The following is a 57,671-nucleotide window of genomic DNA, read 5'->3' on the forward strand; positions in this document are numbered from 1 at the left end:
ACGACCCGGTGGCGCCACAGACGCTGGCCGAGGTCCTGACAATCGACGCGGGGGCGCGTGCCGTAGCGAACGGGATTGTAAAGGATCGCGTGATTTGATCGAGACCCCCGGCCTGTTGCTGACCGTGCTCGCCTTCGTGCTGGTGATCGGCCCGCTCGTGTTCGTGCACGAGATGGGCCATTATCTGGTCGGCCGCTGGTGCGGCGTGAAGGCGGAAGTCTTCTCGATCGGCTTCGGCAACGAAGTGTTCGGCGTCACCGACCGGCGCGGCACGCGCTGGAAGTTCGGCTGGCTGCCGCTGGGCGGCTATGTCAAATTCGCCGGCGATCTCAACGCGGCGAGCCAGACCGATCCGGCCTGGCTGGCGTTGCCCGCGGCGGAGCGCGCGCAGACCTTTCCGGCCAAGCCGCTATGGCAGCGCGCGCTGATCATCGCCGCCGGGCCGGTGGTCAATTTCCTGCTCGCGATCCTGATCCTGATGGGCTTCGCGTTGATCTATGGCGACGTGCGCACCCCGCCGGTGGCGCGCGAGATCGTCGCCGGTAGCGCCGCCGCCAAGATCGGGCTGCAGCCGGGCGATCGCATCGTCGCGGTCGGCGGGCGCAGCGTGGAAACGTTCGACGACGTGTCGCGCTACGTGAAGATCCGCGCCAATGAGCCGGTACAGGTCGATTTCGACCGGGGCGGTACCGTGCTCAGTCGCACCGCCATGATCGGCACGATGGAGCAGCGCGACCGCTTCGGTAATGAATATCAAATGGGGCTGCTCGGCATCGCGCCGGCGCGCCCGGTACTGATCGATGTCGGGGTGCTCGAAGCGCCGGGCGTCGCGCTGCGCCAGACGCGCGACATCGTCGTGACGATGGTCGAGACGCTGGGGCAGGTGATCAGCGGGCGCCGATCGGTCAAGGAACTGGGCGGGCCGTTGCGCATCGCCAAGATTTCCGGCGAGCAGATCAGCATCGGTCCGGAGGCGTTCGTCTTCCTGATCGCCTTGGTGTCGATTAACTTGGGGTTCATCAACCTGTTGCCAATCCCCATGCTGGATGGAGGGCACCTGTTTTTCTACGCGATCGAGGCTATACAACGCCGGCCGGTCAATCCAGCGGTCCAGGAATGGGCCTATCGCGGCGGGCTGATGGCGCTGATGATGTTCATGTTGTTCGTCACGTTCAATGATCTTGGCGCTTTTGGCTTGTGGAAGAACCTAGCCAGCTTGATCGGCTGACGCAGGTAAGGCAGGGCGGGCGCACTCGAGTTTGGCGACCCGCGTAATTTCTCCGTTTTTGGGGTGGGATAGTGACAGCGACCATGGTTTCGAAATTCGGCGTACGCGCCACGAGGGCATTATTGGCCGGCACGATGCTGTCCGGCCTGCCCGTCGCGGCGAGCGCGCAGGGCGCGCCGCAGGCTGCGCCGACGCTGGCGCCGGTGCCGGCCACGGTGACGCCGGCAGTGGTGCGCACGATCAAGTCGCTGCGCGTCGAAGGCTCGCAGCGCATCGAGCCCGAGACGGTATTGTCCTACACCAAGCTGCGCGTCGGCCAGGCCTATACCAACGAATCGCTCGATCAGGCGCTGCGCGACCTGCTGGCCAGCGACTTTTTCGCCGATGTGTCGATCGCCGGTGTCGAGAGCGGCGACATCATCATCCGCATCCGCGAAAATCCGATCATCAACCGCGTCATCCTGGAGGGCAATAAGCGCCTCAAGGAAGACAAGATCCGCAAGGAAATCAAGCTCGCCCCGCGGCAGATCTTTACCCGCACCGCGGTGCGCCAGGATATCGCGCGGATCGTCGAACTGTATCGCCGCCAGGGCCGTTTCGCCGCGTCGATCCAGCCCAAGATGGTCAATCTCGATCAGAACCGCGTCGATGTGGTGTTCGAGATCAGCGAGGGACCGAAATCGAAGGTCCGCCAGATCAACATCATCGGCAACGAGGTGTTCGACGACGACAAGCTCCGCGAGCAGATGGCGACCAAACAGGCGCGGCTGTTCCGCCTGCTCAGCTCGGCGACGAGCTACGACCAGGATCGCATGGCCTATGACCAGCAGAAACTGCGCCAATTCTACCTGACCGAAGGCTATGCCGATTTCCGCGTCACCTCGGCCGTGGCCGAGCTCACGCCGGACAAGGAAGACTTCATCATCACCTATGTGGTGGAGGAGGGCGACCGCTATAAGTTCGGCGACGTCACGGTCGACAGCTCGATCCGCGATTTCGACAATGCCAAGCTCGCCGCTGGCCTGACGATGAAGAAGGGCGATTGGTACGACGCCAAGAAGGTCGAGAATTCGGTCGATCAGCTGAGCGAGACGGCGGGCCTGTTCGGCTACGCGTTTACCGAGGTGAACCCTGAGTTCAACCGCGACAAAGAAACGCTGACCATGTCGCTCAACTTCAACATCGCCGAGGCCAAGCGCTCGTATGTCGAACGTGTCGACATCAACGGCAACACCAACACGCAGGACAAGGTCATCCGGCGCGAGATCCGCCTGTCGGAAGGCGATGCGTTCAACAGCTTCCAGGTCAAGCGCTCGCAGGACCGGATCAACTCGCTGGGCTATTTCCAGGACAAGTTCGAACTCAAGCAGACGCCGGGCTCGGCCCCCGACCGCGTCGTGCTGACCGCCGATGTCGAAGAAAAATCGACCGGCGAGCTGCAGCTGTCGGCGGGTTTCTCGAGCCTGGAAAGCTTCATCGTCCAGGCCTCGATCCGCCAACGCAATTTCCGCGGCAAAGGCCAGGAGCTGCGCGCCAGCGTCAACTATTCGAGCTATTCCAAATCGGTCGAACTGGGCTTCACCGAGCCGTATCTGTTCGACAAGAATATCGCGCTCGGCGGCGATATCTTCCGCCGCGATTACAATTCGTTCAACCTGACCGCGAATGGTGATCGCAACACGACCTATACCCAGGTCTCGACCGGTTTCCAGATCCGCGCCGGCGTGCCGCTGACCGAATATCTCTCGCTGTCGGCGCGCTACGGGCTGACCTTCGACGATGTCGGGCTCGACGAGAGCACCTATTACACCAACGGCGTATGCGACCGCATTTTGGCCGGCCGTTATCTCTGCGACGCGATCGGCAACCGGGCGACCTCGTCGGTCGGCTATTCGCTGATCTATGACAGCCTCAACAGCCGCCTGCGCCCGACGGCGGGCCATCGTGTCGTGCTGAGCCAGGACTTTGCCGGCCTTGGTGGCGACGTGCGCTATATCCGTACCAAGTTCGACGCCGATAAATATTGGGGCTTGGGCAGCGGCTTCACCCTCGGGCTGAGCACAGAAGGCGGCTATATCCACTCGCTCGAGGGATCACGCGGTGAGGGCATCGATAAGGTGCGCATCACCGACCGCTTCTATCTCGGCGAGCCGGAGTTCCGCGGTTTCGATATTCGTGGCGTCGGCCCGCGCGTGCAGCGCATCCCTTATGGCACCGATGCCAATGGGAAGCAGATTTTGGTCACCGACAAAGACCAGATCATCGACGATGCGCTGGGCGGCCGGGCTTATTATTCGGGTCGGCTCGAGCTTGAGATTCCGCTCGGTGCAGGGGCGCGTGAACTCGGGCTGCGTCCGACCATCTATGTTCAAGCTGGTGCGCTATTCGGCGTGACGCGGCCTTTGCCGACGGTTGAATTCGAAACGATCGATGGCGTCGTGCAACCGCTGTTCCGGCCGACCTTGGATGGCAACGGCAAGCCGCTTTATTATTTCACCAATTCGAGCGGCGGGCAGGTTGCCACGATTTGCCCGGCGGGTCTGCCGGACAGCGCCGGCGGGTGTAACGGCATCGTGCCGAACATACCGGTCGGCAATACGATCGCGCCGTTCAGCGAACAGTTCGTCGGCAACAGTGCCAAGCCACGCGTCTCGGTCGGCGCCGGCGTCAATTGGAATTCGCCGTTCGGGCCATTGCGTGTCGACCTGGCGTACGCGCTGGTCAAGGACAAGGGCGACGACGACAAGCTCATCACATTCAACGTAGGGACTGCATTCTAATGACTATCTCCAAGAAGATCCTGCTCGCCACGGCGCTGATCGTGCCCGCCACCTTGGCCGCTGTTTCGGCCAGCGCACAGAGCGCCAATGTCGCCATCGCCGATCCCGATGCGGCAATCGCCAATTCGAAGGTCTGGGCTGCGGCGCAGGGCGAAATCGCCACGACCTACAAGCCGCAGCTCGACCAGGCCAAGACGCGCGGCGAGGCGATCGCCGCCGAACTGCAGCCGCTGTACAAGAAGCTCGACGCCAATGGCGACAACCAGCTGAACCAGCAGGAAATCGAAGCCGCGCGCACTGCGCGTCGCCCCGAGATCACGCAGATCGAAGCCAAGGAAAAGGCCGGCCAGGAAGAGATCGGGCGGATGACCGCACAGGCATCGCGCGCCCGCGCTTATGCCGCCGAGCAGGTTGCCGGCAAGGTCAACGACGCCGTCACCAACGTCGTCAAGGCCCGCCGCATCACGCTGCTGATCCGTCCCAACGCGGCCTATTTCGCCGATCCGGCAGCCGATATCACGCCGGCGATCAGCACCGAGATCGATCGCCTGATCCCCAAGGTCAGCATCACGCCGCCGGCCAATTGGCAGCCCGGCCAGCAGCAGGCCGCGCAGCGCCCGGCCGGCACGTCCGCGCCGGCAGCACCGAAGGCGGCTGAGCGTCCGCGGTGACCGCTGACGTGACGGCGGCAGCGCCCGACGCCGAATTGGGTCCGTTCGATATCGGACGGATCATGGCGGCGCTGCCGCATCGCTATCCGATGCTGCTGGTCGACCGGGTCGTGCGCTTGACGCGCGACCGGTCGATCACGGCGATCAAGGCGGTGACGGTCAACGAGCAATTCTTCCAGGGGCATTTCCCGGGACGGCCGATCATGCCCGGCGTGCTGATCGTCGAGGCGATGGCGCAGGCCGCCGGGATCCTCGCGGTCGAATCGCTCGGGCTCGCAGGCTCGGGCAAATTGGTCTATTTCATGGCGATCGACGGGGCGAAGTTCCGTAAACCGGTCGAGCCCGGCGTGTTGCTGCAGCTCGACGTGGAATTCGTCCAGAAGCGCTCGAGCGTGTGCAAATTCTCCGGCCGCGCGACGATCGACGGGCAAGTGGCGGCGGAGGCCAACTTCACCGCGATGATCGCAGATCCGCCCAAGGCCTGACGGGTTACCTAATTACTTGCTCTACTGGAGCGCGGCGTGTAGTGCGCCGCGCTTGTCCAGGCTGGTCGGAAACCAGCCACTGACGCACAAGGAAAATGCCATGAAGAAAGATATCCATCCCGATTATCACACCATCAAGGTGCAGATGACCGATGGCACCGTGTACGAAACCCGCTCCACCTGGGGCAAGGAAGGCGACACGATGACGCTCGAAATCGATCCGCTGGCGCATCCGGCCTGGACCGGCGGTCGCGGCACGATGCTCGATACGGGCGGCCAGGTGGCCCGCTTCAACAAGCGTTTCGGCGCGATGTCGTTCGGCAAGAAATAAGCTTTTCCGGCGCCATGCTTTAATGGCGCGTTAGGGAGCACACCATAGGCTTCCCGCTCGCAGGCCGAGAGGGGAGCCTATGTTCGTTACGGAATATGAGCCGGCCCAAGCCAGCCGCCGCCGCGCGCCGCGCGCGCCAGTGTCGCTGGATGCCCGGATCGGCCGCGGCGGTCTCGACCGCACCGCGTGCAAGGTCAGCGATCTGTCGATCAACGGCGCCCGCGTGCACAGCTATTGCGCGCTCGTGCGGGGCACGCTGATCTGGCTGACGCTGCCAGCGCTCGGCCAGGTTGCCGCGACGGTGATATGGGCGAGTGATTTCGAGGCCGGCTGCCGCTTTCTCGCGCCGCTCGACGAGAGCAGCTTCGCCACCTTGGTCGCGCTTGGCGCCGCCTAGGGTGGTCAATCGATCCGCAGGCCGGCGGTCAGCGCGGCGAGCAGCGCATCGACCTTGGGACTGAGCTGGCGCCGCCGCGGCCATAGCAGATGCAGCGCCAGCCCGGTGGTGGCCAGATCGGGCAAGATCTCGACCAGCTCGCCGCGCTCCAGCTCGTCCTTGATCAGCCAGGTGGCCAATTGGGCGATGCCGAACCCGGCCTTGACCGCGCCGACCTGCGCCTCGGCGCTGCCCAGCACGATGCGCGCCGCCATGGTGCGCTCGGCCATCCGGCCCTCGCCATCGGCGAAGCGCCAGGCGATCGTACTGCCATCGGCGCGGCCATAGAGGATGCAATCGAAGCGGGCGAGATCGTCGGCATCGCGCGGCGTGCCGCGGCGCTCGAGATAGGCCGGCGCGGCGCAGAAGATCACGCATTCGCTGCCCAGCTGGCGCTGGCCGAGCGTGGTGGCGCCGGCATCGGACGCGCCGATGCGGATGGCGACGTCGATGCCTTCTTCGACGAGATCGACCTTGCGGTCGGTAAAGGTGATGCTCGGGCGCAGCTGAGGATGCTGTTCGGCAAAGGCCAGCAGCAACGGCATCGCCCGCATCCGCCCGAACGCGACGGGCACGTCGACCTTCAACCGCCCGACCATGTCGGTGCGCTGCGCCGCCAGCACCGCCTCGGCATCGGCGAGCTCGCCGAGCACGCGGACGCAGGTGTCGTAGAAGGCGGCGCCGGCGTCGCTCAGCGTCAGGCGCCGCGTGGTGCGATCGAACAGCCGGCTGCCGAGCCGCGCCTCGAGCCGCGCGACGCTCTTGCTGACCGCCGAATTGGTCAGGTTGAGCCGCAAGCCCGCCGCGGTGAAACTACCCGCATCGGCGGTGCAGACAAAGGCTTCGATGCCCTTGAGGCGTTCGGAGGGGATCATGCGCGACTCCATTGTGGAATTATAGTCGCGGCATAGCCGAATTAATGCCGCGCGACGCGCCTTTCCGTCGCGACTAGGGACGGGGACCTTAGTGGAGTATGTTCATGCCGTCCGTCAGTCCCCTGCTTGCCGAAACGCCCGGTGCCAAATCCGCGGGGCATGGCCTGGCCGTGTTGCTGCTCGCGGTCTCGGCGTTCGTCATCGTCACGACCGAGTTCATCATCGTCGGGCTGTTGCCCAGCCTGGCGCGCGATCTGGACATTTCGATCTCGACCGCCGGGCAGCTCGTCACTTTGTTTGCCTTTACCGTGATGCTGGCGGGGCCGTTCCTCACCGCGATGCTGTCGCATGTCGAGCGCAAGCGGCTGTTCGTCGTCATCCTGGTGATCTTCGCCGGCGCCAATGCGCTCGCCGCCGCCGCGCCGGACATCTGGATCCTCGGTTTCGCCCGTTTCCTGCCGGCGCTGGCATTGCCGGTTTTTTGGGGCACGGCGAGCGAGACGGCGGGCGAGCTGGCCGGGCCGGACAAAGCGGGCAAGGCGGTCGCCAACGTCTATCTCGGCATTTCCGGCGCGATGGTGCTGGGCATTCCGCTCGGCACGCTGGCCTCGACCGCGTTCGGCTGGCGCGGCACTTTCTGGGGCCTGGCGGGCCTGTCGCTGCTGATGGCGGTATTGCTGTTGGTGGTCATGCCGACGCTGGCCCGGCCGGCCCGCGTCAAGCTCGCCGAACAGGCCAGGATCCTCAAGGACCCTTATTTCCTCGGCAATGTGGTGCTCTCGGTGATCGTGTTCACCGCGATGTTCACTGCCTATACCTATCTCGCCGACACGCTCGAGCAGATCGCGCGCATCCCGGTGGGCCAGGTCGGCTGGTGGTTGATGGGCTTCGGCATCGTCGGCCTGGGCGGCAACTGGCTGGGCGGGCAGTTTGTCGGGCGCGGGCCGCTGCTGGTCACGGCCGTCGCGGCATTGGTGCTGGCGCTCGGCATGGCGGCGACCACATTGGTGGCCGGGTCGCACGCCTGGCTGGCGGTCGCGCTGGCGGTATGGGGCATCGCCAACACCGCGCTCTACCCGATCTGCCAGGTTCGCGTGATGCAATCGGCGAGCCACGCGCAGGCGCTGGCCGGCACGCTCAACGTGTCGATGGCCAATGCCGGGATCGGGCTTGGCGCGATCATCGGCGGTTCGGTGATCCAGCATCTCGGCCTGGCCAAGGTCGGGTATGTCGCCGCCGGCATCGCGATCCTGGCCGTGCTGGTCACGCCGATCGTCAACCGTTTGAAGGTGCGCGCCGCCGCCTGAGGTGCGCCGCGCTGGACCTACGTCCCGACGCTGCCAGCACCCTGCGCTCTCGGCCGCGGCGGGGCTGACCCAAGCAACCCCCCTTTGAAGATCCGGCTAATCGTGTTGAATGGGTTGATGGGTGATTATTTCAGACGGATCGCGCGCTTTTTCGCCTTAGTCGCAACGGTTCCGTTCCTGGTTGCCTACATAGGCGCATGGTCGGCGGGCTTGGGCTTTATCCTATTCCTCCTAGCGCTACCGGCGGGCCTCCTAGCGTTAGTGGTTGGTGCAGTGGCGTGGTTTGTCCAAGGCTATCAGCGTGGGAAGGAGGAAAGAGCGACGCGCGACAAAGTTCTGATCTTCGCCGGTGCGCCGGTGCTGTTTGCCGCGACGATCTGTCTCAGTTGGCCATTGTTCGCGCTGGGTAGCTACGCAGGGACAATGTCTAGGTTGATGTTGAACCGGGGCAACTATGAGGCGATCATTGCTAAAGCGCGATCCAACCCAAAGCCCGCGTGGTTTCAAGACGATGGTGGAGTGACATATTCGATCGACGTGGGGCCACCCGTCCGAGTAGCCTTTAACCCGGAGGGCATGCTCGATAACTGGTCAGGAATAATTTACGACTCCACGGGCGACGTTATGTTGGCGGACGGTTTCGACCTAAGACCGGAAAGTTTGCAGCTCCGGAGCGAATCACAAAGCTATTTAGCGGAGATCTTGTGAACTGCCGTAGATTGTGGGGCGATTATTATGATTGCTCGTTCACATAGCGCGCCACGAGTTCAGGTAGGTGGCGGAAGAGGTGTCCTCCGAACTGGTGTGTCCCTGGTCGTCCGCCAACATCCGTTGGCGTGTAAAAAACCATTACGTCTCAGGTAATTATAGGTATGGACCGGTTCCATGGTTGTGCGTCGTTGTGCGCCAAACCACGCCATGATCCAAGTTGAAAGTGGGCACGAGAATGGGCATAGTAGGTCGATCATGGCTACACGCTCACTTAACAAGCTCACCGCGCGACAGGTTTCGACGCTCAAGCAGCCCGGCCGACATGCCGATGGTGGCGGCTTGTACCTACGCATCACAGCGACCAATAGCCGGTCATGGGTGTTTATGACGAGCGCACAAGGTAAGCGAGTTGAAATTGGCCTTGGCAAAGCATCGGCCGTTGGGCTTGCAACGGCGAGAGGCTTGGCAGCGGCGATGCGTGAGGCTGTCGCTATCCGCCAAGACCCACGGTCCGTACTCGCGCCGGCGCAAGCAGAGCAGTGCGTCCCGACGTTCGGCGAATACAGCGAGACCTATATCAGCCGCGTCGAGTCTGGGTGGAGGAGTGAGGTCCATCGGCAGCAGTGGCGTCAGAGCCTGAGAGATCATGCCCGAGCCATCCGCGACAAATCCATAGATCATATTGATACCGATGATGTGATCTCGGTCTTGACGCCGATCTGGTCAACGAAGCCTGAGACTGCCAAGCGAGTACGCGGTCGCATCGAGAAAGTGCTTGATGCGGCTAAGGCACACGGACTGCGTCCGCGCGACGCGATGAATCCCGCCGTTTGGCGTGGTCATCTCGCGCTTCTGATGCCCGCTCCATCAAAGCTTTCCCGTGGGCATCACGCCGCGCTGCCGTGGAAGGTCGCATCGACGTTTATGGCGCAGCTTCGCGGCCGGGAGGCACTCGCGGCAAGATGTCTCGAGTTCGTGATTTTGACGGCAGCACGCAGCGGCGAAGCCCTTGGAGCAACCTGGGGCGAAATCGATTTGAAAACACGCTTATGGACCTTGCCAGCCCATCGTATGAAGGCTGGCTCAGAACACATCGTGCCGCTGTCCGATGCGGCCGTTAACCTGCTGGAGGACCTTCGTCCTGGGACGGTTAAGCCAGCCGAACGTGTGTTTAGCGTCGCGGGCGCAGCGCGTTCTAACATGGCGATGACGATGCTGCTCCGCAGAATGAAGGCGGACAATGTGACGGTGCACGGCTTTCGGTCCACATTCCGCGACTGGGCCGGTGATGCCACCAACTACCCCCGCGAGCTGATCGAGCAGGCGCTAGCCCATACAATCGGGAACAAGGCAGAACGCTCATACCGACGTGGAACGGCAATTGAACGCCGACGTGAGCTGATGCAGGATTGGAGCCGCTACCTGCAATCGCAGCAAGAACCGGGGGAGCAAACGGGGTCCTAAGATGGCACGAGGTGGATATATCGCGATGGCGATCGCACTTGATCGCGTTGCCGGCGTTGCAAGCACCGGCCTCGATGCCGCACAAGCCATCTTGAACGCCCTGCGTTCGGGGGCGATGGCGGCGCGTGGACGTCAGGTTTTAGATGCAGAGCCCGCTTCATCAACACGACAGCCTCTTGTAGATCTCGTCTCCTATGCTCCCGAGCAGACCTATGGCGACGTGGTTGCGATACCAAAGTCATTTTGGTCCGGAACAGACATCGAATTATGGGACGGTCCTTGTGCGATCTTCTTCGATGAAAAGGTTGTGTTCACTGACGTTAGCCTCCGTGAGAGAGACGTGAATTTGCTAATCAAACTGCGCCTTCCGCAGCCCCACGCCGAGAAACAGCAAACGCGAGAACGACGACGTCAAGCGAGATGGGACCAATGGATCGCGGCAGTCGCTTGCCTCGCACGTGAGCACCAGATCGAAGCAACAATGAGCCGGACCGCCCTGCTAGATCGGGTAAACGCGCGGCTGGAACGGTGGAACTTAGACGAAATGCCCCCCGCGACTGTGGGGCCAGCAGCTCGCGCGATCTTAGACCGATTCCGTTCCGATCCACCGACTGATCCTTTGAACCCCAACTGGTCGGCTGAGCGAAAACCTTAGTCGCTTAGGCCGTTCGCACTGACGGCTGCGTGGGAGCAGACTCATCTCGTACCGGCAAACAGCCAATCGGGGTAAGTTGTGAAGAAGCTAGCCGTTCCCATCCCTGAATTCTGCGACTCTATCGGGTGCGGGCGCAGCACGGGCTACGAGCTGATCCGACGGGGTGAAGTCACCGCCGTAAAGCTCGGACGTAAAACGGTCGTGACGGTTGCTAGCATCGAGGCAATGCTTGACCGCAACTCGGTGGTTCGACCGACTGAGCAAGATGACAGTGTAAGCCAAAACGACTTTCCGCCAGCAGAATGCTCTGATCGGGGCCGCTGCGCGATGTCCCGGCTTGCCTGCAACGCTCGCAAGCAGATGCTTGCGGCGCCGAAGTGATGGATCAGTCGATGCCTGTCCCTTTGCAATATACATATAGCCATGGGTATCGCACCTATATCGGCCATTACCGGCCTGATCAGGCGGCAGCTGCACCGCTCAGTAGCGATCCCAGCTCGTCGGAGCTGTTCAAATGAAACTGCCATCCCGCCGCCGCCAGACGGCTAAGCTCCGGGCGCGTAAGCGCCATGAGTTCTATCGTGAGCTGGTCGATCAGGCCATTGACCAGCTCCGGCCGACGCCCAAGCAGCGTCTGCGTCTCAGTGTCATCAACGGCGACCGTCCGATCGATGGCTTCATCACGCTTGCGGACTTTGCGGCTTGCATCGAGGGTGCCCGCCTGCTGCGCCGCATGCTGTACCGGTTGTTTCGCCGTGCACCACCCGGCCGACGCTTTTTCCACATCACCTTTACCCCTGACACGGGCAACACGGTCGATCGCGAGCCCATCGTCAACATCGATGCGCTCCAGCGCATGACCCAGGGCGTGCTGCGGAAATACGGCCTGAATGCCATCACCAGCACGGAAATGCAGGGTTTGATGAACTTCCCAGGCAAAGGTCCGGGCCGTGCCCTTATGGTGCACCGCCATGCCATCGTCTGGACCGACGATCCGTTGTTCGATTTCTACACGATGGCAGTTGATCTCAACCAGGCGCGCGCGTGGCGGAGCGTCCTCACCAAAACACCGGTCGTCATCGAACCGATGCTCAAGCCGAAGCACTTTGCGGCGATGGCCAACTACCTGCTCAAGCCGCCCCACGACGTATCCAACAGCAAGCCTTTGAAGGGCACACCGGGCGCGTTCACCATGCTGACGACGCGCGCTGGCTATCGCCCTGAGTTCGCGCTGCGCATCCATGAAGGTCGGTCGCAAATCAACTTGTGCTCGTCAGTCACCGGCGTCGGCGAAGGCGATGCGCTGGTCCGGGCGTGGCGTCAGGACGTTAAGCGGTGGCACGCTGCCAGGCCCAAGGGTGTACCCGGCGGGATCGGCATGGAGCCGTTCAACGTCAGCAAGTTTTGGCGTCGCCTGCGCACTGGCAACGGATCGCAGCTTTTTCGGCCCTATCGCTTCGTCACCGGCGCTGAACGTCCGTTGCGACTGCCCCCGCGGCACACCACGGTGGCCGAAATCATCTTTCGATTGGTGAAATCGTCGCCAGCCTTGGACGACCTGTGACCGTCCGCGCTGCCAACAATAATTTCGGGGTTTTCGGGGTTTTCGGGGTTTTCGGGGTTTCGATGCCCAATCGAGGAGCATGCTAAATGTATAAAACACACTCCGTCCGGCTCGCCTTCAACGCAATCAAGCGTCAGCAGAGGATTCCGGGGACGCGCGGATTGTCGGTGAAGGGGTTTATCTCACCCCTCGGCAACGTGTGGTATCAGATCAACCGCTATGACCAAGAAGCCTGGTTACCGACGTGGGCATGCGTGTCCATGACCTTGGCAATACAGCAGCTCGCGGATCAGCAGATGTTTCTTTCGGCGAGTGGAACCAGCGGCCAACTGCAGGGCTACATCGCCGAAGTCCGTGAATTTAAAGAACGGAATATCATAGAAGGCCCCGGCTGGATGCAGCAATGTTTCACGCTGCCCGATCGCTCGGTGATTCAGCCGGCGGGGCCGCCGGATCTGAAGATCGTGTTTCCGCCGCTGCCTAATAAATGCGTGTGCGCAGGTGATCACGATCGGTGGCTGCGCTTGGTGGCTCAGCCGCTCGAGAGCCATCCGATCCCGTCATTTTTCATGCAGGCCACCTTCCTGGCACCGTTGCTCACCCTCATCGGGGAGAATTCCAGTACCGGCTACGAATTGGTCGGGCCGATGGCCTCCGGCAAGAGCGCGGTGTTGCGGCTCGCTGCGTCGGTCGTGGGATCACCAGGTGGCAACCAGCGCGGCGGCTATAAGATTTCGTTCGACACGCTACTTCGCACGCTGGACCAACAGATTTTGTATCATGGCGACCTGCCGATAATCGTCGATCAGGCCGAATTGGCACTCGCGGGCGAGTCCACCGCGAAGCGCGTAGGTTGCTTCAAGGCCTTCGCGCACCAGATGCAGGGCAACACCGAAGTCACTTCCGACGGTAACGTTCGGGGTGACCACCGATTTGTCTTGCTAACTGCTGACGACGATCCCCTGCACGTTCAGATCGACGGCGACGAGCGAATCACGAAGATCGTGACAGACCGCGTAAAAACCATCCGTATCGCCGATGGCCGGCCGCATGGTGTGTTTGAGGCTGTCCCACTGTTCGACCGGACGACCAGCGGCCAGTTTATGAACAATTTGCTAGACCACGCCCAGCAGCATCACGGCAGCGCGATGCGTGTGTACTTGGCGCATCTTATCGAAAAGATGATCGAACATCCCGATCGTATCAAGGCCGAGGTCAACGCGTTGGTACACGGTTTTCGCATCGCGGCCCGCGTTGATCTACATGACGTTGCGGCGGTTCGGCTCTGCGATGCCTTCGGAAGGGTAGCAGCAGCGGCTTTTCTGGCGGTTCGTGCCGGTGCGTTGCCCGACACGACGTCGTGGATTGACGCGGCACTTGCCTGCTACCGCACCTATCTAGGCGACATTCATAAGCCGGCTTCGTTCAAGGACCGGCTGAAGCAACTCGCGGCAGCACCAAGCGTCCGCCACATCGGAGGCGACTTCACGCTTCCCCAAAGCGCTGAAATCGAAAGCGCCAACGTCTTCGTCAAGCACGGCCGTCGCGGAAATGCCCTTCTCATCCGCCAGCATGCCGTCGAAGAAGTGATCCACGATTGGCCGTTGCAGCGTCGTCGACCTGAGGTGTTCGCTGAAATGAAGACCGATAAGGATCGACATACGACCAAATGCCGCTTGTCGTGTGATGGTAAGCCCGAGCCGGTATTCTACTTCAAGCTGTCGGACTAGAGGCTCCGATTGACGAGCCCCGCCGTTAGGGCCTCGTTTATCTTTCCGCCCGTCAACACTGCCAAACTCTCTATCTCAAGCCGAACAGGTTGCGCCTAACGGATTCCAGATGTTCCCGCATAGCGTGTTCGGCATGCGCGGGATTGTGCTGTCGAATGGCATCGACGATCGCGCAGTGCTCGACTTCAGTGAGTTCTTTCGGTCCCGCCGCAGCGGCGAACACCTCCTCCATCCGCTTATCGAGGCTCAGCTTCACCTGCGATCGTAACGTGTCGTACACCATCAGTAGGATCGCGTTGTGAGTCGCCTCCGCTATCGTTCGGTGCAGCCGTTCGTCGAGACGCTTCCACGTCAGGAATGACGAGACCCCCTTCATGTCGGCGATGCACTGATCCATTGCGGCCAGATCGGCCGGTGTCGAACGGATCGCGGCCTGCGCGGCTAAGCGTGGTTCGAGCAGCAGTCGCGCATCGATAATGTCGTCGACGCTGATGGACAGCGATCCATTGGACACGTCGGCGACAAGCTGGCGTGGGCCGACGAACGTCCCCTTGCCGACGTGCCGCCAGATCAGGCGTTCGTTCTCCAGCCGTTTGAGCAGCGTCCGGAGCCGACCACGGGATATGCCGAGCTCTGCGCTGAGCTTCGGTTCCGGCGGCAGGCGCCGTCCGCCGCTGTTTACCACCGCTTCGATATAGTTCCGCAACTCTGCGGCATCGCCATCCATCATCGGAAAACTTTCTCCCCGGAGGAACCATAGTCGGACAAATGACGCCCATCAATCTAATCAATATGCATATTGACACGACTCAATGGCATCTTCATGAGGGCGGAATAATTAGAACAGAGGGGATTATCGTGAAGGCCTACCTTTACCTTGCGGCTTCCATGCTGCCGTTCGCAGCCCAGTCGGTCAGTGCGCAGTCTGTCGGCGACCAGCCTGAGCCCCAGGCCGTCGCACCGATTTCGGCGCGGGTGCAGCAGGCTCCGCTACCCATAGAACCGCTCGCGGCGCCGAAGTCGGGTGGGGTCGCGCCCGAACAGACTACGGACGCGACCGGGGACATCATCGTCACGGCGACCAAGCGGTCCGAATCGTTGCAGCGCGTGCCGATCGCGATCACGGCGATCGGTGGCGGCGAACTGGCTGCGGCAGGGGTGCTGGAGGCTCGTGCCCTCCCACAAATCGCGCCTTCCCTGTTCATCTCGACTTCCACCTCGGAAAGCGCCGGCACGCAGGTTCGCCTTCGCGGGGTCGGGACGTCGAGCAACAACGTCGGTTTCGAGGGGTCGGTCGGCATCTTCGAGGACGGCGTCTATCTCAACCGGCCAGGCGAAGCGCTGTCGGATCTGATGGATGTCAGGCGCGTGGAAGTGCTGCGCGGTCCGCAGGGTACGCTGTACGGCAAGAACACCACGACCGGCGTAATCAACATCATCACCAACGAGCCGACGTTCGACTATTCAGGCGACGTCTACGCCAGTTATGGAAACTACGACGCGGTTCGGATCGGCGGTGCGCTGTCGGGTCCGATCGTGGACGACAAGATCGCCTTCCGCCTGTCGGGTCTGTACAGCAGGCGTGACGGCTATCTGTACGAACCCGTTCGCGATCGTCATCTGAACACGCGGGATCGATACCAGCTTCGTGCGCAACTTCTGTTCAAACCGACCGAAAACCTCGGAATTCGGCTCATCGGCGAAGCGCAGCACAAGGATGAGATCTGTTGCGGCGCGCCGTATCTCGCCCAGGGTTCTGGTTTCGCCAATATCGCCGCGCTGGGCGGGATCGCGCTGTCGCCATCGGACGACGCCAACGAATACCGCGTCGCGCTGAACGGCGAGATGCGGACCAAGGTGAAGGCGCGCGGGATCACCGCCATCGTCAACTGGGATCTAGGCCCGGCACAGGCCAAGCTGACCTACGGGCATCGCTTCTTCCGCTCGTCGGACAGCTACGATTCCGACAACAGCTCGCTCGACATCCTCAATGTGAACGATCAGCAGCTCCGGGATCGTCTCGACACGATCGAGGGGCAGTTGTCGGCCACCCGCGGTCCCGTCGATTTCCTGATCGGCGTATTCGCCTACGACAACAAGATAGACGCGACGCAGCAGTCCATCTTCGGCGCGGACGCCGGTCGGTTCTACAATCGTCTTTCCGGCGGCCTGGCGTCGGCGAACCTTTATCCGGTCGGCGGCGGCGATACGTTGCAGACGTTCACGTCGAAGGCGCAGGGCATATCCATCTTCACGCATAACGTCGTCGAGATACTGCCCAGATTGAAGGCGACGGTGGGGCTCCGTTGGTTGACCGAGAAGAAGGACGGCGAAGGCCTGCTCTATACCGACGGTGTCGCCGGCAGCTTCGGTGTCGCCGTGCCGGCCCGGTGTCGCCCGCCGGTGCCGGTTGCAGCGCGCGCGTTTTGTCCGGCTAACCCGATAGGCGGATCGTTCTCCGATAGTCATTGGACGTACGCTGCAGGGCTTGCATACGAGCCTGCGCCCGGCAGCCTGCTGTTCGTGAACCACAGCACAGGGTACAAGGGCGGCGGAATCAATGCGGCCAAAGACGCCCGCGGGCCCACCACCATCAACCCGGCGCTGGTCAGCGGTACGTTCGACCCGGAAACCGTCAAATCGTACGAGATCGGCCTGAAGACGCGAGCGTTCGATCGCCTGATCACGTTCAACGCGACCGCGTTCCTCATGAAATTCAGCAACTTCCAGTTCCAGCTGCGCGATCAGACGACGCTGTCCACGCAGGTCCAGACCGCTGCCGGTGTCACGTCCAAGGGTGTGGAACTGGAACTGACGGTCAATCCGATGCGAGGGTTGAGCTTCGGCGGCAACGCCGCCTACGTCCTGGCGAAGTACAGCGATACGACTTTGGATCCCACGCTGGCGGGCCGGCAGTTGGGCAACTCGCCGAAATGGACGTTCCAGCCGAACGCGACGTATTCGACCGACGTCGGCAGGTGGAAGGCGACAGCGAACGTCAACGCCCGCCGGGTCAGCGGTTACATCGCCAACGTGACACTACTGCAGGGGAATTTCCAGCCGGGCTACACCCTGGTGAATGCATCGCTGGCGATCGAAAGCAGCGAAAAGCTGTCGGTGTCCGTCTTCGCCAACAACCTGTTCGACGCATACTACTCGAGTCTGCGAACGCAGGCACCGCTTCAGGCCAATACCTTCGTCAGCTTCCCCGGCGAGCCGCGGACCTACGGCGTCACCGTGCGGAAGTCGTTCTGAGATGACGCGCGAAGCCGCACGCTATCCGCGACCCGCATACGCCTGGTATGTCGTCGCTGTCCTGCTGATCGTCGGTATAACCTCGTTCCTCGATCGATATCTCATCTCCCTGCTGGTCGAACCGATCAAGGCCGATCTCGGAATATCCGATACGCAGATCAGCCTGCTGCAGGGCGCGGCATTCGCGGTGTTCTACGTGGCTTTCGGGCTCCCGTTCGGTGCGTTGGTGGACCGTGCCAATCGTAGAAACATCCTGGCCGGCGGGATCGCCCTGTGGAGCGTGATGACGTTCGCGTGCGGCCTTGCCGAGACGTACTGGCAGCTGTTCTTCGCGCGTGCCGGTGTCGGCATCGGCGAGGCGTGTCTCGCCCCAGCGGCGTATTCGCTGATCGCCGATTACTTTGCGCCGGCGCGGCGGGGGCGGGCGATGAGCGTCTACAACATGTCGAACTATCTCGGCGTCGGCGCGTCGCTGCTCGTTGGCGGCATCGTACTGCGGGCCCTGGGTGGGGCTGTCACGGCCCAACTGCCCGTCCTCGGGAACGTGACCAGCTGGAAGGCCGTGTTCTTCCTGGTCGGCACGCCGGGTCTGCTGCTGTCGGTGCTGATGTTCACCGTCCGCGAGGAAACCCGTAAACAGGCCGGGCCGATGAATCTGCGACGCGCGAGCTTCGGCGAATTCCTGCTGCACCTCCGTTCCGCACGGACGGCCTATGCCAGCGTCTACTTCGTTTCCGCGATGACGGCGTTCGTCGGGCTGACGTTCGCAGTCTGGGGGCCGACCTTCCTGATCCGCAGCTTCGGCATGAAACCGGCCATGGTCGGGCTTACGCTGGGTCCGGTCACTGCCGCTGCCGGGATACTCGGATGCCTGGCGAGCGGCATCCTGAGCGACCGCCTCGTCGCCGGTGATCGCGCCGGTGGTCGTTTCATCGTCCCGCTGTTATGGTGGCCGCTGGGCCTCGCAGGCATGGCCTGGCTGTTCGTCGCGGACAGTGCACCGACGGCGCTCGCTGCGATCGCGCTGATAACCTTCGGCAGTGGCCTCGGCCTCGCCAGCGTGCCGCCGACGATCCACGACATCACGCCGAACCGGTTGCGCGGTCGAGCGACGTCGCTGCACTTCATCTTCTCCGGCCTGCTCGGCATGGGCTTGGCCCCGACGCTGATCGCGTTGGTCACCGACCAGGTCTTCGCCGATCCTTCGGCGCTGCGCGCATCGCTCGCCGTCGTGCTCGTCCCGGTCATGCTGGTGAGCATGCTTGTCTGCTGGATCGGCCAGACGGCGTACGAGAACACCCGCCGCTCACTCATCGATCAACCTCCAATCGGTGTGGGAACAGCCCGATGACCGCCAATAAGTTGCCGACCGACAGCACGCTTCTGCTGAGCGACGAGGATGTCCGCGCGGCATTCGATTGGGACATCGCGATCCGGTCGCTCCGCGCGGCATATGGCGGCAACGTCAGCGACGACATGTTCCCGCCCCGGTCGATGGCGCGTGGCGACGGCCTGTGGTTGCGCGGCCTGAGCGGTATCGCACCCGATGGCGGAGTGATGGGCGTCAAGCTGATCGCGGCTTCGATGACGGCCGGGGCGGCATGCTACCTCGTGCCGCTATTCGATCAGGAGACGACGGCACTCGTCGCTCTGCTCGACGGCAATTCGATTACGGGATTTCGGACTGCCGCTACATCGGCGATGGCGGCCGATAGGCTGGCGCCGCCGGGTGCGAGCCGCGTCGCCGTGATCGGGTCGGGCTTCGAGGCGCGGAACCATCTGCGCGCGCTTGCCGTCCTGCGTCCCCTGACCGAGGTGACCGTCTACAGCCCGAGCGCGACAAGCCGCGCGACGTTCGTGGCGGACGTCGCCGATGCCCACCCGGACGTCGTCGCGGTAGACAGCGCCCAGGAAGCGGTGGCGCACGCGGACATCGTTGTCTGCGCTGCTCGCTCACGCGACGAAAGCCCCACATTCCTCGGCGCTTGGCTGCGCCCGGGCATGACGGTGATCTCGATCGGATCGACCTTGCCGGAACAGCGCGAGCTCGACACCGATGCGATCGCCCGCGCCGACCTCATCATCGCCGACATGGTGACCGAGGTCGCACACGATACCGGAGACATGATCGCGGCGGCCCGCGACGGCGTATCGTTCGCCGACGGTCTGGTAGCACTCAGCGACGTGATCGGCGGACACCATCCCGGGCGCACAGACCTCGAACAGATCGTCATCTACAAATCGGTCGGCGCCGCGATCCAGGACATCACCGTTTCCGCGATGTGCGCGAACCGCGCGGTCGAGCTCGGCATCGGAACGAGGCTGCCTGCATTGATCCGTCCAGTTCGCAAAGGGAAGTAAGGCATGCCGGATCAACTTTCCGACAAGAAGCTGTTCCACACGATGCCCTTCGTGGACGGCGCCTGGGTAGCCGTCGGCGACGAGGGCCCATGTCCCTTGTTTAACCCCTCCAACGGCAGGCTGCTGGGCGATATCGTGCAACTCGGTGTCGTTCAGACGCGCGCTGCGATCAACGCCGCCCACGCGGCATTGCCCGGCTGGCGTGCCCGATCGGCCAAGGATCGTTCGCAGCTGCTGCGCCGCTGGTTCGATCTGATCGTCGCCAACAGCGACGATCTGGCGCGTCTGATCGTGCTGGAGGAGGGAAAACCGTTCGCCGAAGCCAAGGGCGAGGTCGCCTACGCCGCCTCGTTCGTGGAATGGTTCGCCGAGGAGGCAAAGCGGGTGAAAGGCGACGTGATGGCGTCGCCGGAACCCGGGCGGCGCATCCTCACCCTGAAGGAGCCTGTCGGCGTCTGCGCTGCCATCACGCCCTGGAATTTCCCGGCGGCGATGATCACGCGCAAGGCAGCGCCATCACTTGCGGCCGGCTGCACGATGGTGGTCAAGCCCGCCGAGCAGACACCGCTGACCGCGTTCGCTCTGGCGGAGCTCGCTTCCCGTGCCGGGATTCCCCCGGGGGTTTTCAACGTCATCACCGGCGACGCCCGTACGCTGGGAGGTGAATTGACCACCAATGCACACGTCCGCAAGATCACGTTCACCGGATCGACCGAGGTCGGCCGCCTGCTTATCGCCCAATCGGCGCCGACGATAAAGAAGCTGTCGATGGAACTGGGCGGCAACGCTCCCTTCATCGTGTTCGACGATGCCGATATCGACGCGGCCGTCTCGGGCCTCGTCGCAACGAAGTTCCGCAATACCGGGCAGGCCTGCATCAGCGCCAATCGGATTTATGTGCAGAAGCGCATCCATGACGATTTCGCCGCCGCGCTCGTCGAGCGCGTCGCGACGTTGCGGGTCGGTGACGGTTTCACGGACGGCGTGCAGCAGGGACCGCTTATCGACGGCGACGCGGTGAAGAAGGTCGAATCCCATATCGCCGATGCGGTATCGCAGGGTGCGACCGTACTTCACGGCGGCACCCGGCACCCGCTCGGTGGCTTCTTCTTCCAGCCGACCGTACTCGCGGGCGTCGCGCCCGACATGCTCGTCTGCCGGGAGGAGACTTTCGGCCCGGTCGCCCCCCTGGTCGCCTTCGACGACGAAGCGGAAGTGATCGAGATGGCGAACGATACGGAATTCGGCTTGGCCGCCTATCTGTTCTCACGCGATGCAGCGCGGATCTGGCGGGTGGCCGCGGCATTGGAGGCAGGCATGATCGGTATCAATACCGGGCTCATCTCCAACGAGGTCGCGCCGTTCGGCGGCGTCAAGCAATCCGGGTTGGGCCGCGAGGGTTCGATCTACGGAATCGATGAATACCTCGAGATCAAATACCTCGCCTGGGATGGCGCACGCGACCTTTGAAAGGACTGACCAATGGCTCAATACACTCGTAACGAAGCTCGAGAATGGGCGCGCGAGCGCCTCGTCGGCGTCGTCAACTGCACGATCCCGTCGTTTACAGCCGATCTGACGACGATCAACGAAAAGGCGATCCGCCACGACACGCGTCTGGCCATCGAACACGGGTTCATGGGCTCGCTGGCGGTGTCGGAGATTTCCATAACGCTGGACGAATATCTCGAGACCATGCGGATCATGAAGGACGAGGCGGGCGATCGCCTGATCGTCACCCATCATGCCAGTTGGAGCAATCTCCAGCAGAATATAGACGCGGTGAAAGGCGCCGAGGATGCCGGAGCGGAATTCGTCCTGCTCAGCTACCCCCCCAATTTCTATCCTGAAAGCGAACAGGACATCTACGATTACACCAAGGCGGTGTGCGATTCCACCAATCTGGCCGTGATGCTCTTTCCGATGTTCCTTTGGGGCTTTGCGGGGCGCATCCACCCATCGGACATTCCCACGTCACTCATGCGCCGACTGATCGACGACTGCCCCAACATCGCTGCTATCAAGGCCGAGGGCGGCTTTCCGTCGATCCAGTCCGTCATCGAATGCGACCGCCTGTTCGGCAAGGAGGTCGTGATCTCGATGCCGATCGAAGGGGAACTGATCCCGCTCGCGCAACTGATGCCGATCCAGCTTTCCGCGACTAGCGATCACGAATTCTGGGGGCCGCTGATTCCGCAGGTGTTCGGCTTGCTCAGGGAAGGCCGCTTCGAGGAAGCGACCGAGATCTATTGGAGAATGCATCCTGCACGCAAGATCAGAGGTGCGTTGGCGCAGCAGTTGCACGGAGGCCATTTCATCAATCGGCAGGCTTGGAAGTTCCAGGGTTGGCTGCAGGGATACAATGGGGGTCCGCTGCGCATGCCGACCCAGCGGATCCACGACCCGCAGATGGCAGCGCTGCGTAAGGCTGCCATCGACGTCGGGCTGAATCCCAGCATGGATCCGTTCCGCGAGTTCTTCATCGGCCGAAACCCGGTCTGATGTCGGCTGTGGATCCGGGCGATCCCTTTCGCCTCGACGGCAGGATCGCGCTCGTATCAGGCGGGACGAGCGGGATCGGGCTGGCGATCGTCGAACGTCTCGTCCTACAGGGCGCGCACGTCGTCGTGTCGAGCGAGAACGCCGCGGCTCTGGCAGGCATAGCCGCCCGCTTCGGCGATAAGACGCGCGGCGTGGTCTGCGACGTTGCAGACACGTCCGCATGCGCACGATTGGTCACGGACGCGGCTTGTTGGCGCGACCGGCTCGACATCCTGGTCTGCGCGGCCGGCATCACCGGTCGTCCGGGTGGGATCACGGACCTGGAATGGGCTGATTACGACACCGTCATGGACGTCAACCTGCGGGGCATGGTAGCATTGACGAAGGCCGCCGCGCCGATCCTGGCGGATGCTCGCGGGTCGGCCGTGCTGATCGCGAGCATCGCCGCGTCACGCGGCAACGCAGCCATCTCGACCTATGCGCTGGCCAAGGCAGGCGTACTCCAACTCGCGCGCAACCTCGCCGTCGAATGGGGCCCGCACGGCGCTCGTGCCAACTCGGTATCCCCGGGTCTCATCCGCACCCCTCTGGCAGAGCCGCTGCTGCGCGATGCGTCGTTCATGACGAAACGCATGGCGATGACGCCGCTCCGCCGACCTGGCGAGGCGGCGGAGGTGGCGACGGCGGTCGCGTTCCTGGCGTCGCCGGCCGCAGCATTCGTGACCGGCCATAACCTGATCGTCGATGGCGGCACGACCATCACGGACGGTAGCTGATGCGGGTTCTGGTTACAGGGGCCGGCGGTTTCGTCGGGCGCGCCGTCATACGGCGTCTCGCATCCGAGCACGTCGTCATAGCCACCACCGATAGATCCCTACCGCCAGGCGTCGATGGCATCGAAGGGGATCTCGCCGATCCAATCCTGCAGGTGCGGCTGCTGGCGCTCCAATGTGACGCGATCGTGCACCTGGCGACCATTCCAGGCGGGGCGGCCGAGGCCGACCCGGCGCGCGCATGGGCGGTCAACGTCGACGTCGCACGCGTGCTCGCCGACGGAGCGGCAGCGGGGCGGACCGCTTCCGGGGCGCCCGTCCGTTTCGTGTTCGCGAGCAGCATCGCGGTTCTGGGAGACACGCTGCCCACGGGCGGGATCGACGATACAGCGCCACTGGCGCCGAGCATGCTGTACGGCGGTCACAAGGCCCTGGTCGAGACATGGCTGAGCGTGCTGTCGCGCCGCGGCGAACTGTCGGCGCTGGCACTGAGGCTGCCCGGTATCGTCGCGCGACCGAACGACGGCGCGGGGCTGAAGTCCGCGTTCATGAGCGATCTCTTTCATGCGATACGTGCCGGTCGTCGCTGCGAATTGCCGGTCGGGCCCGACGCAACGATGTGGCTCATGTCGGCGGGGCGGGCGGCCGACAACATCGGGCATGCACTGCTGCTTCCTCATCCGGCGCTGCCATCATCGCCGGCCATCACGTTGCCCGCGCTTCGCGTCCGCATGGACGACCTCGTCGCGGCTATCGAGGACCACGCCGGGCGGGCGGCGCAGATCGATTACGCGCCGGATCCGGATATCGAACGCGGTTTTGGCCGCCTTCCGCCGCTCGTCGCCGGCGCCGCACGGTCGCTCGGCTTCAGTGACGATGGCGACATCGGATCGCTCGTTAGAAACGCTTACGGAGATGAACTATGATGCTGGCGACTCTGGCCGACGGTACGGTCGACGGAAGCTTGGTAATGCTTTCCGGCGATCATCGGCGCATGGCCGCCGGACCGGTCAGGACGCTGCAGCAGCTTCTGGAGAACTGGGATGAACATGCTCCGCAGCTGAACGTCCTGGCAGCCCATCTCGAGCAGGGGAAAGGGGAACCCGTACAGGGGGAGTTCGCGGCACCTTTGCCGCGGGCGTGGCAGTGGCTGGATGGATCCGCGTTCGAAAGCCACGGCGCGCTGATGCAACGCGCGTTCGGATTTCCGCCGATCGAGACCACGCTTCCGCTGATGTACCAAGGGATGTCGCATCAGTTCTTCGGGCCGACCGATGACATTCCCCTGCCGAGCGAAGACGACGGGATCGATTTCGAAGGGGAGTTCGGCGTCATCACCGACGCGGTGCCGATGGGCGTGACGGCAGCCGAAGCGCTGTCGCACGTGAAGTTGCTGATCCAACTCAACGACTGGTCGCTGCGGACCATCGCGCCCGTCGAGATGAAGACCGGTTTCGGCTGGATCCAGGCCAAGCCTGCCTGCAGCGTGGCGCCGGTGGCGGTCACGCCCGATGAAATCGGGGATGCCTGGTGCGATGGCCGCATCGCTCTGCCACTTCACGTCGCGTGGAACGGTGTGCGGTTCGGGCAGCCGACCGGTGCCGAAATGGCGTTCGGCTTCCACGATCTGATCGCGCATGCGGCTAGGACCCGAGCCCTGCCCGCCGGTACGATCATCGGGTCCGGCACCGTGTCGAACGCCGATTACGCGCAGGTGGGCTCCAGTTGCATCGCCGAGCGCCGAGGGATCGAGATGATCGAGCATGGCGTACCGAGTACCGGTTTCATGCGGTTCGGCGACACCGTACGAATGGAGGCGCGGCGTCAGGACGACCGCCCCCTCTTCGGCGCGATCGAACAACAGATCATATCGGCATGAGCGACCCTTTCCGCCGCGTCGTGACGGGCCATGATGCGGATGGCCGCGCGATCATAGTCTCCGATCAGTTCCTAACGCCAACCGCCATACCCTCCGGGGATGCGAACTTCGCACTCGTCTGGACCAGTGCGGTTCTGCCCGCGGACAACAACGACGACAGTGACGGCCGCTCGAGGTCCGCCGGCCTCACCCTGCATGGGGGGTCGGTCGTCCGCGTCGTCGACATGCTTCCCGGAAAAGCGTCGCCGCTGCACCGCACGAACAGCCTGGATTACGGTATCGTGCTGCGGGGTACCGTCGAACTCCTGCTGGATGATGGATCGGTTACCTTGGTGGGCACCGGCGACGTAGTGGTCCAGCGCGGCACGATCCACGCATGGCGCAATCCGGACGATGAGGTCGTGGCGCGCGTGTTGTTCGTACTGACGGAGGCCAGCGCACGTGTGGTCGAAGGACAGCCGCTACCCGAGATTCAGCCGTAATCGCATTCATTGGTCGGTGACCGATCCACCGCGGTCAGACGGAGCCAGGCCTGCGCCGGGAGGGAAGCGACGATCGGACGTAATCCGCCGCCTCCAGCCTTTGTCTGGTCGTCTGCTATCGAAGGAACACTCGATGCCACGCCGCTTGCTCGACCTTTCAATCACGCTGGATCCCGACATCGTTACGGATCCCCCGTTCATGCGGCCGAAGGTCACGTATCAGTCCCACGCCCAGACTGTGGCAGAAGTGCAAAACTTCTTTCCCGGCCTGACCGCCGAGCAGATACCCGGCGGGTTAGGCTTCGCCGCGTCCGAGACGCTTACGCTGACCACGCATAACGGCACGCATCTGGACGCGCCGTGGCACTATCATCCGACGATGGACGGTGGCGTGCCGGCGATGACGATCGACGAAGTACCGCTCGACTGGTGTCTCCGGCCCGGCGTGAAGCTTGATTTCCGCGATCTCGAAGACGGGCACGTCGTGTCCGCCGAGGAGATGGCGGCGGCATTCGCCAAGATCGGCTATCAGCCGCAGCCGTTGGACATCGTGCTGATGAACACCGCTGCGGGAGCTGCGCTCGGTGGACCGGACTTCCTGACCAAGGGCTGCGGCTTCGGCTATGATGCGACGATGTGGCTGACCAGACGCGGCGTTCGCGTGACCGGCACCGACGCTTGGAGCTGGGACGCACCGTTTGCGGCTACGGCGAAGCGGGTCGCCGATACCGGCGATACCTCGCTCGTCTGGGAAGGTCACAAGGCGGGCCGCGACATCGGATACTGTCATCTGGAAAAGCTGACGAATCTAGATCAGTTGCCGGATTACGGGTTCACCGTGTCGTGCTTCCCAGCGAAGGTGAAAAGGGGCTCGGCAGGGTGGACGCGAGCCGTCGCCATCTTTGACGACGTTATCGGCGTGGCGGAATAAACGCCGATCATTTGTTTACAGGCGGCCACTTCGGCCTGCCGGATCGCGGTGCTCGGCTTGGCGTCCTTGATGACGGCATGGTCGAGATCGATGAGATAGTTGGGCGAGTAGGCATAATAGGCTTGCCCGCCATGCGCGCAGGTCCAGCGCGTTGCGGGATCCGCTGGCGCCAGAAAATTTCAGCACGACCGTCGTGGCAGCCCCGAATGCGGCATCGTCGAGGACGGCAAAATACTCGCGAATGGCACGATCGTCGGCGCCCCGCGCCCCGCCGGCGTCGCCGGTGCCACCCGGAGTACAGGCGCTGTGACCCGGCACGGCCCGTTATCGATAGACCCCGCATCGCGACCGAGTGGGGGAAGGGACGAGCGCGCGCGTAACGATATCAAAGGCGTCGCTGCGCCCGGCGCGGATCGTCGACCTATACCTGAAAACCCATCATCAGCTCCCGCATCCGGTCGGTCCACAGGGGCGCCCGACGATAAATCCGTCCGGTCAGCAATCACTCCAACCGCCTAAATCCGAAATCCCCATAGGTCACCACTTGATGCCCGCGGGTTCGGGCCTCCCAGACTTTCGTACGCCCGCCGGCACTCGAAACTCTTCAGGGAACCGGCCTGTCCAGTTTGGAGCGTCAATCGCCGCAAGCTTCCATTCGTTCATTCGGAAGGTCATGGGCGCTGTAGGCCAGTTTTTGCGGAAAGCGGCCCGATCGCTTTCGAAGATGGCAGTGGTAAGCCGCCGCTTTGTCAGGTGACGATCCAAGCTTCGGGAAAGTGAAATTTCATTTCGGGTGACCATAAGGTGATGCGACAAAATTCGGCATAATCTGTTCGACGGCGTGAACAAACGGCAGGTTTTGGGACGTCGACTGAGTAGCCAGAATGGCTCCTTATGTCTTTCTTGCCGTACATAACGCTCCGCACTGCCATGTGATCTTTGTCCAATTATGTAGCGAGTTGGACGCCAGCGATAGGTCCGACGGGCACTCTGCTTACCAGCATAGGGCAGCATGGTTGGTATGGGTGGAATCCGGACTGGCTGCTTTCAGGAACATTGATAACTTAACCGGACGTTCGTTCACGAAGCTGATCCGTCCGTTAAGCATTCGAACCCATGGCGCTACATTTTTAATATGAAAGTTCCCGAAAGCGACCGTTCGTGTCGGGGAGACAGATCCGCCGACGATCTGCGCGAACGCTGTTGCGTTCGGTGACGCCGGCCATTACCCATAGCAATCGATTGCAAATAAGTCATCGCGATAGACGAGGAGAGGGGATAATGGATGCGCACTGCGGGTAAAACGCCGTCACAATACCCTGCCCAACCACGCATGATTTCAGTGCTCTCGAGCCTCCAATCGGCCAGTTGAAGACAGGAAGACCGCCATGAAATTTCAGCTCTATGCGGCGCTCGCCGTCGTTTTGTGTGGCCCGACCACGGCTTCCATAGCGCAACGTACACCAAAGGCCGGCGCGCTGAAGGTGGGCGCTGCCAAGGTGGATGTGACGCCGGCAAGCGCGGATATGCCCAAGAACATGCTCGGCGTGCTTGATCCGATCAATGTGCGCGCGATCGTGGTGGATGACGGGAAGACGCGCGCGGCAATGGTCACCGTGGATGCCGGCGCGATCGGCACGGACACCTGGCAGCGGGTAAGCGCGCGCGCCGCGCGCGAGCTGCGCATTCCCGCGACGCAATTCCTGTTGACCGCGACGCATACACACAGCGCGCCGTGGCTGCGCGGCGATGCGTATGAGGGCAAGATCTTCGAAGCGGTACGCAAGGCGGCCGCCGCGATCCGGCCGGCGCGGATGGCGTATGGGACGGGGGTTTCGTATATCAACGTCAACCGCAACATCATCGATCAAGAGACGCATCGCTGGTGGGAAGGGCCCAATTACGAAGGCCCGTCCGACAAGACGGTGGCGGTGGTGCGGTTCGAAACGCCGACCGGCACGCCGATCGCGATCTATTACAATTACGGCGTGCATGCCGTGCTGACCGGCAATCTGGACATGATCAGCGCTGATCTGCCGGGGGCGGCATCGAACTATATCGAGGACTCGCTCGGCGGCGACGCGGTGGCGGTCTATTCGAACGGCGCGGCGGGCGACCAGAACCCGATCTTCTTCCAGCAAACCTACGATCTGCGTGCGATCCGCATCGCCGATTATGCCAAGCGCGGCGAGGATATCAGCAATGCGATGCCGCCCGGCGGAACGGGGATGGATCGCAACAATCCGCGCGTAGCGACGCTGATGAAGCAGCAGAAGCAGATGGCGCTGTCGATGGGGCAGATGCTGGGCGAAGAAGTGCTGCATGTCGCGCGCGCGAGCCTGGAACGACCGATGACCGACGCGCGGATCGCGGGCGCGCAGAAGACGGTGACCTGCCCGGGGCGGAAGCGGCTGGATCAGGGGCGGGCGGGTTATGCCGGCACGTATCAGGATGCCGATCCGATCGATCTGCGGTTGAGCCTGCTGAAGATCGGCGATACGGTGATCGGCGGCGTGAACGGCGAAGTGTTCACCACGATCGCACAACGCTTCAAGCGTGAATCGCCGGTCAAGCACACGATGATGACCACCCTCACCAACGGCATGGCGGAATCGGGCTACATCCCCAACGACGCGGCATTCGCGTACAATACGTTCGAAGTGGTATCGTCGCGGTTGAAGCCGGGTTGCGCCGAAACGGCGATCGTCGACGGATTGCTCGACCTGATCGCCACGGTCGACGCCAAGTGACGCGGACGGTCATCGTCGCCACCACCGGGTGGCGACGGAGCCTGATACCCGCCGGGCCGCCCGCGTCAGCGGTCGTCCTGTCCTAGCGCTGCCTGAGCCAAGGCAATCGTGCCCAGCGGCCCGGCTTCGGCGCCCAGCCCAGCCGACTGCACGAGCCGCTCGGCACTGGCGGTATCCAGGAACGGCAGATAGGTGCCGAGCCGAGCGACCACCATCTCGCGGACCCAGGGCAGCAGGAACGGGCGCGAGAGGATCACGCTGCCGCCGAACAAGATGCGCTGTGCCGCGGTCGTGAGTAGGATCGTGCCGCACAATTCGGCGATGTCCGCGGCGACGCGCCGCCAGACGGGATGCGTATCCGGTGCGTCGGCGGGGTTCATGCCAAACCGGTCGCGAAGCGCCGGGCCACAGACCAATCCTTCGATGCAATCGCCATGGAACGGGCAACTGCCGGCAAACGTATCACCGCTCGCGCGACGCAGTCGTAGATGCCCGATCTCGGGATGCATCGCACCGTGCACCGGCCGACCATCGATCAGCACACCACCGCCCAGCCCGGTGCCGATCGTGATGTAGCACAGGCTGGAGCATTGCCCGCCCGCGCCCCAACGATATTCGGCGAGGGCCGCGCCGTTCACGTCGGTATCGATCCGCCACGGGCAGGCGAGCCCGTCGGTTAGCGTTGCTGCGACCGGCGCGCTGGCCCAGCCCGGCTTGGGCGTGGCCAGGATATGCCCGAAATCGGGATGCGCCGGATCGAGTTGGATTGGCCCGAACGACGCGATGCCGAGTGCGTCGAACGGTGTCTCGGCGTGCCATCGGTCGAGCCGCGCGCGCAACGCCGCCAGGGTCTGGCTGGGCGCGGCCGTGGCAATGACATGGCGATCGACGATCCGGTTGCCGTCGGCGATCACGGCGATCGCCTTGGTGCCGCCTAGTTCGATCCCGGCGAAACGCCCGGTGGCCGTCACGCTAGCCCAGCCAGCCCGGCGCTGGCGCCGTTCAGGCGCAACCGCAGCATCGGCGCGAAGGTCGCACCGAAGCGCTTGGCATTGGCATCCTTGCCATCGCTGCCCCAGGCATCGATGAAACTCGTCACCTGCAAATCGGGCAGGACCAGCCAGCTATAGGCCTGTTTCGGGGCCTCGGGTGGGTTGGCGAACACCAGGCCGGTGCCATTGAGCGGGCGCCAGTCGCCGCTCAAACGATCGGAGACCATGCCGTACAGGCCAGTGGGGCCGAGCGGTCCGTCGGGGTCGAACACATGTGTCTGGGTGGACCAGAACAGATAGTATAGCCCGTCATGGAAGATGACATGGGGGCGCTCCAGCTCGTTATTCAGCGTATCTGCGCTGATCAGCGGGGGCTGGATTTGCCAATTCTCTAGCGAATCATCGCGCGCGATCGCGGTGCCCACGGCACCGTTGAAGGCGGATGCCGACCCGGCCAGCGAGGCGGCGAAGAAGATATGGTGGCGGCCGTCCTTGGGATCGCGGAAATAGGCCGGATCGCGGTACGCCTTGATGGTGCCGACCGCGCCGGTACCAGCATCGCTGGCCATGTAATGCGCCGGATCGCGTTTTATGATCTCCTGCAGTGCGCGCCAGTCGATCAGTCGATAGCTCTGTTCGGTGTGAACGAGTGTCGCGTCGGCGCGGAACAGCCGCTGTTCGAACGTCGGCGTCGTTTCGCCGCGCCGCCCGGTCGCGGTGAAGAACAGGATCAGCGATCTGCGATCCGGTGCGAGCAATGCCGAGCCGGACCATTCGCGACTGCCGGGCGAAAATCCGTCGGCGAGCGCCGGGCCGAGATGTTTCCATCCACCGGCATCCCGCGACAATAGATGGATCCGCGCATGACCGTGGCGCGTCTCAGGCTCGGGGAATTGCGGTGCGCCGAGCGCCATCCATAATGTTACCCCGCCGTCGAGTGCGGCCGGCGTTCCGTCTGCATCCTGGATCGGCCAGGCATCCCAGATATCCAGATCCGCCGCGACAGGGATTACGTGCTCGCTACCGATCAACGGTGCGGCGTCGGGTCGAATGTCGTCGATCGCACGGACCTGCTCGGTGGTCCAGTCGCTGGGGGCGGGTTTGCCGGGAACGGGGGAAGCGGACGAGTGTGTCAATGCGTCGTCCGTCCTGGTGTTTTGGAAGTGCTGGCCGCGATCCTGCGCGCGACGGCAGCGACCTCCTGCCGAGTATGGCCTGCGCCACTATGCCAGACCAATGCCGTCCCTCCATGAATTTATCGCTACTTCTCTACCGAGAAGCGATCCCGATTACAATCGATTGCACCTGATTTTTCGGAAATCCGTGCCTTCGCCGGTCGAACCGCGAGATAGGGTCGACCGATCCGCAATCGATTGTGAATAATACTTGATTCCGTGTGGTGCAACGGATCTTATCGTGGCAACCGTACTGGAGACAGAGCGCGACGGTCGTGCCGGAGAGGTGAGAATGACATCGGATCTTGAACGTCTGGGCGTGCCGATCGCGCGACGATCGTTTCTTACCGGGGCCGTCGGCCTCGCTGGCATCAGCGTGGTCACACAGGCGCAGTCGCAGCAATTCCCCAAATTGCCGCCGATGCCCAAATCCTGGATCGATGCCGAACAAATCGCCTTGTGGCCCGATGGCCCGCCGACCACGGGCTTTGCGGCCAAACCGCTGCCGCCGGGCTGGCCCGACATCATGTTGCGCAACATCGAGCGTCCGGTGCTGCGCGTGTTCCGACCGGCCAGGTCTAACGGCCGCGCGCTGCTGGTCATGCCGGGCGGCGCCTATACGTTCGTATCGATCCTGAACGAAGGCGTCGATGTCGCGCGCGCGATGACCGCACGAGGCTATACCGTCTTCGTGCTGACCTATCGCTTGCCGGACGAGGGCTGGGAGGGGCGTGCGGATGTGCCGCTGCAGGATGCGCAGCGCGCGATGCGCGTGATCCGCGCGCAGGCCAAAAAATATGGCTACAGTCCTGACACTATCGCCGTTTTGGGCTTTTCGGCCGGCGGCCATCTTGGCGCGACGCTGGCCACCGACTTTGCCCAGCCGGTGTATCGGCCACGCGATGCGACCGATGCGCTGGATGCGCGACCCGTCGGGATCGGCCTGATCTATCCGGTGATCAGCGCGACCGCGCCGATCACGCACGCCGAATCGGCGCTGCGATTGCTGGGTAGGGACCCCTCGGCGGCGCTGGTCGCGCGACGTTCGCCGGCCACGCATGTCAGCGCGCAGACACCGCCGCTATTCCTGGTCCATGCGTTGGACGATACGGCCGTGCCGCCCGAGAACAGCTTGATCATGCTGCGCGCGTTGCAGGCCGCCAAACGGCCGGTGGAAGTGCATCTGTTCGAGAAAGGCGGGCACGGCTTCGGTCTCGGACCGGCGGACAAGCCGTGCGGGCAGTGGTCGGCGCTGTTTGCCGCGTGGCTCGATCGGCATGTCGCGGCGAAAGGCTGAGTTCAGCGGGCGCGGTAGAAGCGGATCTTCACTGTCGGTCCGCCGGGCGCGGCGTAGGGCACGATCACGCCGACGAAGGCCGATTTGGACAGCCAACGTGCTTGCCGGTCGGTGTCTCGAACACCGCCATCGTGCGCAGCGGCGGCGCGCCCGAGCCGGCCGGGCAGGCGACGCCCTTGTTAACGACGTTTATTACGGTGCCGTCATCTGTGCGCAGCATGTAATCCGCCTGCAATTCGGCGCAGCCGTCACTGCGCTGCAATTGCCAATCCTAGCCGGGCATCACTACGCCGCGGATCTGCGGGCCCGCGAAGCTGCCGCCGGTGATCGGAACGATCGTTCGCCCGCCATGGCCGGTCTTGCCGACCGCCGTTGCCGGGCCCAGCGTGACGATCTCCTCGAACGCGAATTCCATCACCGGGGCGGCATCCTGCCGTTCCGGCTCGGCCGCCATGCCGGGCATCGTCGCGATGGCCGCAACGCTGACCAGAAACTTGACGATCGTTATCGCCGACATTCTCTTCACAGTTTGCCGCAGACGAAGCTCTCGGCCTTTTCCATATCGGTCGCGCCGGGCTTTGGCATCGAGCTGCGCGATTGACCTTTTTGCTGCACGTTTGCCGTCCAAGATAGGCCCGATCTAGCGTTGCGACGGTGCCGTCAGTTCGGCACCGCCCTGCACGCCATAATCGTCGACGTCGCGCGCGGCGAGCATGGCCGCGAACGGCGCATGGGCGACGTTCCAACCGCACAGCGCGGTAAGCAGGCTGGCGAAGACCGCGCCGAGCACCAGGCTATACGCGCTGTCGCCGAGCCAGTCGCCGAGCGCGCCCATCGCCATCGGCGCGAACACGGCGCTGAGGCAGGTGAAGAACAGCAGCAGCCCGGCAATCGATCCGTGGCGGCCCTTGTCGTAACAGCTGATCCCGGTGGAATTGATCGTCGGGTACAGCACCGACATGAACAGGCCGGTGGCGGGAAGCGCAAAGATCGCCACTTCGCGCCCGCCGAGCACGGCGACCCATAGCAGCAGCGCCATCGCCGCGCTGCACGCCAGCAGCACGGTGGCCCAGTCGAGCCGCGACAACAGCCACACGCCGAGGAAGCGGCCGACCGCGCGAAGGACGAAGAAGATCGACACGACATACGCCGCCAGCCACGTCCACGAGCCGTCATAATCAGCAAGATAGGTCGGCGCCCAGACATAGATCGCTGCTTCCGCGCCGACATACAGCATCAGCGCGCCGCCGAAGAACCGTGCGGCAGGGTCGGTCGCCATGCGGATCGCTTCGCTGGCATGTGCCGGTTCGGCGCGTGTCACGATCGGGCGGGGAAAGCGCGCGAAGGCCGATCCGAGCACGAGCAGGCCGCACAACATGGCGGCGATCAGATAGACCCATTTCCAGCTCGCGCCGGTATGCAGCATGTACGCCACGATCGCCGGGCCGGCGATTGCACCGATGCCGAAAAAGCCCTCGATCAGGTTCATCGTTCGCGCATGTTCGCGGGTGGAACGCGAGAGATCGCCGATCAGCGCCAGCGCGCCGGCCTTGAAGATGCCGATGCCGAGCCCGGCGATGAACAGCAAGGCGACGAAGAACAGGAAATTGTGCCCCGCGGCGAACAGGGCGGAGCTGGCGCCGAACAGGCACAGGCCGATCAGGATCGTCGCCTTGCGCCCGATCCGATCGGCCAGGAAGCCGAGCGCGATCGCCGAAATGCCGATCCCCGACATGGTGGCATATTGGAACGAGCCGCCCGCCGTGAGGCCCAGCCGGAATTCGCGGATCACTTCCGGAATGACGGTGCCGACCGAGTCGGTGGTCATCGCGAACATCGCGAACATCAGGAACACGAGCGCCTTGAGCAGCGTCGTGCCGCCGCCCGTGGTCGCTTGGCTGTCTGTCACGTTCTCCGCTCCTTGTTGGCCATCCGCCATACCCTGCCTACCGCTCGATGGTGGGCGATATCGTGCCCACCGTCGCACCGCTCTTAATGCGGGTTCACGCGGAAGCGCAGGCCGATAGTGCGCGGGGTCGGGCCGGAGCCGGATAGCGGCCCGGTCGTGCCGATGAACGTCGGTCCCCGCTCGTCGGCGAGGTTGTTGCCGACCAGGGCGAGTTCCCAATCGTTGTGGCGGACGCCCATCGTAAGGCCAACCTGATTATAGGGGCGCGCCGTATTGCCGTTGGTCTGTATACGGTCGCCGCTGTGGCTGAACGACAGGTTGCCGAAACCCTCGAAGTCCGGGACGATATCGCGACTGTAATTGACGTCGATGCGATAATTGTTGTCGAGCGTGTTGAGCAAGCGCGCGCCGGGGCGGAGCAACGGTTGCGCCGCCGCGACCGTCGCGTTGACCGTGTCGTATTTGCTGTCGTTGACGTTGCCGACGAAGCCGAGATTAAGCCCCTCGAGCGGCGTGCGCCAATGCACTTCCAGATCGATCCCCTTGGTGGTGGCGTCACCGAAATTCGCATAGCCATCGACGTTGTCGATACCGCCGGTGACCGAGGTCTGCAGATCGGTATATTCGAGCTGGTAGAGATTGAGGCCGACGGTCAACGCGCGGCTCGGGCTGCGCCATTTCAGGCCGAACTCGTAATTCTTGGTCGATTCGGGATCGAGCGCCACGCCGACCGGAACGCCAGCCAGCGCAAGCGATTCGACCTGCACGCGCGACTGTACGATGCCGGGGCGAAAACCGGTCGACGCAGAGACGAACATCGTCAGGTCGTCGCTCGGCAGATAAGAGAGATTGAGGCGCCAGGTGCGAACGCTCTCCTTGGTCGGCACGGTTGCCGTGGCATCGACGAAGGCGCGTTTGTCGTGATAGGTGCGCAGCCCCACCAGCGGTACGAGCTTGCCGTCGAACAGGTCGTAGCTAACCTCGCCGAACACCGCGTAGTTCTTGGTCGTCGTATTGTTGTCGGCGTTGATCACCACGCCAGGCAGCGTGAGCGCATTGACCTGCGGGCCGCTGCCATTCTGATACGAACCGCCGATCACCCAGTGGAACGGCCCGGCGCCGTTCGAGTTGACGCGCAGTTCCTGCGCAAACATTTTCGGCAGGAATTGGCTGGAGAACGAGCCCGCCGGCGATAGCGGAATGTTGATCCCGAATTCACCCTTCAAATAGCTCGTCGCGCTGGTCACGCTGAAAGCCTTGAAATCGACTGTCGCGGTCAGGCTCAGCAACGTGAAGTCGCCGTTGGAAAAGCCATCCTGCCCGGCGGTATTTTCGAAATAGGGCGGCTCGACCGAGGCAGTGAAGCCGGTGAAGTTCTGCCGCGGCCGGAAATTCCAGTATTGCGCGCGAATATTGACGTTATCCGCCGGCCGGGCCAGCACGACAACGCGCAGATCGTCGTTCTTGGCGGAGTTGACGCCCTTCTGGTCGGGCGTGCCGTCAAAGGCGCCGAAATAGGCATCGGCCCAACCGGACTCGCGCGAGAAACCGCCGCTGACGCGAACCGCCAACACATCCTTGACGAGCGGGATGGAAATCGCGCCGGCGACGCCGTAGTTCAGCCCGCCGGCACCGAGCGTCTTCGAGGATTCCGCCTCGAACGCATAATCGATTTTCTTGAGATCTGGATCGCGCGTGTGGAAGATGAACACGCCGCCGGACGAGCCCTGGCCGTAGAGCGTGCCTTGCGGGCCGCGCAGCACTTCGACGCGCTGGATGTCGATAAAGCGCACCGGCGGCGCAATGCCGAAATTGGTGACGATGAACGGCGCGTCGTCGAGATAATAGCCGATTGGGGAATCCCCGTTCTGGGTAACGGCGCCGCGCAAATTGTAGAAGCGCGAGCCGTTCGACTGACGGAAGCCCTCCGACGCGCCAGGCACGCTGGAGACCAAATCGCCGACTGTGGTGATGTTGCGTTCCTTTAGCTCTTCGCCGCTGAACGCCTGGATCGCGAGTGGGACACTCTGCAGTGTCTGCGCGCCGGATTTGGACGCGGTGACGACGATGTCCTGGCCTTCATCCGGGCGGGCGTCCGCCTGGTCGGTGGGCTGCGGCGTCTCGGTAGTGGCGGTTTGTGCCGATGCCGCCGACGCTATCAGGCTTCCTGCAAGTGCGATCGTCGCAACGGTGCTGCGAAGCATCATCATCATCCCTCTCCCTGTTTTTATAATTTCAATCGATTGCATAAACTCGACCGGCTGGATCGTCAAGCAAACCGGGCGCCGAATTACGAGCGTCGGATTGTGGCTACCAAATCACTGCAATCGTTTGCTGTCGCGGATCGGTCGCGCCGGGCCGCGCGCCGGGAATGTCGGCAGCCACGCGGCGGGCTTGCCGGAGCCGTGCCCGGCAAGCCCGCCCCTTCGCTATTTGGCGGCGTGGGCGAAGGCGCGGCGCAGCGCTTCGATCTTGGCACCGGTGAATTGCTTGGCTTGTGGGCTGTCGGGTGCCAGCTGATCGAAGCCGTGGAATGCGCCTGGGATGACCAGCAACTCGGTCGGCACGCCGGCATCGTTGAGCCGATGGGCATAGTCGATATCCTCGCCGGCGAACAAATCCACCCCGCCGACTTCGATGAACGTGGGCGGCAATCCGGCCAGGCTCTTGGTGCGCGCGGGGACGGCGCGGGCAGGGACCGACGCGGTGCCGGGCTGTTGCCCGAGAAAGGCGCGCCAGCCATATTGGTTTTCCGATGAGCTCCAGCCGACCGTGGCGATATGCGCGGGTGCCTTCACCACGCCGCCGGTGCGATCGTCGAGCATCGGATAGACCAATGCCTGGAACAAGATCGGGAATTCGCCGCGGTCGCGCGCGGTGATGGCGAGCAATGCTGCATGGCCGCCGCCGGCGCTTTCGCCGGTCAGGGCGATGCGGCTGGGATCCAGCCCGAGTGCCGCGGCATTCCGGTTCATCCAGCGCAGCCCGGCATAGTTATCTTCCATCGATCCGGCGAAATCGGTTTCGGGCGCAAGGCGATATTCGACCGTCACGATCACGCAATCGAGTTCGCGCGCGATGTCCTGCAGACGGCGGATATCAGTCGCTGCAGTGCCCAGGATGAAGCCGCCGCCATGTGTGTGGAGAATGCCGGGACGGCTGGTGCCGGCCTTCGCGTTGATCACGAACACCTTCACTTGCGGTGCGCCCTTGGGCCCCGGGATCATCTGTTCGCTAACGGGCACATCGGCCTGCCGCTCGGCCGGCGGCGGGCCGGCGGGACGATTGCGCGACGCGAGCACCATCTTCTCGTCGATGTTGCCCATCATCTTGGAAAATCCCATCGCCTTGCGCGCAGATTCCTGCAGTTCGGGCGCTATCGGCCGCAATTTGGCAGCGTCGTCGGATGACGGTGCGGCCGTGGTGGCGGGCGCGGGGGCCGCCATCTGCGCCTGGACGCCGGCAGCGGCCAACGACAGTGCCAGCGCGGCCAGGCCGCTATACCCCTTAATGTTTCTCGTCATGATCGCTCTCCCGGGTGTTCGTTACCTCATCCCCGTCCGTCATCGGCGCGCGGTATGGCCTTCGTTGTTGGGGTGCACCGTATTGGCAATCGATTGCAAGTCAATCGCCATCCGTGCTTGCGTCACGCGGGGTCAGGTGCTTCCCCGTACGATCAATTCGGGATTGAGGATCGTCGATCCGGTAGCTTCGCCCGCGATACGCTTCATCAGGCTGCCGACGAGATGCGCGGCGCCCGCCGCGATATTCTGCCGCACGGTCGAGAGCGGCGGCGCGCTGGTGCGGGCGACGTACAGATCGTCGTACCCGACCACCTTCACGTCGCCCGGCACGGAAATGCCGCGCGTCGCCAGCACCTGGATCGCGGTAAGCGCGATCAGATCAGAGGCAGCGAAGATGCCGTCGGGACGCACATCCGTCTGGCTCAGGAAATCGTCGATGTCGGAACCGCTGACCTCGGACGCGAAGTGCGTCGGGGTGTCGACCAGCACGATATCGTCGCGCGCGCGGATGGCGGCCTTAGCACCTTCCAGTCGCAGCGACGGCTCGATCGCCTGCGTGTTGCCCAAAAACACGATCCTTCGGCAGCCGCGCTCGATCAGATGCTGCGTGGCGATCCGGCCGCCCAGATAATTGTCGGTGCCGACCGAACAATGGATCTGGCCCTGGACGAAGCCGCCCCAGGCGACCAATGGCAGGTAATCGCCGGCAATGCGATCCAGCACCACCGATTGATCGGATTGGCCGATGACGATGAAGCCATCGACGCGATCGGCATCGATCAGCTTCGATAGCCAATTGTCCTGATTGGGAATGACGCGCGACAGGACGAGATCGAAGCCGCGTTCGGTGAGTTCGTCGGCAAGATAGCCGATGAGCGTCATGAAGAACGGATCGGACAGATGCTGACCGCGATCATGACCGAGCGGCACGACGACGCCGATCGCCCCGCGCTGCTTGGTGCGCAGATTGCGCGCCAATGCGCTGGGACGGAAATCATGCTTCTCGGCAAGCTTGCGGATCCGCTCCGAAGTCTTGGAATTGACCATGTTCTTGCCGGCCAGCGCGCGCGACACGGTCGCCGCCGATACGCCGGCCAATTCGGCCAGATCATAGATAGTTCGGATTTTGCCGGCCAAACCCCATCTCCCAATAGCACATGGGCGCGATAGGGTTGCTGCAACCGCTTTGCAACAAACCTATCCCGGTTGCAGCAGGACGCTACCCCGTGGCGTTACCGGGTGAAAATCCCAAGATCGATCGCCGCCGCCATCGCCGCGTTGCCGGCATCGTTGGGGTGGACGTGATCGCCGGGATCGAACGCAGGGTTGAGGCGGGCGGCTCGCGCCGGATCGCGCACCGCGGCATCGAAATCGATCACCGCGTCGAACTTGCCACTGTCGCGAATCCAGACGTTCAGGGTCTGGCGCAATGCCTCCGTTTTCGCGCTGTATAGCCACAGGCCCTCGGTCGGCGTGATCGTAGCGCCCGCGACCTTGATGCCGTGGCCATGCGCCTGATCGATGAACTGAGTGTAGGCGGCGATCAGTTGCTCGGCCGTCACTGCCTCGCTGGCGGGAATGCCGGGTATGGCGGCGATGTTGATGTCGTTGATCCCCTCCAGCAATACCGCCCACTCCACGCCGGGCCGCGCCAGCACGTCGCGATCGAAGCGAGCGAGCGCCGACAGGCCCGCGCCATCGCGGCGCACGCGATTGCCCGAGATACCCATGTTGATGACCGATAGACCGCGCGTGCGGGGATCGCGTTGCAATCGATCGGCGAGAAGATCGGGCCAGGCGCGCGCGGTATTCGGCGTCGTGCCGTAGCCGTCGGTAATAGAATCGCCGAACGTGACGATCGCGCCCGATGTCTCCGGCGCCTGTACCTCGAGGCCGGTCAGCCAGAAATAGGACCGGTTGGTCTCCGCGCCGGCCAGGCTGGCGTCGCCGGTCCGGTCACCCGTGGCGATCTGCGTTGTGCGCAGCCCCAACGGATGCAGCGTGTTGACCGCCGTTTCGCCCGGCAGGTGGATCGAGACCGCAAGCAGATCGAGCGCTGCCACATCAAGCACCACGGGGTCGCTGATCGCCATCGTGCCCGGCTGGATAACCACCGATGCCTGCCCGGCGAAATTGATCGCGCGATCGGTGCTCGTTGTGATGCCGCCCCCGGCGTCGCTCTTTGCCAAGCGCGCGTGCGCGATCGTCGCTGGTTCGCCGCCCGAGGCGTTGGAGAATTGCACGCGCAACAGGCTGCCGCCGATCGTTGGACGGACGATCATCCGGATCGTCTGATCGACGAGCTTTTCCGGCGTGGGCACGATCGGCGAAGGGGCTGCCGGTGGGGGTGGTGCGGGCTTAATGCTGCCCGCTGGGGGTGGCGGGATGCGCGGGGGCGGCATCGGCGCGAGCTGCTGCGCCGTGCCCCATGCGCTCACCCAGCGATCGCGCGCGACCGCCGTCGTCGCACTTGCCAGGCCGACTATCGCGATCAGCACTGCTGTGCCCCGGCCGATCGCTCTGGTGGTGGTCATTACGCGTTCATTAGCAATTGACGCAGAGGCCGGGGCCGATCGTGAGACCCTGCGCCGGCAAGCAGCGTCGTCCCGTTGGCAGACGTCGGTGACTTCGCCGCCCCGGAATACCGATGCGGCCACAGGCTGGAATTTCCGGAGCGCGATCATGTCTGCCTCACCACTATCGATACCGTTTTCGCAATCGATTGCGATCCAGGTATCATTAGTTGTGGTGGAGGGCAAGTAGCGGGGTGGCCCGCAACCGCAGGATATACAACTGGCGCCGCGGACCGTGGACACTGCTGCACACGATCGGGGCCTCGAACATTAATGGATATCCGAAGGTGGGGAACTGAATCCGCGGCAGGAAGGACCGATAGTGCGTCCAAGCAGCGTTGGCCTATGAGTGGCCATGGCTTGGGAGAGACTTCCGGGGGAGTTAAGGTGTCCGTCGGTGGCGTTGTGCAACGCTCCCCGCGTGTTACGAACCGATCGCGTCGTCAGTCCCGGTGAGCGCGGCGAATTCTTCCACTAGGTCGTCGAATACGACGCGGCAGCGGGGGCTGGTGCGCAGATCTTCGTGCATCACGATCCAGACGTTGAGGTCGACCGCGAAGTCTGCTGCCAGCACGCGAACCAACCCCGGCGCGCGCGCCGCCACCGGTACCTGACAGATGCCGATGCCGAACCCGGCGCGGATCGCAGCAAGCTGCGCCACGTCGCTGTCGATCCGCAGTGCAAAGGAGGCCCGATTGAATGCCGGAAACTGCTCGGCAAAGGCGCGGATCGCCGGCGTTTCGGTGTCGAAGCCGATCAGGTCATGATCGGCGAGATCGCGCAGCGTTACGGGCGTGCCACGCCGCGCGAGATAGTCCACATGAGCATGGAGGCCGAGCGGGATCGGTGCCACCTTGCGTGCGATAAGTGACTGCTGGGTCGGCTGGACCATCCGCACAGCGATATCGGCCTGACGCTGCAACAGGTCGTCGACGCTGTTCGATGCCGAGATTTCGAAGGCGAGCGCCGGATGCTTCTGTCGAAGCCGCGACAGGATCGCCGGCAAATGCTCGGCACTGACAACCTCGCTCGCACTGATTCGCACCGTCCCGGCAATCGCGCCCGCTTGGCCTTCTGCCGTGCGCAGCAGCGCGGCCGACGTTTTTGCCAGCAGCTCAACATAGGGCCTGAGCTCAAGCGCAGCGGCGGTCGGGGTCAGTCCGCGCTGCGACCGCACGAACAGGTCGCGACCGATGGCCTGCTCTAGTGCGTCTATGTGCCGCGCGATGCTGGGCTGGGTCAGCCCGAGCGTGCGAGCGGCGCCAGATAGCGATCCGGTCCGGAGCACAGCCTCGAACGTGCGGTAGAGATCCCAGCTCGGCGGCTTGTTCATGCAAATTCGTATAGCAGGTCCACGTAGATCGGCAATTTCGTTGAGGGCGAAATCGCTGCATTCGCTGTGCACACACAGAGGAGGCGGAAGATGGAACGCAAGATCGCATTGGTACTGGGCGCAACGGGCGGCATCGGCGGCACGGTTGCCCGTCTGCTGGCGGCGCGAGGCTGGCAAGTGCGCGCGCTGCACCGCGCGCCCGACAGCCTGGTAGCGCGGCATTGGTTCGACTGGCGCGCCGGAGACGCGATGGTCGCAGGCGACGTCGCGGCGGCGGCCGACGGCGTGTCGTTAATCGTCCATGCGGTGAACCCGCCGGGCTATCGCAACTGGAACAAGCTTGTTTTGCCGATGCTCGACAACACGATCGCAGCCGCGCGCGTCAACGGCGCCACGGTCGTGCTGCCGGGAACGGTCTACAATTACGGTCCAGACGCCTTTCCCGACGTTGCCGAGGATGCGCCGCAGCATCCGCGGACGCGCAAAGGTGCGATCCGCGTCGAGATGGAGCGTCGCCTGCGTTCGTTCGCGCAGACGGGAGAGGGAAGGGTGCTGATCGTGCGCGCCGGCGACTTCTTCGGACCGGCGGCGGCGAACACGTGGTTCAGCCAGATCGTCCCGCCGGGCAAGCGGCCGACGGCTATCACCTATCCCGGCCGGCGCGGCGTCGGACATCAATGGGCTTACCTTCCCGATGTCGCCGAGACGATGGTGCGCCTGATCGAGCAAGGTGGGCTCGACCCCTTCGCCACGTTCCATATGGAGGGAGTATGGGACGCCGAGGGTACCCAGATGGTCGACGCGATCCGTCGTGCGCTGGGCGATCCCGCGGTGCCGGTGAAGCAGACGCCGTGGTCGATGATGCGGCTTGCCTCGCCATTCGTGCCCATGCTGCGCGAAGTGCTGGAAATGAAATATCTTTGGGATCGCCCGGTCCGGCTGCGGAATGATCTCCTCCGGGCGACGCTTGGCGCCGAACCGCGCACGGCGCTGAACGAGGCGGTTCAGGCGACGCTTGGGTTCCTCGGAGACGGCACCAAGGACGCTTTGGCCGCATGAACGGATGACCGCTTTTAGGCCGCAGTAAGCCTGCCTCGAAGGTCTGGAATTGGGTCCTTGGGGCCACGAGGTAATCGGCCGCTCCCGACCAAAGACGGTCATTCGCTCCAACAATGGTAAATGTCCGGTCCTATCGGAAGCCGCCGACCGGCTAGGTCAGAGAAGCAGCCTGAGCAGTCTTGTACCGTTCAGGATGCTGCTCGCATTCTTCCCGCACGCGGTTTAGCCAAGTATCATACCAGCACCATTGATTGCCGACGGCTATCGCGCCGTAACCCTTCGCCGGGTCTTTCGCGCCGAGACGCTTCCAAAGCCGGGTATGGCTGTCCATCGTAAAGGCGTCGAAGTCCTCGTCCTTTATCGCCTTCACGATGGCGGCGGGAAGATACTTCTTCTTCTCCACCTCTTTCAGCGCCATGTTGAATTTTTGATCGACGTCCGATCCCGACGGCACGATCTCCACAGCAAGATCAGCGCCGGGCGCACGGTTGGCAGTCTTGTGAACCATGAAAACCCGGAAGGCGAACCGAGGGTCGGCCTGCTGCTCCGGTGTCAATTTCTGCTCAAAATTGTCCATCGTGGTTTCGACGTGACGCGGCAGCGTGCCCGCCTTTTTCAGGATCGCGCGCTGATCCGGGCTGAAGGTCACGAATTGCAGTGCGATGGGTAGGCGGCGTTCCAGCGCGTATTGCGCACCGAACATGCTCTTTATGGCGTCGTTAAAGTTGATGCAGCAGGCTTGCAGCTTTGCGCTCAGCGCATCGTCAATTCGGCTGGTCGAGCGATGTTCGATCTCGTGCCGGATTTCCAGCAGCAGGTTCAAATTGTCCTTCGCCCCTTGCTCGATCGGCGAGCGGGCGTGTTTCAGGCACTGGCCCAACTCCCAATATTTTTCTGCACCGCTTGGCGTTTTTACGACGACCTTTTCGCCGTTCACGGTCTTGGTATGGCGGTAGTCGATCCCTTCGCGCTTGAACCAAGCGTGCATCAGGTAGGTCCACGCTATCACGGCGGTGACGATGAATAGTTCGGCGCGGAAGGTCAGGCCCGCGCTGTTGAAGGTATGGACGGCGCTGATCATCGCTTCCCGCGCCTTGATCAGCAGTTCGTCGCCACGCAGGCTGAGGCCCGTTTCCGGATCCACTTCCGGCCACGACGCGATGAAGGCTTCAAGCTCGTCGACGGTCGCCGCCTTGATGGCCGCGTGCTTGGCGTTGCTGCGGATTTCCCCGATAGCGCGGTGATTGATCGAGCGCGTCGGCCGGGTGAAGTAGGCGAGAATGTCCTGGTCGTTCGGCCACCGCCCATCTGCCACCATGGCCTTGATCAGGGCTATCTCCCAGCGCTCAAGTTTATTGCCACGGCGACGAACGGGCATGGTCAGGCTGGCTCCAAGGCGTTGTGCAGGACGGCTTCCAGGAGGCAGGAGCGGGTCTGTTCGCCCATGGTGATGCTGGCTTCAAGTTGATCGCACATGGCAATCAACTCGTTGACCGTACCGACTATGCGCCACTGTTCGGCAACCGGTGGAAGGGGAACCAGAACGGCCCGTAACTTATCTTGCGATATGTTCATTTGCATCACGGCCATGCCCGATTTTGCATCCTCAAGTTGGCGCAAACTGTCTCCTGCGTTCAGGGTAAGCGCTAGGTATTCTGCTGACAAATCACCCAAACCATGAAATCGTATAAGCTTGTCCGAAATCATAAGTCGCGGGCATGGAGTATCGACCACGCAAGACACGCCAACTCGGTTTTTTGGACCTGCGCGCGTCACCAGTACATCGCCAACCTCCGCCTGCATTGCGTGGCGCGGCGATAATTTGCTGGGCAACAGTTTGTGCTGGCTCGGATCGAATGAAAGTGCCTGAACAGCCGTTGTCTTTAATACTCCCCACTGGCTTTCGTCAGTTCGTGGATGATTTTCGCATTGTGGGCTCCATCCTGCATCCATCCCGCGAATGAGTGCTCCAAGCGGGAGCCATGCCCAGTTATCAGGCAAGCGATGGTGGTCCTCGTCCACCTGAACTGACTTCTGAAGCTTTTTGGCCGCGAGGGGAGCGTCCTGCAGGCGAGATAGATATGCCAATGCAGGCTCTTCGCTTGCATCTTGCTCTACCAATTTACCACGCACAGCTAGGTTCAAGATAGTTTGGCGTAGTTGCTTGATCTGGTCGGGGCGGGTGGTGAGTGGGGCGAGGTTGGCCAGCGCGAAGCGGGCTTCTTGGTCGAATGTTTTGCGATCGGGGGTGTTGAGTTTGGCCAAGGTGGACAGGGTGAACGTGTCACGCGCCGCCTCGCGGCTCACCCGCGCCGCCTCAAGCTGATCGCACAGGGCCATCAACTCATCGACCTTGGCGACGATACGGTGCTGTTCTGCAAGTGGAGGGAGGGCAACGGCGATGTTATCCATCCGATTTTTGGGCAATCCGCCACGGCCAGCGCCGGTTTGTTCTTCAAAGATGAATGCCTGAAAATATGGCGAACGAACCAGCAGGTGCAGGAAATCCTCCGTGCCGCACACCGCTAAGCGCAAGATGGCAACATGCTGGCTTACGTTGGCTTCATCGAAGTCATCTGGAACCCGACAGCAGCGTCCCATCGACCCGCCAGTGATGTTCAGTAGCAGATCGCGCGCAAGGACTTTGGTTGACCCCATACGCTGATGGGTTGCGGCATCGATGAAGGCAACGTCATCCAGCCGCAGACCATCGTCATACACGTTTTGCGAACGGAGGAAGGGAATTCCGCTTGATTTGTATACCTCTTTGCCCCCCCGGGGCGTGCTTCCCGAACCTGTCTTTGAGCAAATCTCGCCTACCGCGGTCCAATGCCAACCGGTTCGAAGTTGGAACGGAGGTTCATCAATATCGTGATGGTTGGCAGGCGCCTTTAATCGAAGTTTGGCTTTCTCTGCCGCAATACGCTTCAACAACTCCGCTGCTGGCTCGTCTCCCGCGTCCTGCTCCACCAGCTTACCGCGCACGGCGAGGTCCAGCACGAACCGGCGCAACCGGGCGATGGCATCGGGCGCGTCGGCAATCCGCGCATATTGTTCCAGCAATAGCGCGGCGTTCATCGGGCCAGCGCCTCGGCCAGAATGGCTTGCAGTTGTGCGCGCAGGTCTGCCGTTTTGGCCTCGGCCTGATCCAGCTTTACCAGCAGTTCCGCCGGATCGCCGTGGTTGGCCTCTTCGCTATGCGGGTTCTTGAAATCGAGGTTGTAGCCGCGCGCCTTCACCTCGTCGGCGCTGACCTTCCACGCCTGCGGACCCTCCTCGCGGCCTGTGCGCTCCGCACCTCCCCACCATTCCACGCAAGGCGCGAAATGCTCCACGCGGATCGGCTTGGTCATCGAATAGGCCTTCTGCCCCGCTGGTACCTGATGCTCGTAGAACCAGATGTCCCTGGTTGGCTCGCCCTTCTCGAAAAACAGCAGGTTGGTGCCGATGGAGGCGTAGGGCTTGAACACGGAGTTGGGCAGGCGAACGATGGTGTGGAGGTTGCACTCTTCGAGCAGCGCTTCCTTCAGCCGGGTCTTCACGCCTTCGCCGAATAGGCTGCCATCAGGCAAGACGATCGCTGCCACGCCGCCCTTGCGCAGCAGGCGGATGAACAGGGCCAGGAACAGGTCAGCCGTCTCGCGCGTGCGGAAATGCTGGGGAAAGTTGCTTTCGATGCCGTCCTCTTCCTTGCCGCCGAAGGGCGGATTGGTCAGGATTAGATCGACGCGGTCCTTCTGCTCCCACGAGATGTAGGGGCGCGCCAGCGTGTTGTCGTGGCGCACGAAGCTGGGGTCTTCAACGCCATGGAGCAGCATATTGGTGACGCAAAGCATGTGCGGCAGCGGCTTCTTTTCCACCGCGCGCAGCGATTGCTGCATCAGCGCCTCGTCCTCGGGCCGCTTCACGTAGCGGTCGCGCATGTGCTTCATCGCGCAGGTGAGGAAGCCGCCCGTGCCGCAGGAGGGGTCGAAGATGATCTCGCCCGGTTTGGGGTCGATGCGGTCCACCATGAAGGCGGTGACGGCGCGGGGGGTGTAATATTCTCCCGCATTGCCGGCGGATTGCAGGTCGTTGAGAAGCTGCTCGTAAACGTCGCCGAAATGCTGGCGCTCAGACAGATTGTTAAAATCGATATCGTTGATTTTGTTGATCACCTGCCGCAGCAACTGCCCGGATTTCATGTAGTTATAGGCATCCTCGAACACGTCACGCACGACGCGGCGGCGGTCGCCGGGCTGGCCGGTGGGCTTCAAGCCCTTCATCGCCGAGAACAGGTCTTCGTTGACGAAGGTGAGTAGCGCCTCGCCGGTCAGCCCTTCAGGATCGGCGGCCCAATTACGCCACTGGAATTGCTCTGGAACCGGCGACTGATAGCCATCGCGCATCAGTTCCAATTCCTGATCCTGATCGTCGATTATCTTCAGGAAGAAAAGCCAGCAAAGCTGGCTGATGCGCTGGGCGTCGCCATCGACGCCGCTGTCCTTGCGCATAATGTCTTGAATGGATTTGACGAGAGTGCGAACCGACATTGATTAAGCAACTTCCTGATAAAGTTCGTTTTGGAGGGCGTGGACGGCATCTTCGAAGCCGGCTTTGCCACCGAAAGCCTTGATGAGCTGGACCGGGGTGCCGAGCGTGTTCAGCGGCGGGATGCGCAGCACGTTGGTATCGTCAAGATTGAGCACTCCCTCGTCGGCATACTTGTCGAGCAGGGCGCGCAATACTGCGCGGGCCTGCTCTCCGTATTTGGCAAAAACATCGCGTTTCTGAACATTTTCTGCTCGCTCGCGCCGGGTCAGTGGCTTGCGGTCAAAGGCAACGTGGCAAATCAGGTCGAACGGATCGAGGTCTTTGCCGAGTTCATCCGCGATAACATCGAGCGCGAGGCCTTCCGCTGACAATTCATCGACCAACGCCTGTTTGCGTTCCGCACCATTCCACCGGTTAAGGAATTCGTCCAAGCTGGCGAAGTGCTTGCGTAGGGCTTTCTTCGTGAAGTCTCGCAGACTTTCGGTGACAAGCTTGCCACTCTCGTCCAGATATTCAACGCGCTCGGCCACAATGATGACGCGCACACCATCGACATAGACCTTGCCACGCCTGCCGCTGCCATCGGTGATGGTGATATCCGGTGTGTCGCCACCATCGATGATGGTTTCGCCCTCGCCGGGCTGATCGCTCTGATCGTCGCCGGGGTCGCCGGGGTCGCCGGGGTCGCCGATAGTGCCGTCGTCATCGGGCGGCGTAACAGGATCATCCTCGCCCGGCTCATAAATTTGAACGGGTTCGCCATCGAAATCCGGGTCGGCGAAGTGTTTCGTCGCCCCTCGGAAATCCATCAGCGTGAAGAAAAACTTGCGGCTGTCTTCATGAACGCGGGTGCCGCGCCCGACGATTTGCTTGAACTCGGTCATCGATCCGACGTCACGGTCGAGGACGATCAGCCGGCAAGTCTGGGCATCGACGCCGGTGGAAAGCAACCGTGACGTTGTGACCAGCACCGGGTAGCGGCTTTCGGGGTCGATGAAGTTGCCAAGCTGCGCCTGACCTTCGGGGTCGTTGCCCGTGATCCGCATGACGTAGCGCGAGTTCTCCGCCGCGAGGTCAGCATTTTCGTTGATGAGGGCCTGCCGCATACGCGCCGCGTGTTCCTGATCGACGCAGAAGACGATGGTCTTCTGGTAGCGGTCCCCGCTTTCTTTCAGGAATTCCGTGACCTTGCGGGCGACGAGCTTGGTCCGGTCATCCAGCACCAGTGTGCGGTCGAAATCGCGGGTGTTGTAGATACGGTCCTCAACCGCGTTGCCGTCGCGATCGAGCTGACCCTTCTCTGGCCGATAGCCCTGAATGTCGCGGTCCACATGGACCTTGATGACTTTATAGGGGGCAAGGAAACCGTCCCGGATCCCCTGTTTCAGAGTGTAACTATAAACCGGCTCGCGGAAGTAGTGGATGTTGGACGCGTAGCGGGTTTCCTTGGGTGTCGCGGTCAGGCCGATCTGCGTGGCATCAGAAAAATGCTCAAGAATTTCGCGCCATGCGCTATCCTCGGCCGCGCTACCACGGTGGCATTCGTCAATAACGATGAGGTCGAAAAAGCCGGGTGAGAACTCCTTGAACAGCTTTTGCCGTTCCTCCGGCCCGGTGATGGCCTGATACAGCCCGAGATAAATCTCGTAGGCGGTATCGACGCGCCGCTTCTTGTCCATGGCGATCGGCAGGTCAATGTTCGTGCCGTCATCACGTTCGATCGTTTTCGCGTTGGCGGACAGCTTCGCCATCGCTGAGCCAAAAGGCCGGAAATCGTTGACCATCGTCTGATCGACCAGCACGTTCCGATCAGCGAGAAACAGGATGCGCTTTTTGTGCCCGCCCTTCCACAACCGCCAGATGATCTGGAACGCAGTGTAGGTCTTCCCGGTGCCGGTCGCCATGACCAGCAGAATTCGGTTCTGCCCAGTCGCGATGGCTTCCATGGCCGCGTTGACGGCGTTGACTTGATAATAGCGCGGCTGCTTGCCGCTGCCGTCGTCATAATAATCCTCGAGGACGATCTCCTCACCTTCTGGCGTCAGGCCCCTCCACGCGGCATATCGCTGCCATAGCTCGCCCGGCGATGGAAAGGCATCAAGGGGCAGCGTGATTTCGCGCGCATCGCCTGTACCCGTGCGGTCGTGGAATACGAACCCATCGCCGTTCGACGCAAACACGAAGGGAATGTCGAGGGTTTCGGAATATTCCAATGCTTGCTGCATACCCGCGCCGATTGGCTGGGTGTTGTCCTTGGCCTCAATCAGCGCCAGCGGGATGTTGGGCTTGTAGTAAAGCACGTAGTCAGCACGCTTGCCTTGACCGCGACTGACCATCTTGCCGCGCACAATGATGCGGCCCTTTGTGAAACTGACCTCTTCTCTGATCTGCGTCATTTCATCCCACCCGGCGTCCTTGACAGCAGGCGTTATGAACTTCGTGCAAATGTCTCGTTCGCTCAGAGATCTTTTATTGAACATTGAAGGCCCATCCCGTGTGGACTGACCCTAGAGGCATGATGACGATCTTGCCAGTTGGCGTGTGAATTTGCCTCGTTCAGGCGGATTCTCGATGCTCCTGCGCTCGGAAGCCGATAGCAAAGCGGCGCCAGCGCGGCGATGGAAAGGCTCATAATGGAAACGTCTGGTTCCGCCGGAAGCGGCCGTTGACGGGCGCTACCCCGAATAGCCGCAATGTCCCAGTTATCGTCATTCCAGCGGCGCTGCAGGGCGGTCGCGAACCGATGAATGAATGACCGGAGTCGGGGGACACAATGAGGGCGTCGAGCGTCTGCATTTGGGTCTTTATGTGCGTTCGGCCAGCGCCCCCAATGTGATCTTTCTCTGAAAATATCACGTGGCGATGTTCTTTGTAGAAAACCGCAGTCTTGCTCCGCTCCCTGCGCTCGGCCTGTTGGCCCTACTGGGCGATGCGATTGCGAATCTTATCGGTGTCGAATTGACTGAACGGCCGGCCGAGGTCCCGGTCGCCATGGCGATGGCGGGCCCTATTTATTCGAACCCGCATATTGAAGTAGCGTCGTCGTCGTCTATGGTTCGTCAAGCGCTTACCTGATTGCAGTGTTTGCCGCGTGGATCGGTGATGGGTGACAGCGTCGGCGACCTCGGCACATACAGGCCAGAGTGATGGGCATGATCGTGGGGAGCGTGGGGCGGTTGGTTTGCGTGTAGTTCATGTGCCGTGTGGCCCGTTCGCAAACGCTAGCGAACTCAAGGCCTTCAATTCGGTCGATCAGGAGATCAGGAGACAGAGCGGGGAGGGGGCCGCCTACATTCTGACGAACCTGACGCACCCGAACCTGCGCGGCCAGGCGGACGAGATCGACATGGTCGTCATCGGGCCGGGTGGCGCGGTCGTGATTGAGGTCAAGCACTGGGATGCATCGGCGCTGCGCCGCCCCGACCTCGCGGACCCCGCCGCAGAACTCATTGTCGCGAAGTCGAAGCGGATAGCAGGAAGGCTTCGATCCGCCGATCAGACTTTGGGCTTCGTCGCGCCGGCCTTCTTGCTGACGCGGGAGACGGGCACTTTGAAGAAAAACGGCACCCTGCCTCGCCACGCCATGGGTGTCATCGCGTATGGCCTGAAGGACGTGCTCGACCTGGTCGCCGATGCCGCCTCGGCGGGCCAGACCAACGCCAGGCGCCTCGCCGACCTGCTGGCGGTGCGCTATAATCTTGCCGACGCGGGTCGACTGAAGCGCCTCGGCCGCTTCGACGAGCTGCGGCTGCTTACCGACGAGCACGACCGGTTCCAGCGCATCTTCACAGCCCGAGATCCCTGGACCGGCGATCGCGTGCTGCTGCACACCTACGACCTTTCGGCTGCACCTTCCGGCGAAGCTGCTTCGCTTACGGATCGAAGGGCGCGACGCGAATTCGACGTTGTCCAGCGCTTCCAGAAGTCGCCCCATCTGCCGAGCCTTGTCGATACGTGGCAGCCGGTCCCGAACTATGCTGGCGAGATGTATTTCTTCAGCGTGAGCGACAGCGCGGCGACGCCGGTTTCCGCCCTCGGCGATACGCCCGAGTGGGCCTCTCCGCAGCGGCGTGACTTTGCGCTTCGAGCCCTTTCGGCGCTTCGGGAATTCATCGAGGCCGAGGATGGCCCGCTGCTCCACCGCGCGCTTGATGGCGACAGCCTGCGGGTACGCGCGGACAACAGCCCGCTTTTTGCTGGATGGCGCTGGGCGCGGCTGACGCCTGCGCAAACCGTGAGTGCCGAGCAGCTTGGTGATCTGTCGGGAGGCTTTGCCGCGCCGGAGGTCGTCGCGGGGGGTCTTACGGCTGCGACGCCCAAGTCGGACGTCTACAGCCTTTGCGCGGTGCTGGCCCGGTTATTTACCGACCCCGCCGACGAGGACTTTCGCACCGTCATTCTCCTCGGCTGCGACCGGGATCCTGCCCGCCGGCCGGGCGTCGATGAACTCCTCGATCTCCTTGAGGAGAGCGCGGCTGACCATATTGTTGCGTCGCACACACCCGAGCCGGCCGGGTCGGTGTCGCCCTCCCGATGGGACGAGGGTCACAGTTTCCAGTGGAAGAACGGCTCCTATCGGGTGATATCGGTGCTCGGGCAGGGCAGCATCGCGCGAACCTTCAAGCTGGAGCAGCTCGACGCGAGCGGCGAGCCGATCGGGACGTTTGTCGGCAAGGCGGTGTTCAATGCCGAGTTCGGCCACACGTCGCTCGCGGCCTATCAACGGATGCGCACGTTCTCCCTGCATCCAGGCCTCTCCAATATCCTGGAATGTGCCAGCGGCTGGAGTCCGGACGCGCTGACTGCCCTGCTCCGCTGGAGTCAGGGCTCGCCACTGAGTGCCTGGCGCGGCGACTTGGACTTCATCGCGCAGGAGGGAGGCGCCGACACGACGGAGCAGCTCGCGGTCGAGTGGTTCGAGAAGCTGTGCGAGGCCTTGCACGAGCTGCATGCCCAAGGCTGGGTACACGGCGACGTCAGCCTTTCCAACATCCTGGTTGACGAGTCCAAGGTGATCCTGATCGACTATGATCTGTCGGGTCCCGAAGGCCACAGCCCGCCGAGCTCGGGTACACCTCTCTACGCGTCGCCGGAACGACGCGACGGGGCTGTGGCACTGGCGCGAGACGACGTGTACAGTCTGGCTGCCTCGCTCTACCATGCCATCACTGATCGACCGCCCGCGCACTCAACGAGCGGTTCGGGTCTCGACTGGAGCAAAGAGGAGCGTGCGGCGTTCCCGTCGCTGATCCCGATCCTCGACCAGGCGACCGGTTCGAGCGAGGCGCGGTACTCAGACGCGGGAGCCGCACTCGCGGCGCTTCGGGCGGGTCGCGTCTCAACTGCGTCGCCGATACCGGCGATCGTTGCGGCGCAGCCGGCCCTACGACCGAACGTGGTTCCGCGTGTACGGGACATCCTGAGCACCTATCCGGGGTCGCGTTTCGGCAACGCGGAGACCCGGGGGCTGGACAGCGACTTCGCGTTCGACACATACGTGCCGACCGGGCTCGACGAGATGCTGCCGGCGGAGATCAGGGCGGGGGAGGTCTCGCTGGTCATCCTGTGCGGCAATGCCGGGGACGGCAAGACAGCCTTTCTGCAGCGCCTCGTCCAGACACTTGGCGGCGATCCCCCGCAATCGAGCGAGCGCGTCTGGTCCGGTAGCCTCGCCGGCCGGAAGGCCATGATTAACCTCGATGGTGCGGCCAGCTGGAAGGGGCGGTCGGCCGACAGCCTGCTCGACGAACTCTTTGCCCCGTTCCTCGACCATCCGCCGCGCGACGGGAGCATCCACCTCGTCGCGGTCAACGACGGCCGGCTGATGGAGTGGATCGAACAGGCGGAGGCCGGTGGTGGCGAACGACCGCTGACACTCGCGCTCACCGCGGCGCTGACGCAGCGGACCGCGGGTCTCGCTCCGCACATTCGGCTCGTCGAACTGAACAACCGCTCGCTCGTGGGCGGGCTCGACTCCGACCGAGGGATGATATCCACCCGGTTCGTCGACGAGTTGATCCGGCGGTTGGTCGGAGGGGACCGGGCTGCGGAGATCTGGGCGCCGTGCCGGACGTGCACCGCGCAGGCACGTTGCGCGATGAGGCGATCGGCCGATATGATGGGCGCGAGCCCGGAAGCGGCTGTCCTCGCCGGCGGGACCCGAGTTCGCGAGCGCCTCACGGAGGCGCTGCAGACCGTTCATCAGCGCAACGAGATTCACATCACCGCTCGCGAGTTGAAGGCTGCGGTCAGCTACGTCCTATTCGGCCTCCACGACTGCGAGGACCTACACCGAAATGCGGAGCTGGAGCCTCACGATCCGGCCGATCACGCGTTCAATCCCGAATCCCCTGGAAGGCAGGGCGAGCTCCTCCGCGAGTTGGCGCGACTGGATCCAGCGCTGGAGGGCCATGCCCGCGTCGATCGATATCTCGTCGGGAAGGGCGCCCCGCATCCCGCTCACGGGGCCAGCCGGTTCCGGGATGTGGTGGGTCGACCGGTGCCTCTGCGCGATGCGCGGCGGCGTGCGTATCTGAGCTGGTCGGCCGACCAAGTGCAGGCGGTAGGTGGCGACGATCATGCCCTGACGCTGAGGGACGGACGCCGGGCGAGTGAGTTCCGCAGGTTCCCGCTTCTCTACGATGCGGAGCAGGCCCGGATCAAGGGTCGCCTATGCAACGGCCTCTCCCGCCTCGAGGCGCTGCCAGACCTCGCCTATCGCGACGTCGAGCGCGTCCCGATCCGCGTCCTCCCCCGTACGCCGACCGAAACCGCGTTCTGGATCGAGAAGTCGGCTTCGCGCTTCTCGCTCGCTCCCGAACGCTTCCAGCCGATGGCGGGGCTCGAGACGCTCCACCGCTTCCTGGTGCTGAGATACGAGCCGGATCATGGCGGGGTGGAGGAGCTGCTGGTGCCGCTCGAGCTCTACAGTCTGCTCATGGATCTCGCTGACGGCGTCCAAATCCTGGACGCCTTCTCCGACGACGTGTTCGCTAACCTCGGCGTCTTCACGAGCCGCCTCGCGCAGGAGGACGAGCGCCGCCTCAATGCGTGGAACCCGGTCGACAGCGACGTCGTGCGTCGCCTTGGCGTCGCCGATCGCGGTGGCCTGCAGACGATATTCCTCTCGAGTGAGACCGCTTGATGCCCAGCGAGACGCGACAGGTAATAGAGTCCGTTCTGGGCAGCCAGATGACGGCCCAGATCTGGACCAGCACCTATTCCCCGGTATTCCCGTTCGTGCCGCAGGACTTTTCGGTCGGTGCTGTCCTGCCGATGATGCTATACCTGTTCCGGTGGGGGAACCGGCGCGGCAAGGGCCAGTTCGCCGCGGTCTACAGCGCGAACGGCGCTCCGACGATATCATCGACGGTTGACAGATTGATCTCGGATCCGGCGATCGAGGGGTTCGACACGGCCTCGGGTCGCGCCATCCTCGGCGATTTCCTGCTGACTTCGATCCTCGAGAACAGGCGCCACTCTGAATCGCACGACGAGCAGGTCCAGCGCTGCTTTGCGAACCACTACTACGCCTCCTGGATAGACCTCCCGATCAGTGCCGCGAACCTCCGCGGGGTGCCCGAACTGGTGACAGCGTTGCTCAGCGATCAGCGGGAGGGCGAGATTGTGGAGCCCTTCGCTGAGCGCGGCCGCTATCGCGTCGGCGCCCGCATCCAGGAGAACGACCTCCTGCGGGCGCTCGCGCCAGGGACGACCACCACCGGAATGAAAAGCGATCTGAAGTCTGACGAACTTGACGAGTCCGTACACCTTCCGCTCGACCAGCTGCTGACCGTCCGACTTGCGCAGGGCTGCGGAGAGGCTCCTGCGAAGGCGGTGGGACGGAACAATCCGGGGCCGATCCCGAACCAGCGGCCGATCGCCGCGCGGGCGGCCGAGAACTTCCGGGACGACCTGCTCGTCTTCCTCGACTGTTACGCGGCCGGTGGGTCGATGCCGCGATCGGCCCTTCTCCAAATGCTGGAGTCGGCGATAGCGATCGGACTGGTCACGATTCTCACTGCGTCGGTCGAAATCATGAACCGATGGGCTGCTACGGGGATGCTGCCAGACCTGGATGAGGCACCGCAGTTTCCTCTGTTCTTCGACTGTTCGAGCGGGTCGGATCCGGTCCTGCGTGCGACCTCCGAAGAGTCGGGCTTTCTGCTGCGGCAGGCCTTGAACCGGCTGCCGGCCGTGCTCATGCATGCGCGGCTGCTCGATCACTTCGTTCGCAGCGAGTCGGACATCGATCGACGCAAGCTGCCGCCCACTTCCCCCGACGCCACGCAGTGGCTGAACCTTACTGGGAGCATTCTGAACGGCAGTCACGACGAGGCGAGGGAGGCGCGCCGGCACTTCAGCAAGACCGCGCGCAAGCTTAGGGATGCTGCAGACATGGCGGAGGATCTCGAGCTGCGGGTTCTGCTGGGAGAGGAGGGCGGTGACACTGATCCCGGGCGGGCGCTCGCGGAGGCGCTGAGCACGGCGTTCGTGGACTCGTCGAGCCATGGCACAGAGCGCCTCAACAACTTCCTATCGTCCGCGCTCATGATCGACGAGGTTAACGGCCTGGCCAAGCGGCGTAAGGTGGTCCTGCATCAGTCGCGGCGGAAGGGGCAGGGCCGCAGGGGTGACGCGCTCTCCTTCGTCATGACCAATCCCGTGATCGAGTTTCTGGTGCATCGCCACATCCGCAGGATTGGAAAAGGACGCAAGGAGCAGCCACTGTCCTATCCGGACTTTCTGCGGATCCTGCGCGAACGCTACGGATTCTATGTTGATCGAGCGCCACCCAACCTGGCGATTCCGAGCGATGTCCTGCAACGGAACCGTCGCATGTTCGAGCGGCGCCTGCGGGACCTCGGTCTGCTGGTCGGCGTCAACGACGCCGAGCGGATGAAGAAGATAAAGTGGCGATACCGCGCGCAGCAGGATGCGCAGGTTGGGGAGCAGGCGGCGTGATGGGACCCGAGCACGTCAACTATCTGGCGCAGGCGATCAAGAACCGCCTCGGTGCCTCCGAGCCCGGCGCGGTCGCCTTCCTGCGCTGCCTCCCTTCCGAGCAGATCGACGCACTCGCCGGTAGCGACGCTTTCTTGGTTCCGGGCTGGAACGTGAACGCGGTGGTGGATGTGGCTGGCCACCGCCGCATCACCGCCGATCAGGCGGTTGAGCAGCGCGAGGACAAGGCCGATGCAGCCTTGCTGCTGATCGATCCGCTCCGCGCTGGCGCGGGCTTGGACGGGATCTACAGCGCCGGCCGCGAGATCGGTGAAAGCGAGCTCTTCGGCGAGGCCCTGAAGCTCGCGCGCAAACCCTTTTTCGGTAGAATGCGGGTGCTGGACGATGCCGTGTGGCGCGCCGAGCGCCTCGGCCGTCGGCGGCGGTTGACGCCCTGGTCGAAGTTCGACTTCTACGTGAGGGCCGCTCAGAATTCCGGGGGAGCTCTCGCACGCCTTGGCTTGTGGCCCATCGCGACCGAAGGGGATCCATCGACCAGCGAACTAGATCTCTCGGCCGAGCTGGCCGATCGCCTACTCTACGTGAGCGACACACGTGCCATTGCCGAGCGGGTGCGGGCTCTTCAGCTGGATGATTCTGGTGACAGGAGCGCCGGCTTGGAGCAGGCTCTGAGGGTCGCCTCGGGCATGAGTCCGGAGGAGGCCGCCAGACGGATCGAGGACCAGCCCGATCTGTGGCTGGGGTCGATCAGGCCTGGCTTCGCGAGCGACGAGCTTCGGCGGATCCAGCTGTCCTCTTGGCGCGATGCGAAGGGCAGCATCCTGAAATGGTCGGGCCTCACTAAACCTGAGACGGAGGACAGCGCACCGAGGCTAACCCTCGATCGGGCGGCACCGTCGAGGGAGCGTGCGCAGCTCACTGTTCGGTGGGCGACCGAACCCGAAGAATTGGCTGCCGGCAGCGTCGAATACCGCATCTCCGTCTTCGCGGGCGAGGACGTCCTCGCCGAGCGTGTGGTCCATCACCGTGAACATCGCACACAGCAGGTTGTGATCACCGTGGACGACTTCGAGGATCTCGAAGGGACCGAAAAGTTCGACGCGACCGTCGAGGTGACCGCCGTCGGTCAGGAAGCCGTCGCT

Annotated in this window: 44 protein-coding genes and 2 pseudogenes (2 of these 46 only partly in view); 30 read left to right on the forward strand and 16 right to left on the reverse strand. The window is 63.1% G+C overall.

Going from position 1 to position 57,671, the window contains the following annotated elements; all coding sequences use genetic code 11:
- The 7 genes from U1739_RS02675 to U1739_RS02705 all read left to right on the forward strand — a co-directional run.
- Window positions 1-98, forward strand: the 3' end of a protein-coding gene (locus tag U1739_RS02675; protein WP_332703720.1) for a 1-deoxy-D-xylulose-5-phosphate reductoisomerase. The gene continues 1,060 nt to the left of window position 1, outside the view; only the last 98 of its 1,158 coding nucleotides appear in the window; the start codon falls outside the window, past its left edge; the stop codon is at window positions 96-98.
- The gene (gene rseP / locus U1739_RS02680) at window positions 95-1,228 is read left to right on the forward strand and encodes an RIP metalloprotease RseP (protein WP_332703722.1); all 1,134 of its coding nucleotides are present in this window, start codon (window positions 95-97) and stop codon (window positions 1,226-1,228) included. Before U1739_RS02675 ends, rseP begins: the two co-directional genes overlap by 4 nt.
- 83 nt (window positions 1,229-1,311) lie before the next feature.
- Window positions 1,312-4,008 carry an outer membrane protein assembly factor BamA gene (bamA, locus tag U1739_RS02685; RefSeq protein ID WP_332703724.1) on the forward strand — a complete coding sequence of 899 codons (2,697 nt, stop codon included), beginning with the start codon at window positions 1,312-1,314 and terminating at the stop codon, window positions 4,006-4,008.
- Entirely contained in the window at window positions 4,008-4,679 is a 672-nt protein-coding gene (locus U1739_RS02690) for an OmpH family outer membrane protein (protein ID WP_332703726.1), read from the forward strand. The genes bamA and U1739_RS02690 overlap by 1 nt, the downstream gene beginning before the upstream one ends.
- A 35-nt stretch (window positions 4,680-4,714) precedes the next feature.
- Complete coding sequence (gene fabZ, locus U1739_RS02695; RefSeq protein WP_443025499.1) at window positions 4,715-5,164, forward strand: 3-hydroxyacyl-ACP dehydratase FabZ; 450 nt, start codon at window positions 4,715-4,717, stop codon at window positions 5,162-5,164.
- A 100-nt stretch (window positions 5,165-5,264) separates the two neighbouring features.
- Window positions 5,265-5,495 (forward strand): 50S ribosomal protein L31, encoded by a 231-nt coding sequence (rpmE, locus tag U1739_RS02700; protein ID WP_261295972.1) that lies wholly within the window; start codon window positions 5,265-5,267, stop codon window positions 5,493-5,495.
- Between the two features lie 79 nt (window positions 5,496-5,574).
- Window positions 5,575-5,892: a PilZ domain-containing protein gene (locus U1739_RS02705; RefSeq protein ID WP_332703730.1), complete on the forward strand. Its 318-nt coding sequence runs from the start codon at window positions 5,575-5,577 to the stop codon at window positions 5,890-5,892.
- Window positions 5,893-5,897: 5 nt separating this feature from the next.
- Here the strand turns inward: U1739_RS02705 and U1739_RS02710 are convergent, their stop codons facing one another.
- A complete protein-coding gene (locus U1739_RS02710; RefSeq protein ID WP_332703732.1) occupies window positions 5,898-6,806 on the reverse strand; it encodes a LysR family transcriptional regulator in 909 nt (302 codons plus the stop codon).
- 104 nt (window positions 6,807-6,910) lie between these two features.
- Here U1739_RS02710 and U1739_RS02715 point away from each other — a divergent pair, with 104 nt between their 5' ends.
- The 6 genes from U1739_RS02715 to U1739_RS02745 all read left to right on the forward strand — a co-directional run bounded on the left by U1739_RS02715 (window position 6,911) and on the right by U1739_RS02745 (window position 14,237).
- On the forward strand, window positions 6,911-8,113 hold the full coding sequence (locus U1739_RS02715; RefSeq protein WP_332703734.1) for an MFS transporter: 1,203 nt from the start codon (window positions 6,911-6,913) through the stop codon (window positions 8,111-8,113).
- Between the two features lie 84 nt (window positions 8,114-8,197).
- Window positions 8,198-8,821 carry a hypothetical protein gene (locus U1739_RS02720; RefSeq protein ID WP_332703736.1) on the forward strand — a complete coding sequence of 208 codons (624 nt, stop codon included), beginning with the start codon at window positions 8,198-8,200 and terminating at the stop codon, window positions 8,819-8,821.
- A gap of 258 nt (window positions 8,822-9,079) precedes the next feature.
- Window positions 9,080-10,288 (forward strand): tyrosine-type recombinase/integrase, encoded by a 1,209-nt coding sequence (locus U1739_RS02725; protein ID WP_332703738.1) that lies wholly within the window; start codon window positions 9,080-9,082, stop codon window positions 10,286-10,288.
- A gap of 25 nt (window positions 10,289-10,313) precedes the next feature.
- Window positions 10,314-10,943 (forward strand): hypothetical protein, encoded by a 630-nt coding sequence (locus U1739_RS02730; RefSeq protein ID WP_332703740.1) that lies wholly within the window; start codon window positions 10,314-10,316, stop codon window positions 10,941-10,943.
- A 514-nt stretch (window positions 10,944-11,457) separates the two neighbouring features.
- Window positions 11,458-12,507: a hypothetical protein gene (locus tag U1739_RS02740; RefSeq protein WP_332703744.1), complete on the forward strand. Its 1,050-nt coding sequence runs from the start codon at window positions 11,458-11,460 to the stop codon at window positions 12,505-12,507.
- 86 nt (window positions 12,508-12,593) lie between these two features.
- The gene (locus U1739_RS02745) at window positions 12,594-14,237 is read left to right on the forward strand and encodes a DUF927 domain-containing protein (RefSeq protein WP_332703746.1); all 1,644 of its coding nucleotides are present in this window, start codon (window positions 12,594-12,596) and stop codon (window positions 14,235-14,237) included.
- A 70-nt stretch (window positions 14,238-14,307) separates the two neighbouring features.
- Here U1739_RS02745 and U1739_RS02750 read toward each other — a convergent pair whose 3' ends face one another.
- Window positions 14,308-14,967, reverse strand: coding sequence for a FadR/GntR family transcriptional regulator (locus U1739_RS02750; RefSeq protein WP_332703748.1), 660 nt, complete (start codon window positions 14,965-14,967; stop codon window positions 14,308-14,310).
- Window positions 14,968-15,095: 128 nt separating this feature from the next.
- Here U1739_RS02750 and U1739_RS02755 point away from each other — a divergent pair, with 128 nt between their 5' ends.
- The 10 genes from U1739_RS02755 (at window position 15,096) to U1739_RS02800 (ending at window position 26,420) form a co-directional block, all read left to right on the forward strand.
- Window positions 15,096-17,492 (forward strand): TonB-dependent receptor, encoded by a 2,397-nt coding sequence (locus U1739_RS02755; protein WP_332703750.1) that lies wholly within the window; start codon window positions 15,096-15,098, stop codon window positions 17,490-17,492.
- Between the two features lies 1 nt (window position 17,493).
- A complete protein-coding gene (locus U1739_RS02760) occupies window positions 17,494-18,843 on the forward strand; it encodes a spinster family MFS transporter (protein ID WP_332703752.1) in 1,350 nt (449 codons plus the stop codon).
- Complete coding sequence (locus U1739_RS02765) at window positions 18,840-19,853, forward strand: ornithine cyclodeaminase family protein (RefSeq protein WP_332703754.1); 1,014 nt, start codon at window positions 18,840-18,842, stop codon at window positions 19,851-19,853. Before U1739_RS02760 ends, U1739_RS02765 begins: the two co-directional genes overlap by 4 nt.
- 3 nt (window positions 19,854-19,856) lie before the next feature.
- Window positions 19,857-21,323, forward strand: a complete 1,467-nt coding sequence (locus U1739_RS02770; RefSeq protein ID WP_443025482.1) for an NAD-dependent succinate-semialdehyde dehydrogenase — start codon at window positions 19,857-19,859, stop codon at window positions 21,321-21,323.
- Between the two features lie 12 nt (window positions 21,324-21,335).
- Window positions 21,336-22,355, forward strand: coding sequence for a dihydrodipicolinate synthase family protein (locus U1739_RS02775; RefSeq protein WP_332703756.1), 1,020 nt, complete (start codon window positions 21,336-21,338; stop codon window positions 22,353-22,355).
- Entirely contained in the window at window positions 22,355-23,131 is a 777-nt protein-coding gene (locus tag U1739_RS02780) for an SDR family NAD(P)-dependent oxidoreductase (RefSeq protein WP_332703758.1), read from the forward strand. Before U1739_RS02775 ends, U1739_RS02780 begins: the two co-directional genes overlap by 1 nt.
- Window positions 23,131-24,054, forward strand: coding sequence for an NAD-dependent epimerase/dehydratase family protein (locus U1739_RS02785; protein WP_332703760.1), 924 nt, complete (start codon window positions 23,131-23,133; stop codon window positions 24,052-24,054). The genes U1739_RS02780 and U1739_RS02785 overlap by 1 nt, the downstream gene beginning before the upstream one ends.
- The gene (locus tag U1739_RS02790; RefSeq protein ID WP_332703762.1) at window positions 24,051-25,007 is read left to right on the forward strand and encodes a fumarylacetoacetate hydrolase family protein; all 957 of its coding nucleotides are present in this window, start codon (window positions 24,051-24,053) and stop codon (window positions 25,005-25,007) included. Before U1739_RS02785 ends, U1739_RS02790 begins: the two co-directional genes overlap by 4 nt.
- The gene (locus U1739_RS02795; protein ID WP_332703764.1) at window positions 25,004-25,489 is read left to right on the forward strand and encodes a cupin domain-containing protein; all 486 of its coding nucleotides are present in this window, start codon (window positions 25,004-25,006) and stop codon (window positions 25,487-25,489) included. Before U1739_RS02790 ends, U1739_RS02795 begins: the two co-directional genes overlap by 4 nt.
- Window positions 25,490-25,622: 133 nt before the next feature.
- Window positions 25,623-26,420 (forward strand): cyclase family protein, encoded by a 798-nt coding sequence (locus tag U1739_RS02800; RefSeq protein WP_332703766.1) that lies wholly within the window; start codon window positions 25,623-25,625, stop codon window positions 26,418-26,420.
- Between the two features lie 5 nt (window positions 26,421-26,425).
- Here U1739_RS02800 and U1739_RS02805 read toward each other — a convergent pair.
- A pseudogene (locus U1739_RS02805) lies at window positions 26,426-26,669 on the reverse strand (IS5/IS1182 family transposase); the annotation flags it as partial.
- A gap of 1,139 nt (window positions 26,670-27,808) precedes the next feature.
- Here U1739_RS02805 and U1739_RS02810 point away from each other — a divergent pair.
- Window positions 27,809-29,170, forward strand: coding sequence for a neutral/alkaline non-lysosomal ceramidase N-terminal domain-containing protein (locus tag U1739_RS02810; protein ID WP_332703768.1), 1,362 nt, complete (start codon window positions 27,809-27,811; stop codon window positions 29,168-29,170).
- 65 nt (window positions 29,171-29,235) lie between these two features.
- Here the strand turns inward: U1739_RS02810 and U1739_RS02815 are convergent, their stop codons facing one another.
- Both U1739_RS02815 and U1739_RS02820 read right to left on the reverse strand, forming a co-directional pair.
- Window positions 29,236-30,141, reverse strand: coding sequence for an ROK family protein (locus tag U1739_RS02815; protein ID WP_332703770.1), 906 nt, complete (start codon window positions 30,139-30,141; stop codon window positions 29,236-29,238).
- On the reverse strand, window positions 30,138-31,298 hold the full coding sequence (locus U1739_RS02820) for a glycoside hydrolase family 68 protein (RefSeq protein WP_332703772.1): 1,161 nt from the start codon (window positions 31,296-31,298) through the stop codon (window positions 30,138-30,140). Before U1739_RS02820 ends, U1739_RS02815 begins: the two co-directional genes overlap by 4 nt.
- Before the next feature lie 331 nt (window positions 31,299-31,629).
- Between U1739_RS02820 and U1739_RS02825 the strand changes: the two genes are divergently transcribed.
- Complete coding sequence (locus U1739_RS02825; protein WP_332703774.1) at window positions 31,630-32,634, forward strand: alpha/beta hydrolase; 1,005 nt, start codon at window positions 31,630-31,632, stop codon at window positions 32,632-32,634.
- Window positions 32,635-32,698: 64 nt separating this feature from the next.
- Here the strand turns inward: U1739_RS02825 and U1739_RS02830 are convergent.
- From U1739_RS02830 to U1739_RS02860, 7 genes and pseudogenes are all read right to left on the reverse strand, one after another.
- Window positions 32,699-33,151, reverse strand: a pseudogene (locus tag U1739_RS02830) (DUF3237 domain-containing protein).
- Between the two features lie 123 nt (window positions 33,152-33,274).
- On the reverse strand, window positions 33,275-34,543 hold the full coding sequence (locus U1739_RS02835; RefSeq protein ID WP_332703776.1) for an MFS transporter: 1,269 nt from the start codon (window positions 34,541-34,543) through the stop codon (window positions 33,275-33,277).
- A gap of 83 nt (window positions 34,544-34,626) precedes the next feature.
- The gene (locus U1739_RS02840; RefSeq protein ID WP_332703778.1) at window positions 34,627-36,753 is read right to left on the reverse strand and encodes a TonB-dependent receptor; all 2,127 of its coding nucleotides are present in this window, start codon (window positions 36,751-36,753) and stop codon (window positions 34,627-34,629) included.
- Between the two features lie 219 nt (window positions 36,754-36,972).
- Complete coding sequence (locus tag U1739_RS02845; RefSeq protein ID WP_332703780.1) at window positions 36,973-38,067, reverse strand: alpha/beta hydrolase; 1,095 nt, start codon at window positions 38,065-38,067, stop codon at window positions 36,973-36,975.
- Between the two features lie 132 nt (window positions 38,068-38,199).
- Entirely contained in the window at window positions 38,200-39,204 is a 1,005-nt protein-coding gene (locus U1739_RS02850; protein ID WP_332703782.1) for a LacI family DNA-binding transcriptional regulator, read from the reverse strand.
- A 95-nt stretch (window positions 39,205-39,299) separates the two neighbouring features.
- Window positions 39,300-40,601: an SGNH/GDSL hydrolase family protein gene (locus U1739_RS02855; RefSeq protein WP_332703784.1), complete on the reverse strand. Its 1,302-nt coding sequence runs from the start codon at window positions 40,599-40,601 to the stop codon at window positions 39,300-39,302.
- 463 nt (window positions 40,602-41,064) lie between these two features.
- The gene (locus U1739_RS02860) at window positions 41,065-41,973 is read right to left on the reverse strand and encodes a LysR family transcriptional regulator (RefSeq protein WP_332703786.1); all 909 of its coding nucleotides are present in this window, start codon (window positions 41,971-41,973) and stop codon (window positions 41,065-41,067) included.
- 90 nt (window positions 41,974-42,063) lie between these two features.
- Here U1739_RS02860 and U1739_RS02865 point away from each other — a divergent pair, with 90 nt between their 5' ends.
- Window positions 42,064-43,032: an NAD-dependent epimerase/dehydratase family protein gene (locus U1739_RS02865; RefSeq protein ID WP_332703788.1), complete on the forward strand. Its 969-nt coding sequence runs from the start codon at window positions 42,064-42,066 to the stop codon at window positions 43,030-43,032.
- 151 nt (window positions 43,033-43,183) lie between these two features.
- Here U1739_RS02865 and U1739_RS02870 read toward each other — a convergent pair whose 3' ends face one another.
- Genes U1739_RS02870 through hsdR form a run of 4 tightly spaced genes read right to left on the reverse strand, consistent with a single transcriptional unit; the run spans window position 43,184 to window position 50,045 of the window.
- On the reverse strand, window positions 43,184-44,410 hold the full coding sequence (locus U1739_RS02870) for a DUF3644 domain-containing protein (protein ID WP_332703790.1): 1,227 nt from the start codon (window positions 44,408-44,410) through the stop codon (window positions 43,184-43,186).
- A gap of 2 nt (window positions 44,411-44,412) precedes the next feature.
- Complete coding sequence (locus tag U1739_RS02875) at window positions 44,413-46,110, reverse strand: restriction endonuclease subunit S (protein ID WP_332703792.1); 1,698 nt, start codon at window positions 46,108-46,110, stop codon at window positions 44,413-44,415.
- Complete coding sequence (locus U1739_RS02880; protein ID WP_332703794.1) at window positions 46,107-47,564, reverse strand: type I restriction-modification system subunit M; 1,458 nt, start codon at window positions 47,562-47,564, stop codon at window positions 46,107-46,109. Before U1739_RS02880 ends, U1739_RS02875 begins: the two co-directional genes overlap by 4 nt.
- A 3-nt stretch (window positions 47,565-47,567) precedes the next feature.
- Window positions 47,568-50,045, reverse strand: a complete 2,478-nt coding sequence (gene hsdR / locus U1739_RS02885; protein WP_332703795.1) for an EcoAI/FtnUII family type I restriction enzme subunit R — start codon at window positions 50,043-50,045, stop codon at window positions 47,568-47,570.
- 376 nt (window positions 50,046-50,421) lie between these two features.
- Between hsdR and U1739_RS02890 the strand changes: the two genes are divergently transcribed.
- The 4 genes from U1739_RS02890 to U1739_RS02905 form a co-directional block, all read left to right on the forward strand.
- A complete protein-coding gene (locus U1739_RS02890; protein WP_332703797.1) occupies window positions 50,422-50,640 on the forward strand; it encodes a hypothetical protein in 219 nt (72 codons plus the stop codon).
- 106 nt (window positions 50,641-50,746) lie between these two features.
- Complete coding sequence (locus U1739_RS02895; protein WP_332703799.1) at window positions 50,747-54,709, forward strand: protein kinase domain-containing protein; 3,963 nt, start codon at window positions 50,747-50,749, stop codon at window positions 54,707-54,709.
- A gap of 47 nt (window positions 54,710-54,756) precedes the next feature.
- Window positions 54,757-56,529 (forward strand): methylation-associated defense system protein MAD7 family protein, encoded by a 1,773-nt coding sequence (locus U1739_RS02900; protein WP_332703801.1) that lies wholly within the window; start codon window positions 54,757-54,759, stop codon window positions 56,527-56,529.
- On the forward strand, window positions 56,526-57,671 hold the start of the coding sequence (locus U1739_RS02905) for a hypothetical protein (RefSeq protein ID WP_332703803.1). 3,921 nt of this gene lie beyond the right edge of the window; the window shows 1,146 of its 5,067 coding nt (coding positions 1-1,146); the start codon lies at window positions 56,526-56,528; its stop codon lies beyond the right edge, outside the window. Before U1739_RS02900 ends, U1739_RS02905 begins: the two co-directional genes overlap by 4 nt.

Source organism: Parasphingomonas puruogangriensis (genome assembly GCF_036663635.1).
Classification (GTDB): domain Bacteria; phylum Pseudomonadota; class Alphaproteobacteria; order Sphingomonadales; family Sphingomonadaceae; genus Sphingomonas.

Bases quoted from the DNA above. Each gene is read 5' to 3' on its own strand.
- U1739_RS02865 (WP_332703788.1), top strand. From the start codon at position 42,064: ATGGAACGCAAGATCGCATTGGTACTGGGCGCAACGGGCGGCATCGGC.
- U1739_RS02785 (WP_332703760.1), top strand. From the start codon at position 23,131: ATGCGGGTTCTGGTTACAGGGGCCGGCGGTTTCGTCGGGCGCGCCGTC.
- U1739_RS02760 (WP_332703752.1), top strand. From the start codon at position 17,494: ATGACGCGCGAAGCCGCACGCTATCCGCGACCCGCATACGCCTGGTAT.
- U1739_RS02795 (WP_332703764.1), top strand. From the start codon at position 25,004: ATGAGCGACCCTTTCCGCCGCGTCGTGACGGGCCATGATGCGGATGGC.
- U1739_RS02780 (WP_332703758.1), top strand. From the start codon at position 22,355: ATGTCGGCTGTGGATCCGGGCGATCCCTTTCGCCTCGACGGCAGGATC.
- U1739_RS02715 (WP_332703734.1), top strand. From the start codon at position 6,911: ATGCCGTCCGTCAGTCCCCTGCTTGCCGAAACGCCCGGTGCCAAATCC.
- U1739_RS02855 (WP_332703784.1), bottom strand. From the start codon at position 40,601: ATGACCACCACCAGAGCGATCGGCCGGGGCACAGCAGTGCTGATCGCG.
- U1739_RS02690 (WP_332703726.1), top strand. From the start codon at position 4,008: ATGACTATCTCCAAGAAGATCCTGCTCGCCACGGCGCTGATCGTGCCC.
- U1739_RS02810 (WP_332703768.1), top strand. From the start codon at position 27,809: ATGAAATTTCAGCTCTATGCGGCGCTCGCCGTCGTTTTGTGTGGCCCG.
- U1739_RS02725 (WP_332703738.1), top strand. From the start codon at position 9,080: ATGGCTACACGCTCACTTAACAAGCTCACCGCGCGACAGGTTTCGACG.
- U1739_RS02790 (WP_332703762.1), top strand. From the start codon at position 24,051: ATGATGCTGGCGACTCTGGCCGACGGTACGGTCGACGGAAGCTTGGTA.
- U1739_RS02765 (WP_332703754.1), top strand. From the start codon at position 18,840: ATGACCGCCAATAAGTTGCCGACCGACAGCACGCTTCTGCTGAGCGAC.
- U1739_RS02750 (WP_332703748.1), bottom strand. From the start codon at position 14,967: ATGATGGATGGCGATGCCGCAGAGTTGCGGAACTATATCGAAGCGGTG.
- hsdR (WP_332703795.1), bottom strand. From the start codon at position 50,045: ATGTTCAATAAAAGATCTCTGAGCGAACGAGACATTTGCACGAAGTTC.
- U1739_RS02745 (WP_332703746.1), top strand. From the start codon at position 12,594: ATGTATAAAACACACTCCGTCCGGCTCGCCTTCAACGCAATCAAGCGT.
- U1739_RS02875 (WP_332703792.1), bottom strand. From the start codon at position 46,110: ATGAACGCCGCGCTATTGCTGGAACAATATGCGCGGATTGCCGACGCG.
- U1739_RS02870 (WP_332703790.1), bottom strand. From the start codon at position 44,410: ATGCCCGTTCGTCGCCGTGGCAATAAACTTGAGCGCTGGGAGATAGCC.
- U1739_RS02840 (WP_332703778.1), bottom strand. From the start codon at position 36,753: ATGATGATGCTTCGCAGCACCGTTGCGACGATCGCACTTGCAGGAAGC.
- U1739_RS02710 (WP_332703732.1), bottom strand. From the start codon at position 6,806: ATGATCCCCTCCGAACGCCTCAAGGGCATCGAAGCCTTTGTCTGCACC.
- U1739_RS02800 (WP_332703766.1), top strand. From the start codon at position 25,623: ATGCCACGCCGCTTGCTCGACCTTTCAATCACGCTGGATCCCGACATC.
- U1739_RS02770 (WP_443025482.1), top strand. From the start codon at position 19,857: ATGCCGGATCAACTTTCCGACAAGAAGCTGTTCCACACGATGCCCTTC.
- rpmE (WP_261295972.1), top strand. From the start codon at position 5,265: ATGAAGAAAGATATCCATCCCGATTATCACACCATCAAGGTGCAGATG.
- U1739_RS02740 (WP_332703744.1), top strand. From the start codon at position 11,458: ATGAAACTGCCATCCCGCCGCCGCCAGACGGCTAAGCTCCGGGCGCGT.
- U1739_RS02730 (WP_332703740.1), top strand. From the start codon at position 10,314: ATGGCGATCGCACTTGATCGCGTTGCCGGCGTTGCAAGCACCGGCCTC.
- U1739_RS02775 (WP_332703756.1), top strand. From the start codon at position 21,336: ATGGCTCAATACACTCGTAACGAAGCTCGAGAATGGGCGCGCGAGCGC.
- U1739_RS02705 (WP_332703730.1), top strand. From the start codon at position 5,575: ATGTTCGTTACGGAATATGAGCCGGCCCAAGCCAGCCGCCGCCGCGCG.
- U1739_RS02845 (WP_332703780.1), bottom strand. From the start codon at position 38,067: ATGACGAGAAACATTAAGGGGTATAGCGGCCTGGCCGCGCTGGCACTG.
- U1739_RS02825 (WP_332703774.1), top strand. From the start codon at position 31,630: ATGACATCGGATCTTGAACGTCTGGGCGTGCCGATCGCGCGACGATCG.
- U1739_RS02900 (WP_332703801.1), top strand. From the start codon at position 54,757: ATGACGGCCCAGATCTGGACCAGCACCTATTCCCCGGTATTCCCGTTC.
- U1739_RS02880 (WP_332703794.1), bottom strand. From the start codon at position 47,564: ATGTCGGTTCGCACTCTCGTCAAATCCATTCAAGACATTATGCGCAAG.
- U1739_RS02860 (WP_332703786.1), bottom strand. From the start codon at position 41,973: ATGAACAAGCCGCCGAGCTGGGATCTCTACCGCACGTTCGAGGCTGTG.
- bamA (WP_332703724.1), top strand. From the start codon at position 1,312: ATGGTTTCGAAATTCGGCGTACGCGCCACGAGGGCATTATTGGCCGGC.